General features: G+C 67.4%; 57 protein-coding genes and 1 pseudogene (1 of these 58 running past the window's edge). 27 read left to right on the plus strand and 31 right to left on the minus strand.

Going from position 1 to position 53747, the window contains the following annotated elements:
- Positions 1–247 precede the first annotated feature (247 nt).
- Positions 248–1732 (plus strand): lipopolysaccharide biosynthesis protein, encoded by a 1485-nt coding sequence (locus tag ACP7C5_RS10995; RefSeq protein WP_426264285.1) that lies wholly within the window; start codon positions 248–250, stop codon positions 1730–1732.
- A gap of 3 nt (positions 1733–1735) precedes the next feature.
- Here ACP7C5_RS10995 and ACP7C5_RS11000 read toward each other — a convergent pair whose 3' ends face one another.
- The 7 genes from ACP7C5_RS11000 to hisS form a co-directional block, all read right to left on the minus strand.
- Entirely contained in the window at positions 1736–2164 is a 429-nt protein-coding gene (locus ACP7C5_RS11000) for a CBS domain-containing protein (protein WP_354287141.1), read from the minus strand.
- Positions 2165–2257: 93 nt separating this feature from the next.
- Entirely contained in the window at positions 2258–3841 is a 1584-nt protein-coding gene (locus tag ACP7C5_RS11005) for a DUF4139 domain-containing protein (protein ID WP_426264286.1), read from the minus strand.
- Positions 3775–5190 carry a DUF4139 domain-containing protein gene (locus tag ACP7C5_RS11010; protein WP_426264287.1) on the minus strand — a complete coding sequence of 472 codons (1416 nt, stop codon included), beginning with the start codon at positions 5188–5190 and terminating at the stop codon, positions 3775–3777. Before ACP7C5_RS11010 ends, ACP7C5_RS11005 begins: the two co-directional genes overlap by 67 nt.
- A gap of 128 nt (positions 5191–5318) precedes the next feature.
- On the minus strand, positions 5319–6413 hold the full coding sequence (locus tag ACP7C5_RS11015; RefSeq protein ID WP_426264288.1) for a DUF4167 domain-containing protein: 1095 nt from the start codon (positions 6411–6413) through the stop codon (positions 5319–5321).
- Positions 6414–6668: 255 nt separating this feature from the next.
- A complete protein-coding gene (gene prmC / locus ACP7C5_RS11020; protein WP_426264611.1) occupies positions 6669–7487 on the minus strand; it encodes a peptide chain release factor N(5)-glutamine methyltransferase in 819 nt (272 codons plus the stop codon).
- 115 nt (positions 7488–7602) lie between these two features.
- Positions 7603–8676, minus strand: coding sequence for a peptide chain release factor 1 (gene prfA / locus ACP7C5_RS11025; RefSeq protein WP_189676269.1), 1074 nt, complete (start codon positions 8674–8676; stop codon positions 7603–7605).
- Positions 8673–10004, minus strand: a complete 1332-nt coding sequence (gene hisS / locus ACP7C5_RS11030; protein ID WP_426264289.1) for a histidine--tRNA ligase — start codon at positions 10002–10004, stop codon at positions 8673–8675. The genes prfA and hisS overlap by 4 nt, the downstream gene beginning before the upstream one ends.
- A gap of 244 nt (positions 10005–10248) precedes the next feature.
- Here hisS and ACP7C5_RS11035 point away from each other — a divergent pair, with 244 nt between their 5' ends.
- From ACP7C5_RS11035 to ppa, 4 genes are all read left to right on the plus strand, one after another.
- The gene (locus tag ACP7C5_RS11035) at positions 10249–11076 is read left to right on the plus strand and encodes a sulfite exporter TauE/SafE family protein (protein ID WP_426264290.1); all 828 of its coding nucleotides are present in this window, start codon (positions 10249–10251) and stop codon (positions 11074–11076) included.
- A gap of 60 nt (positions 11077–11136) precedes the next feature.
- Complete coding sequence (locus tag ACP7C5_RS11040) at positions 11137–11784, plus strand: DUF1345 domain-containing protein (RefSeq protein WP_133191579.1); 648 nt, start codon at positions 11137–11139, stop codon at positions 11782–11784.
- 88 nt (positions 11785–11872) lie between these two features.
- Entirely contained in the window at positions 11873–13783 is a 1911-nt protein-coding gene (locus ACP7C5_RS11045; RefSeq protein ID WP_426264291.1) for a M61 family metallopeptidase, read from the plus strand.
- 44 nt (positions 13784–13827) lie between these two features.
- Positions 13828–14403, plus strand: a complete 576-nt coding sequence (ppa, locus tag ACP7C5_RS11050; RefSeq protein ID WP_354287176.1) for an inorganic diphosphatase — start codon at positions 13828–13830, stop codon at positions 14401–14403.
- Positions 14404–14493: 90 nt separating this feature from the next.
- Here the strand turns inward: ppa and ACP7C5_RS11055 are convergent, their stop codons facing one another.
- The 6 genes from ACP7C5_RS11055 to ispG are packed head-to-tail and all read right to left on the minus strand — an operon-like array spanning position 14494 to position 18038.
- Positions 14494–14850: a TfoX/Sxy family protein gene (locus tag ACP7C5_RS11055; protein WP_426264292.1), complete on the minus strand. Its 357-nt coding sequence runs from the start codon at positions 14848–14850 to the stop codon at positions 14494–14496.
- Entirely contained in the window at positions 14850–15329 is a 480-nt protein-coding gene (locus ACP7C5_RS11060; RefSeq protein ID WP_426264293.1) for a GNAT family N-acetyltransferase, read from the minus strand. Before ACP7C5_RS11060 ends, ACP7C5_RS11055 begins: the two co-directional genes overlap by 1 nt.
- Positions 15326–16234 carry a DMT family transporter gene (locus tag ACP7C5_RS11065; protein ID WP_426264294.1) on the minus strand — a complete coding sequence of 303 codons (909 nt, stop codon included), beginning with the start codon at positions 16232–16234 and terminating at the stop codon, positions 15326–15328. Before ACP7C5_RS11065 ends, ACP7C5_RS11060 begins: the two co-directional genes overlap by 4 nt.
- A 2-nt stretch (positions 16235–16236) precedes the next feature.
- Positions 16237–16617 carry a type II toxin-antitoxin system VapC family toxin gene (locus ACP7C5_RS11070; protein ID WP_426264295.1) on the minus strand — a complete coding sequence of 127 codons (381 nt, stop codon included), beginning with the start codon at positions 16615–16617 and terminating at the stop codon, positions 16237–16239.
- Positions 16614–16859 carry an AbrB/MazE/SpoVT family DNA-binding domain-containing protein gene (locus tag ACP7C5_RS11075; RefSeq protein WP_426264296.1) on the minus strand — a complete coding sequence of 82 codons (246 nt, stop codon included), beginning with the start codon at positions 16857–16859 and terminating at the stop codon, positions 16614–16616. Before ACP7C5_RS11075 ends, ACP7C5_RS11070 begins: the two co-directional genes overlap by 4 nt.
- A gap of 36 nt (positions 16860–16895) precedes the next feature.
- Positions 16896–18038, minus strand: a complete 1143-nt coding sequence (gene ispG / locus ACP7C5_RS11080; RefSeq protein ID WP_426264297.1) for a flavodoxin-dependent (E)-4-hydroxy-3-methylbut-2-enyl-diphosphate synthase — start codon at positions 18036–18038, stop codon at positions 16896–16898.
- Positions 18039–18139: 101 nt separating this feature from the next.
- Between ispG and ACP7C5_RS11085 the strand changes: the two genes are divergently transcribed.
- From ACP7C5_RS11085 to ACP7C5_RS11095, 3 genes are all read left to right on the plus strand, one after another.
- On the plus strand, positions 18140–19279 hold the full coding sequence (locus ACP7C5_RS11085) for an acyltransferase family protein (RefSeq protein ID WP_426264298.1): 1140 nt from the start codon (positions 18140–18142) through the stop codon (positions 19277–19279).
- Complete coding sequence (locus ACP7C5_RS11090) at positions 19279–20193, plus strand: isoaspartyl peptidase/L-asparaginase family protein (protein WP_426264299.1); 915 nt, start codon at positions 19279–19281, stop codon at positions 20191–20193. Before ACP7C5_RS11085 ends, ACP7C5_RS11090 begins: the two co-directional genes overlap by 1 nt.
- A gap of 269 nt (positions 20194–20462) precedes the next feature.
- The gene (locus tag ACP7C5_RS11095) at positions 20463–21338 is read left to right on the plus strand and encodes a S1/P1 nuclease (protein WP_133191568.1); all 876 of its coding nucleotides are present in this window, start codon (positions 20463–20465) and stop codon (positions 21336–21338) included.
- Between the two features lie 7 nt (positions 21339–21345).
- Here ACP7C5_RS11095 and ACP7C5_RS11100 read toward each other — a convergent pair whose 3' ends face one another.
- The 9 genes from ACP7C5_RS11100 to ybgC form a co-directional block, all read right to left on the minus strand.
- Positions 21346–21615: a hypothetical protein gene (locus ACP7C5_RS11100; protein ID WP_426264300.1), complete on the minus strand. Its 270-nt coding sequence runs from the start codon at positions 21613–21615 to the stop codon at positions 21346–21348.
- Positions 21602–21817: a toxin-antitoxin system HicB family antitoxin gene (locus ACP7C5_RS11105; RefSeq protein ID WP_133191566.1), complete on the minus strand. Its 216-nt coding sequence runs from the start codon at positions 21815–21817 to the stop codon at positions 21602–21604. The genes ACP7C5_RS11100 and ACP7C5_RS11105 overlap by 14 nt, the downstream gene beginning before the upstream one ends.
- An 11-nt stretch (positions 21818–21828) precedes the next feature.
- Complete coding sequence (locus ACP7C5_RS11110) at positions 21829–22731, minus strand: SPFH domain-containing protein (protein WP_133191565.1); 903 nt, start codon at positions 22729–22731, stop codon at positions 21829–21831.
- Between the two features lie 276 nt (positions 22732–23007).
- On the minus strand, positions 23008–23514 hold the full coding sequence (gene pal / locus ACP7C5_RS11115; protein ID WP_133191564.1) for a peptidoglycan-associated lipoprotein Pal: 507 nt from the start codon (positions 23512–23514) through the stop codon (positions 23008–23010).
- Between the two features lie 100 nt (positions 23515–23614).
- Complete coding sequence (gene tolB, locus ACP7C5_RS11120; RefSeq protein ID WP_426264301.1) at positions 23615–25039, minus strand: Tol-Pal system beta propeller repeat protein TolB; 1425 nt, start codon at positions 25037–25039, stop codon at positions 23615–23617.
- Between the two features lie 9 nt (positions 25040–25048).
- A complete protein-coding gene (locus ACP7C5_RS11125) occupies positions 25049–26041 on the minus strand; it encodes a cell envelope biogenesis protein TolA (protein ID WP_426264302.1) in 993 nt (330 codons plus the stop codon).
- Positions 26038–26475 carry a protein TolR gene (gene tolR, locus ACP7C5_RS11130; protein ID WP_133191561.1) on the minus strand — a complete coding sequence of 146 codons (438 nt, stop codon included), beginning with the start codon at positions 26473–26475 and terminating at the stop codon, positions 26038–26040. Before tolR ends, ACP7C5_RS11125 begins: the two co-directional genes overlap by 4 nt.
- A gap of 47 nt (positions 26476–26522) precedes the next feature.
- Positions 26523–27212: a protein TolQ gene (tolQ, locus tag ACP7C5_RS11135; RefSeq protein ID WP_189676644.1), complete on the minus strand. Its 690-nt coding sequence runs from the start codon at positions 27210–27212 to the stop codon at positions 26523–26525.
- Positions 27213–27220: 8 nt separating this feature from the next.
- Positions 27221–27706: a tol-pal system-associated acyl-CoA thioesterase gene (gene ybgC / locus ACP7C5_RS11140; protein ID WP_426264303.1), complete on the minus strand. Its 486-nt coding sequence runs from the start codon at positions 27704–27706 to the stop codon at positions 27221–27223.
- Positions 27707–27819: 113 nt separating this feature from the next.
- On the opposite strand from ybgC, the gene ACP7C5_RS11145 reads away from it, so the two are divergent.
- From ACP7C5_RS11145 to ACP7C5_RS11160, 4 genes are read left to right on the plus strand one after another with little or no spacing between them, the layout of a single operon-like run.
- Positions 27820–28239: a hypothetical protein gene (locus ACP7C5_RS11145; protein ID WP_133191558.1), complete on the plus strand. Its 420-nt coding sequence runs from the start codon at positions 27820–27822 to the stop codon at positions 28237–28239.
- Positions 28240–28473, plus strand: a complete 234-nt coding sequence (locus tag ACP7C5_RS11150) for a helix-turn-helix transcriptional regulator (RefSeq protein ID WP_133191557.1) — start codon at positions 28240–28242, stop codon at positions 28471–28473. It begins immediately after the preceding gene.
- Complete coding sequence (locus ACP7C5_RS11155; RefSeq protein WP_426264304.1) at positions 28470–29228, plus strand: ABC transporter ATP-binding protein; 759 nt, start codon at positions 28470–28472, stop codon at positions 29226–29228. Before ACP7C5_RS11150 ends, ACP7C5_RS11155 begins: the two co-directional genes overlap by 4 nt.
- Positions 29229–29236: 8 nt before the next feature.
- A complete protein-coding gene (locus ACP7C5_RS11160) occupies positions 29237–30730 on the plus strand; it encodes a hypothetical protein (RefSeq protein ID WP_426264305.1) in 1494 nt (497 codons plus the stop codon).
- A 1-nt stretch (position 30731) separates the two neighbouring features.
- Here ACP7C5_RS11160 and ACP7C5_RS11165 read toward each other — a convergent pair whose 3' ends face one another.
- From ACP7C5_RS11165 to ACP7C5_RS11175, 3 genes are all read right to left on the minus strand, one after another.
- Positions 30732–31544, minus strand: coding sequence for a hypothetical protein (locus ACP7C5_RS11165; RefSeq protein ID WP_206365602.1), 813 nt, complete (start codon positions 31542–31544; stop codon positions 30732–30734).
- 174 nt (positions 31545–31718) lie between these two features.
- Positions 31719–32423 carry a TIGR02594 family protein gene (locus ACP7C5_RS11170; protein WP_426264306.1) on the minus strand — a complete coding sequence of 235 codons (705 nt, stop codon included), beginning with the start codon at positions 32421–32423 and terminating at the stop codon, positions 31719–31721.
- 256 nt (positions 32424–32679) lie between these two features.
- Positions 32680–33711: an NAD(P)H-dependent flavin oxidoreductase gene (locus ACP7C5_RS11175; protein WP_189676291.1), complete on the minus strand. Its 1032-nt coding sequence runs from the start codon at positions 33709–33711 to the stop codon at positions 32680–32682.
- A 46-nt stretch (positions 33712–33757) separates the two neighbouring features.
- Between ACP7C5_RS11175 and ACP7C5_RS11180 the strand changes: the two genes are divergently transcribed.
- From ACP7C5_RS11180 to ACP7C5_RS11195, 4 genes and pseudogenes are all read left to right on the plus strand, one after another.
- Positions 33758–34174, plus strand: coding sequence for a secondary thiamine-phosphate synthase enzyme YjbQ (locus ACP7C5_RS11180; protein ID WP_426264307.1), 417 nt, complete (start codon positions 33758–33760; stop codon positions 34172–34174).
- Positions 34175–34351: 177 nt separating this feature from the next.
- A pseudogene (locus tag ACP7C5_RS11185) lies at positions 34352–34618 on the plus strand (endonuclease domain-containing protein); the annotation flags it as partial.
- Positions 34619–34858: 240 nt separating this feature from the next.
- Positions 34859–35719, plus strand: a complete 861-nt coding sequence (locus ACP7C5_RS11190; protein WP_426264612.1) for an NAD(P)-dependent oxidoreductase — start codon at positions 34859–34861, stop codon at positions 35717–35719.
- Positions 35720–35849: 130 nt separating this feature from the next.
- A complete protein-coding gene (locus tag ACP7C5_RS11195) occupies positions 35850–36245 on the plus strand; it encodes a hypothetical protein (RefSeq protein WP_426264308.1) in 396 nt (131 codons plus the stop codon).
- Between the two features lie 12 nt (positions 36246–36257).
- Here the strand turns inward: ACP7C5_RS11195 and ACP7C5_RS11200 are convergent, their stop codons facing one another.
- Positions 36258–37532 carry an aspartate kinase gene (locus ACP7C5_RS11200; RefSeq protein WP_354287213.1) on the minus strand — a complete coding sequence of 425 codons (1275 nt, stop codon included), beginning with the start codon at positions 37530–37532 and terminating at the stop codon, positions 36258–36260.
- 62 nt (positions 37533–37594) lie between these two features.
- Here ACP7C5_RS11200 and ubiG point away from each other — a divergent pair, with 62 nt between their 5' ends.
- Positions 37595–38332: a bifunctional 2-polyprenyl-6-hydroxyphenol methylase/3-demethylubiquinol 3-O-methyltransferase UbiG gene (gene ubiG / locus ACP7C5_RS11205; protein WP_426264309.1), complete on the plus strand. Its 738-nt coding sequence runs from the start codon at positions 37595–37597 to the stop codon at positions 38330–38332.
- A 115-nt stretch (positions 38333–38447) separates the two neighbouring features.
- Here the strand turns inward: ubiG and ACP7C5_RS11210 are convergent, their stop codons facing one another.
- Complete coding sequence (locus ACP7C5_RS11210; protein WP_426264310.1) at positions 38448–39980, minus strand: ABC transporter permease/substrate-binding protein; 1533 nt, start codon at positions 39978–39980, stop codon at positions 38448–38450.
- Positions 39977–40756 carry an ATP-binding cassette domain-containing protein gene (locus ACP7C5_RS11215; protein WP_426264311.1) on the minus strand — a complete coding sequence of 260 codons (780 nt, stop codon included), beginning with the start codon at positions 40754–40756 and terminating at the stop codon, positions 39977–39979. The genes ACP7C5_RS11210 and ACP7C5_RS11215 overlap by 4 nt, the downstream gene beginning before the upstream one ends.
- A 148-nt stretch (positions 40757–40904) precedes the next feature.
- Here ACP7C5_RS11215 and ACP7C5_RS11220 point away from each other — a divergent pair, with 148 nt between their 5' ends.
- Positions 40905–41708: an SDR family oxidoreductase gene (locus ACP7C5_RS11220; protein WP_133191546.1), complete on the plus strand. Its 804-nt coding sequence runs from the start codon at positions 40905–40907 to the stop codon at positions 41706–41708.
- Here the strand turns inward: ACP7C5_RS11220 and ACP7C5_RS11225 are convergent, their stop codons facing one another.
- Complete coding sequence (locus tag ACP7C5_RS11225; protein ID WP_133191545.1) at positions 41709–42002, minus strand: 4a-hydroxytetrahydrobiopterin dehydratase; 294 nt, start codon at positions 42000–42002, stop codon at positions 41709–41711.
- A 50-nt stretch (positions 42003–42052) separates the two neighbouring features.
- On the opposite strand from ACP7C5_RS11225, the gene ACP7C5_RS11230 reads away from it, so the two are divergent.
- The 4 genes from ACP7C5_RS11230 (at position 42053) to ACP7C5_RS11245 (ending at position 46916) form a co-directional block, all read left to right on the plus strand.
- Positions 42053–42466, plus strand: coding sequence for a metallopeptidase family protein (locus tag ACP7C5_RS11230; RefSeq protein ID WP_426264312.1), 414 nt, complete (start codon positions 42053–42055; stop codon positions 42464–42466).
- The gene (gene ccmA / locus ACP7C5_RS11235) at positions 42463–43047 is read left to right on the plus strand and encodes a heme ABC exporter ATP-binding protein CcmA (protein ID WP_426264313.1); all 585 of its coding nucleotides are present in this window, start codon (positions 42463–42465) and stop codon (positions 43045–43047) included. Before ACP7C5_RS11230 ends, ccmA begins: the two co-directional genes overlap by 4 nt.
- Complete coding sequence (locus ACP7C5_RS11240; protein WP_426264314.1) at positions 43044–43688, plus strand: heme exporter protein CcmB; 645 nt, start codon at positions 43044–43046, stop codon at positions 43686–43688. The genes ccmA and ACP7C5_RS11240 overlap by 4 nt, the downstream gene beginning before the upstream one ends.
- Before the next feature lie 132 nt (positions 43689–43820).
- Positions 43821–46916 (plus strand): efflux RND transporter permease subunit, encoded by a 3096-nt coding sequence (locus ACP7C5_RS11245; RefSeq protein ID WP_426264315.1) that lies wholly within the window; start codon positions 43821–43823, stop codon positions 46914–46916.
- 24 nt (positions 46917–46940) lie between these two features.
- Here ACP7C5_RS11245 and ACP7C5_RS11250 read toward each other — a convergent pair whose 3' ends face one another.
- Complete coding sequence (locus ACP7C5_RS11250; RefSeq protein ID WP_426264316.1) at positions 46941–48635, minus strand: AMP-binding protein; 1695 nt, start codon at positions 48633–48635, stop codon at positions 46941–46943.
- Between the two features lie 66 nt (positions 48636–48701).
- Between ACP7C5_RS11250 and lgt the strand changes: the two genes are divergently transcribed.
- From lgt to pgeF, 4 genes are all read left to right on the plus strand, one after another.
- A complete protein-coding gene (gene lgt, locus ACP7C5_RS11255) occupies positions 48702–49604 on the plus strand; it encodes a prolipoprotein diacylglyceryl transferase (RefSeq protein ID WP_426264317.1) in 903 nt (300 codons plus the stop codon).
- A gap of 107 nt (positions 49605–49711) precedes the next feature.
- On the plus strand, positions 49712–50797 hold the full coding sequence (locus ACP7C5_RS11260; protein ID WP_426264318.1) for a class I SAM-dependent methyltransferase: 1086 nt from the start codon (positions 49712–49714) through the stop codon (positions 50795–50797).
- Positions 50794–51303, plus strand: coding sequence for a GNAT family N-acetyltransferase (locus ACP7C5_RS11265; RefSeq protein ID WP_133191540.1), 510 nt, complete (start codon positions 50794–50796; stop codon positions 51301–51303). Before ACP7C5_RS11260 ends, ACP7C5_RS11265 begins: the two co-directional genes overlap by 4 nt.
- The gene (gene pgeF / locus ACP7C5_RS11270) at positions 51300–52064 is read left to right on the plus strand and encodes a peptidoglycan editing factor PgeF (RefSeq protein WP_426264319.1); all 765 of its coding nucleotides are present in this window, start codon (positions 51300–51302) and stop codon (positions 52062–52064) included. Before ACP7C5_RS11265 ends, pgeF begins: the two co-directional genes overlap by 4 nt.
- A gap of 121 nt (positions 52065–52185) precedes the next feature.
- Here the strand turns inward: pgeF and ACP7C5_RS11275 are convergent, their stop codons facing one another.
- Entirely contained in the window at positions 52186–52566 is a 381-nt protein-coding gene (locus ACP7C5_RS11275; RefSeq protein ID WP_426264320.1) for a VOC family protein, read from the minus strand.
- A gap of 93 nt (positions 52567–52659) precedes the next feature.
- On the opposite strand from ACP7C5_RS11275, the gene ACP7C5_RS11280 reads away from it, so the two are divergent.
- On the plus strand, positions 52660–53747 hold the 5' portion of the coding sequence (locus ACP7C5_RS11280; RefSeq protein WP_426264321.1) for a cystathionine gamma-synthase family protein. 238 nt of this gene lie beyond the right edge of the window; the window shows 1088 of its 1326 coding nt (coding positions 1–1088); it begins with the start codon at positions 52660–52662; its stop codon lies off the right edge, out of view.

The following is a 53747-nucleotide window of genomic DNA, read 5'->3' on the forward strand; positions in this document are numbered from 1 at the left end:
CGACAATGTCAAAGAGCGCAAAATACCGACGCTAAGGAAATGCCCTCTTTTCAAAGAGCCCCTCGGCGCCGACAATTTGGTGACTGCAGAAGCGAACCGTCCGGTCCGTCGCTGCGGTGACACCCCTCTAGGTCCACGCCCTGATTCGGTCAAACCCTTTTTTGCACTTTTCTTGCAATCCCGCGTCAATCCCGCAGAAACGCTCGGGTTTAGGCTCCTTAAAGGCTTTGCGGCTAAGGGTTGCTCCATGACCGCCGCCGCCGACGCCCCGATTCCCGCCACCGAATCGCTATCCAATCAGGTGCGCAGTGCGGTGATCTGGCGTTCGGGCAGCCAGATCCTCGCGCAGCTGGTGCAATGGTCCTCGACCTTCCTCGTCATCCGCATCCTCAACCCGCACGATTACGGGCTGTTCGCGATGACCGGCGTGGTGCTGGTGTTTCTCAACATGCTCAACGGCTACGGCCTGGCGAGTGGGTTGATCCAGAAGCCGCAGGTCACGCCACGCGACATCCGCCAGCTGTTCGGGATGCTGCTGCTGCTCAACGGGCTGCTCGCCGCAGCGCAGGTGTTCATCCTCGCCCCCGCCGCCGCCGCTTACTATCGCCAGCCGATCGTCGCCCACATGCTGCAGGTCCAGGCTTTGCTCTATGCGACCACCCCGTTCATAGCGCTGCCCTACGCGCTCCTCTCGCGTACGCTCGACTTCAAGCTGCAGGCGCGCGTCAACATCCTTGCCTCGATCGCCAGCGCAAGCGCCGCGCTCGGCGGCGCGTTGGCTGGACTGGGCGTGTGGACGTTGGTGCTCGCCCCACTCGTGTTGTTCGGCGTGCGTGCCATCGGGATGACGATCGCCGCAAAGTCGCTGATCTGGCCGAGCTTCGACTTTCGCGGATCGGGCACGCTCGCGCGCTATGGCGGGGTGATGGCGATCGGCCAGCTCTTCTGGTTCGCGCAGAGCCAAGCCGACGTGTTCATCGCCGGCCGGCATTTCTCGCCGCACGAGCTGGGCCTCTACACCGAGAGCCTGTTCCTGACGCAGGTCTTCGTCTCGAAATTCGTGCCGCCGCTCAATGAAGTCGCGTTCTCGGCCTATGCGCGGATCCAGCATGACAGCGCGGCGGTCGCAAACGCGTTCGACCGGTCGGTGCGGATCGTGATGCTCGCGGCGCTCCCCTTCTATTTCGGGCTGGCAGCGACCGCGCGGCCGCTGGTCGACGCGGTGCTCGGCGACAAATGGAGCGGGACCGCGCCGGTCGTCCATCTGCTCGCGCTCGCGATGCCGTTCATGACCTTGCAAGTGCTGCTGCAACCCGCCTGCGATGCGCGCGGGCGCCCCGGTATCGGCGTCGGCAACGGCGCATTTGGCGCGCTGGTGCTGTCGAGCGGCTTCCTCGTCGCGGTGCAATGGGGCGCGACCGGCCTCGCCACCGCGTGGATCCTCACCTATCCGATCTATCTCGGCTTCAGCCTGTGGCGCTCGCTTCCCGTGATCGGGACCAACCTTCGCCGAATCTTTTACGCGATCTCGCCGGCGCTGTGCGCGGCAACCGCGATGGCACTGTGCGTCACCTTCGTGGCGGCGCTGCTCCCGCCGCTACCCGACTGGCCCGACCTTGCGATCCTCGTGACGACCGGTGCGATCGTCTATGTCGGCTGGCTGCTCGTGTTTTCGCGCGGCGCGGTGCGAGAGCTCATCGCGGTGGTGCGCAAGCAGCCGATCCCGACCTGACCCTCACGCCGACTGGATGTAGCTGCGCATCGCCTCGGCATCGGCCTCGATCTTGTCGATGCGATATTTGACGAGATCGCCGATCGAGACGAAGCCGACCACGCGGCCCTGCTCGACCACGGGCAAATGCCGGATCCGCCGCCGCGTCATCAGCGACAGTGCGCCGATCACCGCTTCGCCCGGGGCGACGGTGATCGGCGGCGCGGTCATCGTGTCGCCGACGCTGCGCGTCATCGCAGCGCCGCCATGCGCGGCGATCGCGTGGATCACGTCGCGTTCGGAAAAGATGCCGACGACCGCATCGCCCGCCATCACTGGGACCGCGCCGACGCGGCGCTCGGCGAGCAGCGCGACCGCGTCGCCGACGGTCTGCTCGGCGGTGATCGAGACCACCTCGCCGCCCTTGGTGCGAAGGATTGCCGCGATCGTCATTGGCTCTCTCCTGTCTGCGCTCGTCAGCCGAGTCTCTCAGGCGCTGGAGGATTCCACGTTTGGCAGCGCTTGGGAAGCCGCGCCCCGCAATCGCTAGCGATCGGCCGATACGCGATAGCCCAGCCCGCGCGTGGCATTGGCGGGAAGCTCGATCGCCCAGACCAGCTTGCCGTTGGTGTGCGTCAGCGCGCTCGTGGGATGCGACACGCGCGGCGCAATCCGCGGATCGAACTGCAACTCGAACCGGACGGGATGAGGATTGGCGTTGCGCAGGGTCAGCGCGACGTCTTCCCACGCCTTGCCGCGATTGGCGCCGCTCTCGCGCGGCGTCGTCTCGAGCGTGACTTGCGTCGCGACCGCCAGATTCGCCTCGACCAGCTCACCGACTGCCTTGTCGTCGATCGCCCCTTCGCCGATCAGCACGGCGGCATCGCCGCGCGGCTGAAACACCGCGACCGGCCCGGCGGGAAGCGGCACGCCGAGCCCCTTCGCCCTACGATTGAGCGCGCGCAGCGTGAGGTGCGGCGCGCCGGCCTCGCCCGCAGCGTCGACCGTCGCGACATACAGGATATCGACCGGCACGGCTTGCCGATCGAGCAACGCCACTTGTTTCTGCGCGAGCGCTGCGACCGTCGTGCGATCGGGCACGCGGTAGAGCTTGAGGTCGCCGAGATCCTCCTGCGTCACCCGGCGCGGCGCGCGCATCGCCATTCCGGTCACGACGATATCCATTGTCTCGGCTGGCGGCGGCGGGGGCGGTGCGCCGGGCACCAAATCCGCGATCGGGTGCGCAAAGCAGTGAAACGTCAGCGGTGCACTGCCGCGCGCATATGGATAGGGCGCGCGGTCCTCGCGCTTCACGCGCCCGGCGACGACCATCGTCTCGGCATCGGCGAAGCTCGTCGAATCGCCGCTCGCGAGCGTGACCCAGGCGAGCAGGTCGGCGCTGCGGCCGTCCGGCTTCAGCGTCGCGACGTAGTTCGCCTGCCAGTCGAAACCCCAGGCAAGATACGACAGCGTGATCGTGACGGTCGCAGCGCGCGGCGAGTCGAGCGCGACCGACAAAGTCGGTTTGGACGACAGCCCCGACGCGATGCCATTATAGACCAGCGTCTCCGTGGCCGGCCCGCAATCGACCGCGACCACGCCGTCGCGCGTCTGGACAATCGCCGCGCCATCGGGGCTCGACCGGATGATCGCGGATTCTTCGACGCTCCGCTTGGCGATGGTGCGGCGAAGCGTGACGGGGCGGCCGAAAGTCCCCGCGTAGAGGCTGCGCGGCGACAGCAGCTCGGCATCGAGATTCTTCTCGCGAACGCCATTCGGCAACCCGGTCACGATGGCGCTTTCGGGCAGGATCCCCGCCGCGACACCCTCGAAGCGGAGCGTCGTGCGCCCAGCCGGGATTGCCACGCGGCGCTGCTCGGTGATCAGCGCATAGCCGCCCAGCCAGCTTAGATCGATCGGCGAGTCCGCCGATCGATCGGGCGCGCGGTAGATTGTCACCGCAACGCGGTCGGGCGCGGGCGAGACCGTCTGCGCGGGCGCCGCGCGCGCGACGACCGCGACGAGCAGCACGCTCAGCCATCGCAGCGCGCGGCGCACCGGGCTCAGTACCGCGTGTCGAAAGTCGCGGTCACGCTCGCCGTGCCATTGGCGGGGACGCGGACGTGCCACACCGCCTCGTCGGCCGTGACGCGCTCGCTCGGTTGGCTCTCCGTCACGACGCGGGTGTCGTGCCACCAAGTGTCGAGCCCATCCTGCGCGACCTCGACGACCGCTTCGGTCGCGCGCGCATTGGTCAGCGTGTAGCGCATCGTCGTGCGCCAGCGATCCGCCGAGATCCGCTCGCGTTTTTCGACCACCGGCAGCATCTTCACGTCGAACGCCTCGCCCGTCTTGAGCGCGAGCCGCGAGCCCATCGGCGTGTGCGGGATGGCGCTTTCGCCGATGAATTGCGGTGCGCCGCGCGCATCGCGCATATAGACGCGGACGGTCCCCGCGGGGAGCGCATCGCCGAGCCCGCCGTCGCGCGACGAACTGAAGGTCAGCACGGTATCGACGCTCTTGGCTTCGCTCTGCGTCGCGAGCCACGGGTTGCGATAGAAATACGCCTTGGCAGCGGGCGACCCGGCGACGTCGAGAAAGCTGACTTGCTTGGTCTGCGCGTTGGCAATCGTGGTGCGCTCGGCGAGCGGGTAGAGGTAGAAATCGCCGAGCTGTTCGCGGTTGGCAGTCTCGGTGCCCGACTGGTTGCCGCGCGGCGTGGTCGGGCGCGCGGAATAGCGCGGGCCATTGCCGTCCTCGGCGCTGCCGACCGATCCGGCGACGAGCAGCGTCTTGGCGGCGGTGAAGGTCGTGCCGCTGGTGTTGTTCAGCGTGATCCAGCCCTGGACGTCGAGCTTGCCCGCCTTTTCATCGAACAAGGCGACATAATCGGCCTTCCAGCCGAGCCCGCGCGACAGATAACTGAGCGTCGCCGGGCGCGTCCCCGCCGCATCGCTGTCGAGCGTGACCGACAAGGTCGGGCGCGCGCGCAGATTGGGCGGGAGCGTCGGGAAGATCACGCGACCGGCGCTGCGGTCGAGCACTTCGATCCGGCTGCCGATCTGGACGATCGTGCCGCCATTGTTGGCGAGCACGCGGGCCTCCTCGCGCGTCTCGGCGCCGGTCGCGGGGTTGGTGCGGACAAGCGTGACGGTCTGGCCGACCGCCTTGTCCATCAGCTTTTGCGGCGAGAGCAGGTCGTAATCGAAATTCTGCTCGACGATACTCGCGCCCGTTGTCTTGAGCGTGACCGTTTCGGGGCGGATCGCGGCGGAGACGTCGGCGAAGTCCTGGCGGCTGCGGCCGCGCGGGAGCGCGAGTTGGCGCGTGTCCTGGATCAAGGCGAGATCGTTATTGTAGATCGTGACCGCGACGTCGCCCTGCCCCGAGCGCGCGCCTTCGTCTTGCGGTAGGGCGGTGGTCTGCGCGCAGGCGAGCGCGGGGGCCCACAGCATCGTCGTCGCCAGCCAGATCCGCATATCGCCTCCCCACTTCGTATCTTGGGGAATAGGCTAGGAATATAACGACGGTGTTACAATCCCTTCGCTGCGGCGAGCGTGTGGGACGCTCACCCCGGCGCGCGGCCGGGGTGAGGAAGAAGGTTTGCTTATTCGACCGTGGTTGCCGCGGTTGCGGGCGGGCGGCCGCGACGGCGGCGTGGCTTTTCGACGAGGTCGCCTTCCTGGCCGAACTCGGGCTCGACGACTGCCGAGACGTTGAGCGACGGCGGCAAGCGATCGGCGGCGAAACCGTTATCCTCGAAACCGGCATCGTCCGATCCGGCTGCGTCGGACGTGACGGGCGCTTCGACGATCGGCGCGACTTCGCGGCGTGGACGACCACGCCCGCGACGCGGCGCTTCGGCGACGGGCTCGACCGGCGCTGCGGCGTCGAGCGGAAGCTCCGCACCGGTGGGCTGCGCTTCGGCGACGGGTTCGGGCGCGCGCGACACGCGGTCGGGGCGCTCGTAGCGCTCGCCGCGCGGCGGGCGCTCGGCACGTTCTTCGCGCTGCGGCTCGGCCTGGCGATCGTAACCGCCTTCGCCATTGCCGTTCACGCGACCGCGCGGACGATCCTCATAACCCTGCGCGCCTTCGCGCTGCTCGCTGCCGTGCTGCCCATTCGACTGCCCGTTCGCCGCAGCATGATTGGACTGGCCGTTTTGCGCGTAACCGCGATTGCCGTCCTGACGGTTACCATCCTGGCGGTTGCCGTCCTGCCGATAGCCGTTCTGGCCGCCGCGCTGCTGATCGCCGCGCGGTTGTTCCTGGCGCGACGGATCGTGGCGTTGCTGCTCCTGACGGGGCTGCTCCTGACGGGGCTGCTCCTGACGGGGCTGCTCGACGACGCGCTCGCCCTCGTCCTCGTAATCGGGCTCGTCCTCGTCGAGCGTCGCGCCCTGGATCCGCTTGGTCGAGACCGCGCCACCGTTTTCCTCGAAGCGCGCGCGCGTTTCGGCGAGCACGCGGAAATAGTGATCGGCGAACTGGAGGTAATATTCGACGTTGACGCGGTCACCCTGCATCTGCGCGTCGCGCGCGAGCGTCTTGTATTTCTCGAGCAATTGCGCGGCATTGCCGCGGGCGCGATTGTCGATGCGGTTGCCGGTGTCCTGACGACCCGGATTTCCACCACCACCCGACGAGCGCTGCTGCTGCCCGCCACGGCCGCGACGGCGGCCGGCCTGACGATTATTGATCAACGTCTTGTTGTCCTGTCCTTGGGAACCAACCTGGTCACGCTCCAGAAATATGGATGCAATGCCTCCTGCGCGCCGGCCACCGACCATCGGCACTGCGCGCTTGCCAGCGTCGCCGGACGGGGCGACTGCATGACGATGGAGGCGGACACCAGCCCATTTTCAACCGACTATGGTGAGAATGCGTGCCCCTGCGCCGTCCAATAGCGGGTCGCGGGGCAATCTCCAAGCACAATATTGTGCTGATCGAACGCAATATCACGCGCTGTGCGTTGCGATCAGCGCGCGCGGGTGGCGCGCGAGATCGTGCCGCAGCGCGACCGCGAGGCCTTGTGCGGCGAGCAACGCGGTGACGGCAGGCGCCTGGGTCGAGCCGATTTCAAGGATCGCGGCGCCACCGGGCGCGAGCAGGGCGGGAAGCTGCGGCGCGATGCGACGATAGTCGTCGAGCCCGTCGGCGCCGGCGAACAGCGCCATGCCGGGTTCGTGCGCACGGACCTCGGCGGGGAGCGGTTCGTCGGCGCCGATATAGGGCGGGTTCGAGAGGATGAGGTCGAACACGCCGTCGAGACCGGTCGCCCAATCGCCGGTGCGGAATTCGGCACGGGTCGCGAGGCCGAGCGTGGCGGCGTTGCGCGTCGCATAAGCGAGCGCCTCGGGTGACGCATCGACGCCGAGCCCGGTCGCGCCCGGCCATTGATCGAGCGCGGCGAGCAGCAGCGTGCCGGGACCGGTGCCGAGATCGAGAATCCGGCGCGGTCCGGCCTTGCCGAAATGCGCGAGTGCTGCGTCGAGCAGCGTCTCGCTGTCGGCGCGCGGCACGAGCACGCCCGGGCCGACCGCGAGTTCGATCGTCCAGAAGGCGCGGGTGCCAGTGATATAGGCGATCGGCTCATGCGCGAGGCGGCGCGCGAGCAACGGGCCAAAACTGTGCGGAGTGGCGGAATCGAGCCGGTTGAGCAGGAGCTGCTCGCGGGGGATGCCGAGTGCATGCGCCATCAGGAGCTCGGCATCGAGGCGGGGGGTTTCGCTGACGTCGGCAAGGAAGTTCGTGGCGGCGGAGAGCGCCGACCGTATTCTCCCCTCCCCTTCAGGGGAGGGGCTGGGGGTGGGGGAAGCCTCGCAGAGATCTGGCGTCGCGCACTTCCCCACCCCAACCCCTCCCCTGAAGGGGAGGGGCTTTTCGGGCTCGTCACGCATCGAGGGCGGCCAATCTTTCGGCCTCGTCCTGCGCGATCAGCGCGCCGATCAGTTCGTCCATCTCGCCCTGCAAGATCTCGGGAAGCCGGTGCAGCGTCAAATTGATGCGATGATCGGTCACGCGCCCCTGCGGGAAATTGTACGTCCGGATCCGCTCGGAACGATCGCCCGACCCGACCATCGATTTCCGCGCGCCCGCGCGCTCTTGGTGGAGCCGATCGCGCTCGGCCTCATACAGCCGCGTGCGCAGGACCCGCATCGCCTTGGCCCGGTTCTTGTGCTGCGACTTTTCGTCCTGCTGGATGACGGTCAGCCCAGTCGGGATGTGCACGATCCGCACCGCCGAATCGGTGGTGTTGACCGACTGCCCGCCCGGCCCCGACGAGCGATAGACGTCGATCCGCAGGTCCTTGTCGTCGATCTTGACGTCGACCTCCTCGGCCTCGGGCAGCACCGCGACGGTCGCCGCCGAGGTGTGGATGCGCCCCTGCGCCTCGGTCGCGGGAACGCGCTGGACGCGGTGGACGCCGCTTTCGAACTTCAGCTTGGCGAACACGCCCTTGCCCTCGACAGAGGCGATCGCTTCCTTGAACCCGCCGCTTTCGGAAGAAGACGCGGAGATCAGCTCGACCCGCCACCCCTGCGCTTCGGCATAGCGCTGGTACATGCGGAACAGGTCGGCGGCGAACAGCGCCGCCTCGTCGCCTCCGGTGCCGGCGCGGATCTCGAGCATCGCGGCGCGCTCGTCAGCGGCGTCGCGCGGGAGCAGCGAGAGCGCGAGCTTCCGTTCGGCATCTGGGAGCGTGTCGCGGATCGTCGCGATTTCCTCGCGCGCCATCAGCTTGATCTCGGGGTCGCTCTCCTCCTCCATGCTGGCGAGCACGTCGAGCTCGGCGCGGAGCCGCCTGACCTCGCCCGCCGCGCGCGCGATCGGCTCGAGCTCGGCATAGTCCTTCGAGACCTGGACGAAGCGGTCCGACGGCAGATCGCCCGACGCCATCAGCGCCGACAGTTCGTCGCGCCGCGCCTCGATCTGCAGGATGCGTTCGGGGGAGATCGAGGTCATCGCGGGCGCCAGATCAAGGCGATCCCCGTTCCGATCAAGGTGGCAGCATCGTCCCCGCCAACCGCGATATCGGCGGACAGCGCCTTCAAAACAGAGTCCGCCCTGTCCTCGAGCGCGACGGGCCCGGTCCCGATCTTGCCGAGCTTGAGCGATGCTGCGGTGCCGCCCTCGACGCCCACACGCCCGACGAAAAGAACCTCGGTCACATTCGCGCGCCGCGCGCGCTCGACTTGGCGCTTCGCATTACCGGCGAACGCCGCCGCAACGGACAGACCGCTGCGCCGAAGGCCTGCCACCACGCGAACGGCATCGAGCGGATCTGCGTCATTCTCGGTCACGACCGCGATATCGACCTGGTCGACCGTCGGCTCCTCGAGCAGCATCGCCAGCCGCTCGATCCCCGCCGCCCAGCCAACACCCGCCGTCTCCGGACCGCCGAGGCTGCCGATCAGCCCGTCATAGCGCCCGCCCGCGAGCACGGTGCCCTGCGCGCCGAGCCGGTCGGTGACGAATTCGAACGCGGTGTGGCGGTAATAATCCAAGCCCCGCACCAGCCGCGCGTTGCGCGTCCACGCCACGCCAGCCGCATCGAGCCCCGCCGTCACCGCGTCGAAGAACGCGCGCGCCTCGGGCGTCAGATAGGCGTCGATATCGGGCGCGCTGTCGGCGACCGGCCGATCGCGCGGGTCCTTAGAATCGAGGATGCGCAGCGGGTTCTTGTCGAGCCGCGCGAGGCTGTCCTCGCTCAGCACGTCGCGGTGCGCCTCGAAATGCGCGACCAGCGCCGCGCGCCACGCGTCGCGCGTCTCGGCGTCGCCGAGCGTGTTGAGCTGGAGCGTCACGCCATCGGCGATGCCGAGTTCGCGGAGCAACTGGTCCGCCAGCACGAGCAGCTCGACATCGGCGGCGGGCTCGCTCGCGCCGATCACCTCGGCGTCGATCTGGTGGAACTGGCGAAAGCGCCCCTTTTGCGGACGCTCGTAGCGGAACACGGGCCCATGCGTCGCGATCTTGAGCGGCGCGTATTGCTGCCAGCCCTCGGTCAGATAGGCGCGCGCGATACCGGCGGTGAATTCGGGGCGCAGCGTCAGCGAATCGCCGCCGCGATCCTCGAAGGTGTACATTTCCTTCGACACGACGTCGGTCGTCTCGCCGAGTGAGCGTGCGAACACCGCGGTGCTCTCGAACACGGGGATGTCGACGCGCTGGAAGCAATAGAGTCGGCGGACGCGTTCGAACGTCGCGATGACGTGTGCGAAACGACGCTGCTCCTCGCCGAAGATGTCCTGCGTGCCGCGGATGCGTTTTGGGGTTTCTATGCGGGCCATAAGGGTGCGTTCTCTATGCGAGCGTTCGGGCGAACGCCAGATGGTTGTGGATTCTGCTCCCCTGCGTGGAAGGGAGGGGAGGAAGAGCGGCTTGACACGTCCGGCTCCCGCGCCGCAGCATAAGCGTAACGGGGGCGGCAACAGTCCCCATTTCAGCATCCGCAGGATCTCACCCGGCTCGTTTCGGAAAGGTCGCCATGCGTCTGTTTGCCGTGTCCGTTGTCCCATTCCCGCGTGCCAGCGCATGAGCGCCGTGCTCGCCTGGGCGCCCGCCATCCTCGCCATGCTCGCCGCCGGGCTGTTCGCGGGCTTTGCCGCCGGACTGTTCGGGATCGGCGGCGGCTTCGTCGTCGTTCCCGCAATGATCGCGCTGCTGCCGCTGCTCGGCGGCGCGAAGGGCGAATATACGCATGTCGCGATCGGCACCTCGTTCGCGACGATCGTCGTCACCGCTTTGCGCTCGACGCTCAGTCACCACAAACGCGGCGCGGTCGATTTCGAGATCCTCAAGACCTGGGCGCCGTGGATCATCCTCGGCGTCGGTGTGGGCGTGCTGCTCGCACAGCGGATGACGGGGCAGACGCTGACCTTCATCTTCGCTGGCGGCATCGTGCTGATGTCGATCAATTTCCTCGTGCCCAGGCTCGCGCGGCGCCAGGTCAGCGACACGATGCCGAGCGGCCTGCCCCGCGCCGCGATCGCCGGTGGGCTTGGCCTCTTCTCCTCGTTGCTTGGGATCGGCGGCGGGACGGTCGCGGTGATCGTGATGACGCTGTGCGGCCGCTCGATCCACAAGGCGATCGCGACCGCCTCCGGGTTCGGCTTCATCATCGCGGTGCCCGGCACGATCGGCTGGATCCTGATCGGGCTCGGCAAGCCCGGCCTGCCGGTCGGCTCGCTCGGCTATGTCAATCTGCTCGGCGCGGTCGTCATCACCTCGATGTCGATCCTCACCGCCCCACTCGGTGTCGCCGCGGCCCATGCGCTGCCGGCCGAGCCGCTCAAGCGCGTGTTCGGCGTGTACCTGCTGTTCATCGCAGGGGTGATGGCGAACCGCGCGCTGCAGATGTGACAGAAACGTTATGTTTGCGCGAGGATTTCACCCCGCACAAAAGCGCGGTAGCTCTGTTGCATGAGTCTGAATCTCGGCAACAAGGTCGCCCCGCCCCGCTTCATCCTGTTCGCGACACTGTTCGTGATCGGGCTATTCGTCGCCATCCCCCCGCTCGGCTGGGGGCGCGGTGCGATGGCGGCGTTCGACGTCGCCGCTGCCGTGTTCCTGATCGCGATCTCGACGCTGCTCGGCCACGGCGAGGCCGACAAGATGCGCAAGGCCGCCGCGAACAACGACGCCAATCGTGCCGGGCTGCTCGTGCTCACCGGCGTGACGATGCTCATCATCCTCACTTCGGTCGCCAAGGAATTGCAGGGCAAGACGAGCGTTGCCGCGACCGTATTGGTGATCGCGACGCTGGTGCTTGCGTGGCTGTTTTCGAACACCGTCTATGCGCTGCATTATGCGCATCTCTTCTATTCGGACTGCGACGATGACGGGCAGGATTCGGGCGGGCTCGATTTCCCCGAATGCGCCGAGCCCGATTATTGGGACTTCCTCTATTTCAGCTTCACGCTCGGGATGACCTTCCAGACCTCCGACGTCGAGATCTCGTCGCGGCGGATGCGGCGCGTGTCGCTCGGCCAGTGCCTGGCGGCGTTCGTGTTCAACATCGGCGTGCTCGCCTTCACGATCAACGTGCTCGGCAGCAGCAGCGGGTCGTAGCGGAATCGCGCGGCGGGGGGCTGGACGGCGCGCGCTTCAACCGCTTTAACCACCGCCAAAGCCGCTCTTCCCAAGAAAGCTCCCCTGCATGATCCGTCGCGTCGCGTTCACCGCCCTGTTGCTCGCCACCACCGCATCGCCGGTGCTGGCCGAAAATTCCAAGCCGCAGCCGGTGCCGATCGTCGACACGATCCCCGAAGCGCGCGACACGCCCTTTCCCGGCACGATCAGCCTCGACATCGACGCGACCGACACGACGCGCGGCATCTTCACGACGCGCGAGACGATCAGCGGCGTGAGCGCGGGCCACATGGTGCTGCTCTTCCCGAAATGGCTGCCGGGCAACCATTCGCCGACCGGCCAGCTCGACAAGCTCGCCGGCCTGCACATTCGCGCGGGTGGCAAGGAGGTCGCGTGGACGCGCGATCCGGTCGACGTCTATGCCTTCCACATCGAAGTGCCGGCGGGCGCAAAGAACCTCGACATCGACTTGCAGTTCCTCTCGGCGACCGCAGGCGACCAAGGCTCGGTGGTGATGACCCCGAACATGCTGCGGCTGCAGTGGAATTCGATGAGCCTCTATCCCGCGGGCTATTTCACGCGCCAGATCCCGGTCAAGGCTGTGGTCAAATACCCGATTGGCTTCACCGCCTCGTCGGGCCTGCCGTCGAAGGCGAACGGCTCGACCTATGCCTATCAGCTCACCAATTACGAAGTGCTGGTCGATTCGCCCGTCCTCGCCGGGCGCTATTACAAGCAGTGGCCGCTCTCGCCGCGCGTCAATCTCGACGTCTATGCCGACACGCCCGCCGAGCTCGCTGCAACGCCCGATCAGATCGACGCGCACAAGCGGCTGGTCGATCAGGCGGTCAAGCTCTACGGCGCGCAGCATTACGACACCTATGAATTCCTGCTGTCGATCTCCGACGTGATGGGCGGGATCGGGCTCGAGCATCACCGCTCGTCGGAAGACGGCGTGAAGCTTGGCTATTTCACAAAGTGGAAGGACGGCCCGGGCTCGCGCAACCTGCTGCCGCACGAATACAATCACAGCTGGGACGGCAAGTTCCGCCGCGGCGCCGATTTGTGGACCCCCGATTTCCGCATGCCGATGCGCGGCAGCCTGTTGTGGGTCTATGAGGGCCAGACGCAGTTCTGGGGCTATGTGCTGCAGGCGCGCTCGGGGATCGTGTCGAAGCAGGATACGCTCGACGGCTATGCCGCGATCATGGCCGAGCTCGACAACCGCCCGGCACGCAACTGGCGCGACATGGTCGATACGACCAACGACCCGACGATTTCGCAGCGCCGCCCCAAGGGATGGACGAGCTATCAGCGCTCCGAGGATTATTATAACGAGGGCCTGCTGGTGTGGATGGAGGTCGATTCGATCCTGCGCCAGCAATCGGGCGGCAAGAAATCGATCGACGATTTCGGCCGCGCCTTTTTCGGCCTCAACGACGGCGATTACGGCGAAGTCACCTACACGTTCGACGACGTGGTCAAGACGCTCACCGCGATCCAGCCGTACGACTGGGCCGGTCTGCTCACCAAGCGGCTGACCGAGACCGGCGCCCCGGCCCCGCTGAAGGGCTTTGAGGCAAACGGCTACAAGCTGGTCTATACCGAGGAGCCGACGCTCGCCTTCAAGAATGCCGAGGCCGCACGCAAGAACACCAACCTCACCTTCTCTCTTGGCCTGACGGTCGACAAGGACGGCAAGCTGACCGGCGTCGGCTGGGATTCGCCCGCGTACAAGGCCGGGCTGACGATCGGCGACAGCATCGTCGCGGTCGACGGCACCGCCTTCTCCGACAGCGCGCTGAAGGGCGCGGTCACCGCCGCCAAAGCGCGCAAGACGCCAATCGTTCTGCTGGTCAAAAGCAACGACCAGATCAGCCCGGTCAGCATCGACTATCACGAGGGCTTGCGCTATCCGCACCTCCAGAAGATCGGCACCGGAGAGGGTGGACTGGACCGTTTGCTGGCACCGCGTTAAGGCCGATTTTCTTCCATATTATTCAGTGTAGTTAAGGACTTACTATGCGTATCGACATGATCCCGGTCGGCAAGGGCCCGCCGGACGACCTCAACGTGATCATCGAAGTCCCGACCGGCGGCGAGCCGGTCAAGTATGAGTTCGACAAGGCGTCGGGCGCGCTGTTCGTCGACCGCATCCTGCACACGCCGATGCGCTACCCGGCGAATTACGGCTTCGTGCCGCACACGCTCTCGCCCGATGGCGACCCGCTCGACGCGCTGGTCGTCGCGCGTTCGCCGTTCATCCCGGGCTGCGTCGTGCGCGCGCGGCCGATCGCGGTGTTGAACCTCGAGGACGAAGCCGGCGGCGACGAGAAGCTCGTCTGCGTGCCGGTCGATTCGACCTTCCCGTATTATTCGAACGTCAACGAGCGCGGCGACATGCCCGAGATCGTGTTCGAGCAGATCGAGCATTTCTTTACGCACTATAAGGACCTCGAAAAGAAGAAGTGGGTCCGCGTCGGCAAGTGGGGCGACCGCGACGAAGCGCGCAAGGTCGTGATCGAGGCGATCGAACGCTATGAGCAGGCCAAGAAGGCCGGCGACCCTGCACCAGGCGAAGTCGCGCAGGCGGACTGAACCCAACCGTCACCCCCGCGAAAGCCAGGGTCCCGCTTCTTCTGACCTGACAAGAAGAAGCGGGATTCCCGCTTTCGCGGGAATGACGGGTTATTTCTGGGCCGGTTTGCGCTTCACCGGCGCGCGCAGCCCCGCAGCAACGCCAAGCGCCGCCCATTCGCGCAGCGCATCGGCGTCGTCATAGACATCGTCGGGCGCGCGGCGATAGTTCATCGAGCCTTCACGCCCCTCGCCCATCGTATAGCTGAAGCGCGGGCAGCCGGCGGCATCCCACACCGCATCGCTCGTCGCATCGGCCTTGATCCACAGCCCGTCCTCGACCGCGATCGCGAAGATCGTGCCGTCGAGATAGAGCGTCGCCCCGCCCATCATCGCGCGCTTGGTCACCGTGCCGATCGGTGCGAGCGCTTCCTCGATCCAGGCGATCAGGCCCGAATCGACCGGCATCAGCCCTGCCCCGCCAGCTTGGCGAGCGCATCGCCGGTGACGCGGTAGACGGTCCATTCCTCCATCGGCGCCGCGCCCATCGAGCGATAGAAGGCGATCGCCTTCTCGTTCCAGTCGAGCACCGACCATTCGAAGCGCGTGCAGCCGCGCTCGACCGCGAGTTTGGCGAGATGCTGCAGCAACGCCTTGCCGACGCCCGCGCCGCGTGCCTCGGGCGTGACGTAGAGATCCTCGAGATACAGCCCGCGCCAGCCGGTCCAGGTCGAGAAATTGTGGAAGAACAGCGCCATCCCGACGGGCTTGCCGTCGAGCTCGGCGATCACCGCCTCGGCGGCCGGGTGCGGCCCGAACAGCGCGTCGTGGAGCAACGGCTCGGTCGCGACGACCTTTTCGGCGGCGCGCTCGAACTCGGCGAGCTCGCGCACGAGATGCAGGATCAGCGCGACGTCGGCGGGGGTGGCGGTACGAATCTCGATCATGCGGCGGCCTCGGTTTGTGGAGCGGGTGCGGCATGGCCGCGAACGGCGAGGACGCATCCCAGGATGATCAGCGCCGCGCCGCCCGCGGTGTAGAGCGAGACGGTCTCGTGGAAAACCCACCAGCCGAACAGCGACGCCCAGACGAAAGCGGTATATTCGACAGGTGCCAGCACCTGCGCCTCGGCATGGCTGTACGCCCAGGCGAGCGCCATCGCCGAGAGCGACCCGAGCACCGCCGCCACGCCGATCGACGGAAGCTGCGCTGTGGTCGGCAGCCCGGCGAACCACGGCGCGCCGAGCAGCAGCAGCCCCCCAAGCACCACGCTGGTGAACAAGGCGACCTCGAGCGGATCAGCGACCTGCGCCTGCTGGCGTAGCAGGATCAGGCTGTAGGCGTAGAAGATCGACGCGGCGAAGATCGCGAGCGAGCCGAGCACATGGGCGGTCGAGGCATGCCCCTGCACCTCCCCTGCGGCGATCACCAGCACGCCCAGACTCGCGACGATCGACCCGAGGATCGCCGCACGCCGGATCGTCTCGCCAAGCAGGGCAGCCGCGAAATAGAGCGCGATCAGCGGCGCGAGAAAGGTCAGCGCCACCCCCTGCGCCATCGGCACACGCACGAGGCCCCAAAAGAAGAGCAGCACCGAGAAGCCCGCCGTTGCGCCGCGCAGCGCGTGCAGCTTGAGCGCCGCGCGCCCTGGAAACGGCCGCCGCCGCAGCACGAAGATCGTGCCGAGCAACACCACGCCGACGACCGAGCGCCACAGCACCGCCGAATAGGCGCCGCTGGTAATGCTCAGGCCCTTCATCAGCACATCCATCGCCGAATAGGTCGCGATGCCGGCGGCGGCGACAGCGAAAGCGAGCGCCGCACCCACCTTCTTCGGTGTTGGCACACGCATGTTCAGCGGATCAGACGAAGTTCGAGACCGATATCGACGTCGGCGAGGCGACGGTCTCCGGTATATACGGTCGCGCGCCGCTCGGCGGCAAGCGCCAGACAGGCGCGATCGCCGAGCGAAAGACCCGCCGCCTTGGTTGCGGGACGCAAATCGGCCGCAGCGATCGCGTGATCCACCGTAAAAGGAACGACTTCGATCTCAAGGCCCTTCAGCAATGCGAGAACGCGCTGTGTCTGATGGCCCTTGTCTGCCGCACGCTGGAACGTCTCCGACGCGTTCACCGCCGAGAGCGCGCTCCCGCGCATCACCGGGATCACGATCTCCGCGCCGGGTTCATCCAACAGCACCGCGAGAATTGCTGACGCATCGAGAACGACACTCATTCCTCGCGCCAGTCGCTCGCACGCTCACGTAAGAACTGATCGACGGAATAGTCGTCACCGGTCATCTCGCGGAACGCCTGCTGCGCCTCCCGGACGACCTGCCCGTAGGTTTTCATCGATATTCCGCCATCGTCGCTCTTGGCGAGCACGAGCGAGTCACCGTCCGCAATCCCCAATTCGCGGCGCAACTCCGCCGGGATAACGATCTTGCCGCCAGCGATCACTTTGGCATGATAGGTCATGTCAGGCCTCCCGAGACCTGACACATACCACAAGACCTATTCCGCCGCCACAGCCACCGGCGCCGCCGCTGCCAGCGCCGCATCATGCGCTTCGATCGACGCGGCCTTTTCCTCGACCAGCTTGACGATGTGCTCGAGCATATCCTCGGAATTGACGGTGTGATCGGTCACGCCCGACAAATACACCATATGCTTGCCGTTGCCGCCGCCGGTCAGGCCGATATCGGTCTCGCGTGCCTCGCCCGGGCCGTTGACGACGCAGCCGAGGACCGAGAGCGACATCGGTGTGCGGATATGCTGGAGCCGCTCCTCGAGCGCTTGCACGGTGCGGATCACGTCGAACCCCTGTCGAGCGCACGACGGGCACGACACAACGCGCACGCCGCGGTTGCGGATGCCGAGCGCTTTCAGAATCTCGAAGCCGACGCGGACCTCGTCCTCGGGCTCGGCCGAGAGCGAGACGCGGATCGTGTCGCCGATGCCGTACCACAGCAGCGAGCCGATCCCGATCGACGACTTGACCGTCCCGCCGACGAAACCGCCCGCCTCGGTAATGCCGAGATGCAGCGGGCAATCGACCTGTTCGGCGAGTTGCTGATACGCCGCCACCGCGAGGAAGAAGTCCGACGCCTTCACCGCGACCTTGAACTCGTGGAAGTCATGGTCCTGCAGGATCTTGATATGGTCCATCGCCGATTCGACCAGCGCGTCGGGGCACGGCTCGCCATATTTTTCGAGCAGATGCTTTTCCAACGACCCGCCATTGACGCCGATGCGGATCGCGCAGCCGTTCGACTTGGCCGCGTCGATCACTTCCTTGACGCGGGCGGGCGAGCCGATGTTGCCGGGGTTGATGCGCAGGCACGCCGCACCCGCATCGGCGGCTTCCAAAGCCCGCTTATAGTGGAAATGGATGTCGGCGACGATCGGCACGCGGCTGGCGCGGACGATCTGCTTCAACGCTGCGGTGCTCTCCACGTCGGGGCACGACACGCGAATGATGTCGACGCCGACATCCTCGCAGCGGCGGATCTGGTCGATCGTCGCCTTGACGTCGTCGGTCGGCGTGTTGGTCATCGTCTGGACGGTGACGGGCGCGTCGCCGCCGACGGGCACGTTGCCGACCATGATCTGGCGGCTCTGACGACGGTTGATGTCGCGCCACGGGCGGAGGGACATGGAAAACTTCCTCTGGTTGGTCGCGCCCATATAGCGACGATCCGCGCCATCGGAAACCGCTAGAGTTTGCTCGATCGGGCACATCGCATTAGGGCCGCGCGATGGAACGGCATTACGGACTGGACTGGTTGCGCATCGGCGCGTTCGCGCTGCTGATCCTCTATCATATCGGCATGGTGTTCGTGCCGTGGGGGTATCATGCCAAGACCGCGCAGCCGCTGGCATGGGTCGCGATCCCGATGCTCGCGGTCAACAGCTGGCGGTTGCTGCTGCTGTTCGTCGTGTCGGGCTATGCCAGTCGGGCGCTACTGGTGCGCGGGCCCGCAACCGGGCATTTCGCGGTCAACCGTACGTGGCGGCTGATCATCCCACTCCTGTTCGGCGTGATCGTCGTGGTGCCGCTCCAGCCGTGGGTCGAGCTCATCACGCAGCATGGCTACACCCATGATTTCGGGTATTTCCTGCTCCACGATTATTTCAGCTTCCGCGTCGTCAACGGCCTTGCGCTGCCGACGTGGCAGCATCTGTGGTTCGTCGCGTATCTGTGGATCTACACGATGGTGCTGGCGGTGCTCGTCGCCGCGATGGGACAGCGCAGCCTTCAGCGCGGCTTCGATCGGCTGTTCGGCGGATGGCTGGTGTGGTTGCTCCCGGCCGCCTGGCTCGTGCTGGTCAGCGCCTGGCTGTTCCCCGGGATCGGGCCGAGCAACGATCTGGTCGGCGATTCGGTGAGCCATGTCCAATATCTGCCCGCCTTCCTGTTCGGCTTCGCGCTCGCCGGGTCCACGCCGGCGCTGGCGACGATGCGGCGATTGTGGCCATGGGCGCTGGCGATCGGAATCGCCTGCTACTTAATTGTCGCCGCGACCGAGTTGCGCTGGCCGAACAGCTCGATGCCGACCTGGCCATGGGGTATCCTGTTCGCCAGCGCGCGCGCCGTGCAGGGCTGGAGCATGATCGTCGCGTTGATCGGCTTTGCCGACAGCCACCTCAACCGCGACCTGCCGTGGCGCCGCGTGCTGACCGAGGCGGTGTTCCCCTTCTACATCATTCACCAGACGATCATCGTCGGGGTCGAGGGCGCGCTCCTCCCGTTCGGCCTGCCGCGCTTCGTTGAGTTCGGCGTGCTGGTCGTGACGACGCTGGTCGGATGCTGGCTGTTTTACGCGATCGGCCGCGAAATCGGCTGGCTGCGCCCGCTGATCGGGCTGCGCCCCTTCCCCCAAACGAACGAGACGTGATGAGCTGGACCCTGATACTCCATGGCGGCGCGGGACAGATGACGCGCGACACCGTCTCGCAGGCACAGGCCGAGGGTGCGCGCGCCGCGCTCGGCCGCGCGCTTGATGCGGGCGCGGCGGTTCTGGCAGCGGACGGTGCGGCGCTCGATGCCGTAGAGGCGGCGGTGCGCGTGCTCGAGGATGATCCGCACTTCAATTCGGGGCGCGGCGCGGCGCTGACGCACGCCGGTGTCGCCGAGCTCGATGCAGCGATCATGGACGGTCGGGATCGCAATGCGGGCGCAGTGGCAGGGGTGACGGCGACACGCAATCCGGTGAGCCTTGCCCGCGCCGTCATGGCGAACAGTCCGCATGTGCTGCTGAGTGGTGCGGGGGCCGACGCGTTTTCGGTGGAGCAAGGCTGCGAGCCCGCGACACAGGACTGGCTGGTCCTGCCCGAGCGGCGCGCGCAGCTCGACGAGATGCTCGAAGGCGGCGGCGCGTTCGATGTCGACATGAAATATGGCACGGTCGGCGCGGTGGCGTGCGACGTGCACGGCCATGTCGCCGCCGCGACCTCGACCGGCGGGGTGACGGGCAAGCGCTGGGGCCGGATCGGCGATTCGCCGCTGATCGGCGCGGGCACCTATGCCGATGATCGCGCAGGCGCCGTGTCGTGCACCGGATCGGGCGAATTCTTCATCCGCGCGAACGTCGCGCACGAGATTTGCGCGCGGGTGCGGCTGGCGGGCGAAACGCTGGAAGCGGCGGTCGAGACGGTGCTGGCCGAAGTGACCGCGCTCGGCGGGACCGGCGGCATCATCGTCGCGGGGCCGAAGTTCGAGGCGCTGTGGCGGTTCTCGACGCCGGGCATGTACCGCGCGCGCCTCGACTCCGCCGGGGGCCGCGAAGTCGCGGTGTTCGGCGACGAATAGCCTGCAAGGCAAAACCCTTCTTCTCCTCCGCGTCCTCCGCGCCTCTGCGCGAAAAAAGAAGATGGGTTCGCGCAGAGGCGCGGAGGACGCAGAGGCGGTTGCTTTCGCCTCTTCGTGCCTCCGCGTCTTCGCGTGAGCATCCCTTCTTTTCTCACGCGAAGGCGCGAAGGCGCGAAGAGCAGGCGTGACGGCGACGAAACTCTCGTTTCGGCATCGGACTTGCGAGACCCGCTTTCGCGGGAGGAGCAACGCCGCTAAGGCCGGAGCCCATGACCAGTCTCCGTCGCGTTCGTCCCGGCCTTGCCGTTGCCGCCACCTTGATCGTCGCGGCGACCGCGTCGCCGGCGGCGGCCTATTGGGAATATGGCCACCAGACGATCGCGCAAATCGCCGACGCGAATGTCCGCCCCAAGACGCGCCTGGCGATCCGCGCGCTGCTCGCGCATTCGGAGCTGCTCGGCACGCCCGAGTGCAAGGCCTCGACCATTTCAGATGCCGCGGTGTGGGCCGACTGCATCAAGCCGCTCAAGGGCCCCGACGGCAAATCGCGCTTCGGCTATGCCTATAGCTGGCACTATCAAGACGTGAACATCTGCCACCCGTTCGACCTCGTCGCGGCGTGCAAGGACGGCAATTGCGTCTCGGCGCAGATCACCAAGGACGTCGCTGTGCTCAAGAACAAGCGCGCGCCGCTCCACGACCGCGTCGAGGCGCTCGCCTTCCTCGTCCACTTTGTCGGCGATCTCCACCAGCCGCTGCATGCCGGCGAGAAGGACGATCAGGGCGGCAACAAGGTGCTCGCCAGCTATGGCGGCTACGGCACTGCGCGGCTGAACCTTCACAGCATCTGGGACGGCTATCTCGCCGAGCGCGCGATCACCAGCGGGCCGCCGATCGTGCGCCGCTACCCGGCCGCCGTGCGCGCCAAGATCGCCGCGGGCGACGTCACCGACTGGAGCCGCGAGAGCTGGCAGGTCGCGCGCGACGTGACCTATGCGAGCGTGATGGCCGATCCCTGCGCGCCGACACCGGCGCACGTCACGATGGACGAAGCGACGATCGAGAAGGCCGTGCCGATCGCGCGGCTCGAGGTCGAGCGCGGCGGGCTGCGCCTGGCGAAACTGCTCGACCAGGCGCTCGGCTGAGGCCTGCCTAGCCCCGGATACCCCAGCGCCAGCTCCAGCCGCCCTTGGTCTTGCGCACAGCGATACCGGTGAAGACCGCGAAGAGCGCAACGCCGATCGCGATTTGCGCGATCCGCTCGTGGACGAAGCGAATATCGGCAACGAGCAACACCGCAAACCCGATCGTCAGCGCCCAGCCCTGCCACGTCACTGGCGTCGCGCCGATGCCGAACAGCTTGGGCACGAACCAATAGCCCGGCTCGGCGCGGTAATGGTCGATCACGTCACGCGTCTGCATCGTCATCCTCCTTGGGTGGCCGCCCGCGCCGGGGCGGGTTGGGCGCTTCGAGCTTGACGCCGCGCTTGGCGAGCGCCTCGCGCAGCAGGCATTCGAACTGGGCGTTGACGCTCCTGAGATCGGCCGCCGCGATCCGCTCGACCGCCGCGTACAGCGAAGGGTCGAGGCGAAGCGCGAACGCCTTCTTGGGAGGAGCCGCCACCGTCCAGCTCGTTACTGGTAGAGCGAGCCGGCGTTGACGACGGGCTGCGTATCGCGCTCGCCGCACAACACGACCATCAGGTTCGAGACCATCGCCGCGCGGCGCTCGTCATCGAGCTCGACGACGTTCTTCTCGCTGAGCAAAGCGAGCGCCATCTCGACCATCCCGACAGCGCCCTCGACCAAGGTCTTGCGCGCCGCGACCACCGCCTGCGCCTGCTGGCGGCGCAGCATCGCGCCGGCGATTTCCGAAGCATAAGCGAGGTGCGTGAACCCGCATTCGTCGACGGTGATCCCCGCGGTCGCGAGGCGCGCGATCAGCTCGGCGCGCAGCTCGGCGGCGACCTGGTCGTGATTGCCGCGCAGCGTCACTTCCTGATGCTCGAAATCGTCATAGGGGTAGCGCGCGCCGATCGTGCGCACCGCCGCCTCGATCTGGACGATGACGAACGCCTTATAGTCGTCGATGTCGAACAGCGCCTGCGCAGTGTCGGTGACGCGCCACACGACTTGCGCCGCGATCTCGATCGGGTTGCCGCGCAGGTCGTTCACCTTCAACCGCTCGGAGATCATGTTGTTGGCCCGCAGCGAAACCTTTTTCCGCGCGAGCCAGGGGAGCAGCCAGCGCAAGCCGGTCTTGCGGTCGGTGCCCTTATACGCGCCGAACAGCGTGATCGCGGTCGCCTGGTTGGGCTGCTGCATGTAGAAACCACAGGCGACGAAGGCGATGACGAGCGCCGCGATCGCAACGAGCACGCCGCCGAGCGTCGATTCGTCCTGAAGCAAGCTCGCGCCGAACAGCCCGAAGCCGAGCGCCACGAGCATCACGATCAACATCATGTACCCGCTCGACGTAGCCGCGGTGTGTTCGTGCGACAGCGTGAGTGCTGTGTTGCGTGTTGGCGACTCGACCATCAATGCCTCCCGTTAATATGATATCATATTTATATCGGGATTTGAGGAGAGGCAAGCCTATTCCCTCGCCCGTTCAGAGAGGGAGTGTGGAGGATAGCGACGGGAGGGGTAAGGGTCACGGACATGGCAAGGGCGACGCCAGCAAAAGCCGACGTCGCCCCCATCCCCATCTTCTTCACCCCGGCCGCGTGCCGGGGTCCACCGTGCCACACATTCTACGACCGTAGGGCGCGCATCCGAGTGGACCCCGGAACAAGCCCGGGGTGACGGATCAGCTTAGTTCAGAACGATCGTCACCGCGCGACGGTTCTGCGCCCAGCTGGCTTCGTCCGAACCCAGCGCGATCGGGCGTTCCTTGCCGTAGCTGATCGTCGAAATCCGGCCCGGCGCGACGCCGCGTGCCGCGAGATAGTTCTTCGCCGAGAGCGCACGACGATCGCCAAGCGCCAGATTGTATTCGCGCGTGCCGCGTTCGTCGGCATGACCTTCGAGGCTCACCGGCGTGTTGGGATAGCGCGCGAGCCACGTCGCCTGGCTGTCGAGAATCGACCGCGCACGGTCATCGAGGCTGTAGCTGTCGAGCGCGAAATTGACGGTGTTGCTCGTCACCGACCGCTCGAAATCGGCGCGCGAGCCAGGAACGATGGCGCCCTGCCCGCCCGAGCCGCTCTGATCGGTTACCGCCCCGGGCGCGGGCGGCAGCTCGGCGGGGCGCTTCTTGCTGCACGCGGTGGTCGCGAGCAGAGCGGTGGCAATCAGCAGCGTCGTGGTCAGTTTCGCCATGGCGGCTTCTCCCAGAGGTAAAAGGTCGTTTCGGGCACAGACCGAGGTAAGCTAACGGCTTCGCCCGGTCGCAACGGTGAGTCAAACGCTTGGCTTGATATCAGGGGCGTAACGGTCCCCAGGCGGGATCGGATCCATCGAGCACCGTCGGAACGCGCCGAACATTGACCCCGGTGAGATCGACCGACCACAGATCGGCGCGTCCGCCGCCGCCCATCCCCGAGCGGAAGAACATGATGACGCGACCGTTGGGCGACCAGCTCGGGCCTTCGTCCTGCGCGCCGTCGGTGAGCAACTGCTCGTTGCCGCCCGCCGGGCTCATCACGCCGATGCGGAACGATCCGCCGATCTTGGTATAGGCGATCAAGTTGCCGCGCGGGCTCCACACAGGCGTTGCATAGCGCCCGCTGCCGAAGCTGATGCGCTGCTGCGACGATCCGTCGGCATTCATCACATAGAGCTGCTGCGTGCCCGAGCGATCGCTCTCGAACACGATACGTCCGCCGTCGGGCGAATAGGTCGCGCCGGTGTCGATCCCGGGCGAATCGGTCAGCCGCTGCGGACTGCCGCCGGTGAAGGCGACACGGTAGATATCGGTATTGCCGCCGACCGCCATCGAGAACAGCACGAAGCGGCCATCGGGTGAGATCCGCGGCGCGAAGGTCAGGTTGGCGCTCGCCACGAGCAGCCGCGACGATCCGCTCGCCAGATCGTAGACGTAGATCGCGGGGCGATCCTTGAGATAGCTCATATAGACGATCGAGCGCTGGTCGGGCGAGAAGCGCGGGGTCAGCGAGATCGCCTGGCCGTTGGTCAGGAAGCGGTGGTTGCCGCCATCCTGGTCCATGATCGCGAGCCGCTTGATGCGCTTGCCCTTGGGGCCAGTCTCCGAAATGTAGACGACGCGGCTGTCGAAATAGGGGCCTTCGCCGGTCAGCTTCGAATAGACCATGTCGGCGCATTTGTGCCCCGCGCGGCGCCATTCGCTCGGCGGCACGACAAAGCCCTGCCGCGCGATCTCGGCGCGCGACGAGACGTCGTAGAGATAGCAGCCGACCGTCAGCGTTCCGTCGCCATTGGCGCGAACGAACCCCTGGACGAGGGCGGAGGCGCCTGCCGGCCCCCAGTAATCGAAGGTCGGCGCGGTTACTTCGGGATAGGCGATCGGATGGAGCGCGTCGCCGCCGAGCGGCTTGAACAGCCCCGAATTGCGCAGATCGGTGGTGACGATATCGGACAATTGCCGACCGAGCTCGTCGGTGCGGCCGGCAGCCGTACTGACCGCCTCCGACGTCGGCATCACCGGGATCGCGATGCCGAGCGGCGCCGACACGCCGCCGACGACATCGACGACGAGCTCGCCCTGCTGTTGCGGATTGGCCGCGCCCGCCTGCCCGCCAGCCTGCGGTGCGCTCTGCGGGCTATTCGGGAACGGCACCGGCAGCGGCGCCGATCCCGTTTGCGCAAGCGTCGCCGCGGGCGCCGCGGCCAGAGCAAATGCGAGGATCGTCTTGGGGAGCATCATCGTCTTTCCTCAGCCGGGAAGTTTGTAGCGCAGGATAAAGGTCTTCCACCCGCGTGGCACGTCGTAAAGCTCGGGCGGAAGCCCACGCAGCGGCGCGCAGCCGGCGAAGGTCGCGATCGCGTTGCGATCGACCGTGTCGACATAGCGGCGGTTCTCGTCATCGACCCCGCCATGATCGTCCGACACGGTCGGTCGCCCGGCGAGCGACCCGTCGCGGTTTAGCGACAGCCGGATCGTCACGACGATACGCGACGCGCCGGGGCCCGGATTGACCTGCCGATCGGCGCACGGCTGGACCTGGCGGCGGATCGCCGAGCCGATGTCGGCGGCGGCCTTGGCATCCATCGTCGCGCCGGGCGCGGCTTCGGAGGCCTTGGCCTTGGAGGGCGATTGCGTCAGGCCTTTGCGGAAATCATCGTCGAGCAGCGATCCGGTCGGCTTGGCCTTGGTCGCCTTTGGATTGGTACCCGTCGACTTGGCGGTCGCCACCGCCTTGGTCGACGCCGCGCTCTTGGCGGGTGCGGCCTTCGCGGGCGCGGCCTTGGCGGGTGCCGGCTTGGCAGCGGGCTTGTCGGCCGCCTCCGATTTCTCGGCGGCGGGTTTTTTGGGCGCAGGCTTGGGCTTCGGGGCGGGCTTGGGCGGCGGCACTGCGTCGGGCTTGGGCTCGGGTTTCGGCGCCGGCTTGGGTGCAGGCTTCGGCGGCGCGGGCTTGGGTACCACCGGCGCAGGCTTGGGTGGAGCCGGCTCGGGCGCGACCTCTTCCGCTTCGGGCGGCGGCGCCTCGGCGGGGGGCCCGGGATCGGGCGCGGCGGATTGCGCAGGCGGCTCAGGCGCCGCGGGTGCGGTCTGGTCGAGCGCGACGTCGTCGACCAGCGAGACTTCGATCGGCTTGTTCATCGGCGGCGGGGTAGGCGCGCTGCTCCAGGCAAGCGACAGGAGCGCGAACAACGCGACATGGCCGAGCACGGCCGCCCCGAGTCCGTATTGCTCCGCTCGCGTCATTGGCCGTCCTGGCCCACCGTCACCAGCGCAACGCGGTTATAGCCGGCGCGGTTGAGTTCCCCCATCACGCGCATGACGTGCCCGTAATCGAGCTTGCGGTCGGCGCGCAGGAAGACCTGTGGCGGCTTTGCCGGATCGCCCTTGGCAGCGAGCTGGGCGAGCACGTCGGGGAGCATCGCTTCGCTCAACGGATCCTTGTCGAGGAACAGCTTACCCGCGCCGTCGAGCGACAGGACGAGCGGTTTCTGGTCCTGGTCGAGCGCCTTCGCGCGGCTGTCGGGCAGCGTCACGGGCACACCTGCGGTAAGCAACGGCGCGGTGACCATGAAGATGATCAGCAGCACCAGCATCACGTCGACCAACGGGGTGACGTTGATGTCGGCCATCGGCGCGCGACGCCCGCGGCCGCGCTGGGAGGGGAGGTTCATCGACATTTTCTACTCCCCTCCCGCTTGCGGGAGGGGAGAATAAAATGCGCCCCTCACCGGCGCACCTCGCTCTCGAGCTGCCGGCTGAGCGTCGCGTGGAAACCGTCGGCGAAGCGGTTGAGCCGCGCCTCGATGCGGTTGATGCCGTGGCTGAAGCGATTGTACGCAATCACCGCCGGGATCGCCGCGAACAGCCCGATCGCGGTCGCGAACAGCGCTTCGGCAATGCCCGGCGCGACGACGGCAAGCGAGGTGTTCTGCGCCTGCGCGATGCCGGTGAAGCTGCGCATGATGCCCCACACCGTGCCGAACAGCCCGACGAACGGCGCGACCGAGCCGACGGTCGCGAGGATGTTCAACCGATCGGACAGCTGGTCGATCTCATTGGCGACCGCCGCGCCCATCGCCGTCGCAAGCCGCTCGCGCGTGCCGCCGCGGTCGACTTGCCCGCCGACCGTCGAACGGCGCCACTCGGCGACGCCCGCGGTGAACACGCGCGCGATCGGCAGATCGCTCTCGTTATGCAGCCGGTGGAAAGCATCGATATCCTCGGCCTTCCAGAAATCGCGCTCGAAGGCCGCGGTCTTGCGACGCGTGGCGCCGAGCCGGAAGAAGAAGCCGAGGATCACCGCCCAGGTCCACACGCTCGCCGCCAACAGCCCGATCATTACCGTCTTCACCACCCAGTCGGCCTGGAGGAACAGCGCGATCGGCGACAGCGTCGTTGCGTCGGTGTTGAGCATGATTTCGTTCACGTGGCGCTATCCCCTGATCCCATCGCGCGTTCGCCCATCGCTTGGGCAAACGCCGCAATCCATTCCTGCGGCTGGCGCAGCGGCCGGCCATTCGTCGCGACCAAGGCCGCAGTGACGTCTGCCTCGGTGAGTATCGTCTCGCCGCGCATGACTCGTTGCTGAATATCGACCGACGCCGCACGGACATTCTGGAGCGTCGTCAGGACGATCAGCGCGTCGTCGAGTTTGGCCGGCGCGCGATACCGGATCGCGAGCGCGGTCACCGCATAGGCTCCACCGCCGGCTTCTTGATGCGCGCGCTGGTCGATCCCGACGACGCGCAACATGTCCGAGCGCGCGCGCTCCATGTAGCGCAGGTAATTGGCGTGATAGACGATTCCCGAAAGATCGGTGTCCTCGAAATAGACGCGCAGCGGAAACCGGTGGACGGTTCCGACGATGCGGCCTTGCGCGGGCTGATCGAGGTCGCTGGCCGTCGTCATGCCCCGGCTGTTAATCTAACCAGGCAAGCGAGGGAACCCTTTACGGCGCTTGCGGCGATGTAACACTTAGGTTACATGTAACCCGTAGGTTACGACTCGAAAGGGGAATGATGATGGGAATGATCGAACTCGCCGAACGCAAGGCGCGCGCGCGCGCGCTTGGCCTATACGCCTTTGCGGGCCTCACCGTCGTGTTGCTCGGCCTCACCTTCGCGACATCGCGGGGCTCCTTCTTCCAGGGCATGTGGTTCGGCTTCACGCTCGTCTCGGTGCTCTATCTCTCGCCGCTGGTGACACGGTTGAAGAACGGCCCGCTCGCACAATTGCTCGAGGACGAGGTCACGCGCGAGCATCGCCGCGCAAGCAGTGCGATCGGCTTCTGGGCGGGCCTGCTCGCCGCCGCCGCGATGCTTGCGATCGGCGACGTGCCCGGACTGCTCTCGGCAAGCGACAGCGCGCGGATCATCTTCACCACGGCGATCGTCGCGGCGCAGGTCCGGCTCGCGACGCTCGAACTGCAGGCCGCGCGCTGAATGGCCGAAACACTCCACAACACGCTCAAAGCCGAACGCGAACGGCTCGATCTGACGCAGGCCGCGCTTGCCGAGCGCGTCGGCGTCAGTCGCAAGACGATCAACACCGTGGAGAATGGAATCTTCGTTCCCTCGACGATTCTCGCGCTGAAACTCGCCGTCGCGCTCGATCGTCCCGTCGAGACCCTGTTTCGGCTGGACGATCCGAGTGTATCGCCTAAACAGGACACATGAGCGATTTCTCTTCCCCTTTGGCGCTGCGGATCAGAGGCTTGGCCCAGGCGTTCGACAAGCCCGTCATCGCCGGGCTCGACCTCGATATCGCCGCGGGACAGCTCTATGCGCTGCTCGGGCCCAATGGCGCCGGCAAGACGACGACGTTGCGGATGGTCGCCGGGCTCGCCAAGCCAGACGCCGGCTCGATCGAGATCTTCGGCGTCGACGCACGCCGCGATCCGCTCGGTGCCAAGGCGATCACCGCGTGGCTGCCCGACGAGCCGATGCTCTACGACAAGCTCAGCCCGCTCGAATATCTCGCCTTCGTCGCCGGGCTGTGGCGGATGGACCCAGCGCATGCCGCGCAGGAAGCCGACCGGCTGCTCCACTGGCTCGACCTGTGGGAGCAACGCGACACGCGCTGCGAGGGCTTTTCGCGCGGCATGCAGCAGAAGGTCGCGCTTGCCGGCGCGCTGATCCACGATCCGCAACTGCTGATCCTCGACGAGCCGCTGACCGGGCTCGATGCGAGCATGGCGCGCTCGGTCAAGGATGCGCTGCGCAGCGCGGTCGATGCCGGCAAGACCGTGATCGTGACGACGCACATCCTCGAGGTCGCCGAGCGGATGGCCGACCGGATCGGCATCATCGGCGGCGGAAAGCTCCTCGCCGAGGGCTCGCTCGATGATCTGCGCGATCGTGCGGGGACCGAGGGGATGACGCTCGAGGACACGTTCATCCGCCTGACCACACCGGACGCCGTCGCCGCGTGAACTGGGCGATGCGTCACGTCCCGCCGGGCTCGTTCGGCTGGCTCGCGCTGAACGAAGTGCGGCTGGCGGTGCGCGCCCGCAGTTCCAGCGGGCGGCGGGGCTTGCTCGCGCGGCTCGGCGCGACGCAAGTGATCGGCTGGCTGCTGATCGCAGCATGGCTGGCGATCGGCTGCCTGATCGGCTGGGCGGCGCGCGACACCGCGATCCCCGTCCTGCCCGAACTGCGCATCGCCGCGCTTGGCGTGAGCGGGCTCATGCTGAGCTTCATGACCGCGCAAGCGGTACTCGGCAGCCAGCGCAGCCTGTATGACACGGGCGACCTGGCTCTGCTCTTCTCGGCGCCTATTCCCGAAAGCAGCGTGCTGCTCGCCAAGATGCTCGGCATCGCCGCGACGATCGCGCTGACCTATGCCGTATTGCTGTTACCGATCGTCGTGCCCGTCGCCGTGCTCGGTCACCCGCAGTTGTTCGGCGTAGTGGCGCTGCTCGTCGCGCTCGCCTTGACCGCGAGCGCCGTCGGGATCGCGCTGACGCTCGCGGTCGCGACGCTGGTCGGGCCACGTGCCGCGCGCACCTTCGGGCAGATCCTCGCGGCGTTGCTCGGCGGCGCGGTGTTCCTCGCCTCTCAACTCTATCCGCGCGCCGACCACAAGGGCAGCGCGATGGTCGCGCACTTCGAGCGGCTGCGTGCCAGCGGGTTCGGCACGCACGGCCTGAGCAGCCTGCCGGGGCGCGCCGCGTTCGGCGATCCGCTGGCGATCGCGATCCTGCTCGGCGTCGCGCTGCTGCTGTTTGCGGGTGCGGGGCTGACGCTCCAGCGGCTGTTCCTGTCGGGCTATCAGGACGGCGGCAACCGCCTGTCGCGCAGCAAGCCGACCGGCCGCGCGAGCCAGCGGCTGTTCCATGCCGGGCTAACGCGATCGATTTTCGCCAAGGAATGGCGGCTGCTCGCGCGCGATCCGGCGCTTGCTTTCCAGATCGTGATGCGGCTGATCTACATGGCGCCGCTCGTGCTCGCGATGCTCGGCAGCCGCCATGCGGTGCCGGTGCCGCCAGCCCTCGCCTTTGCCAGCGTCCTGATCGCGAGCCAGCTCGTCGGCAGCTTTGCCTGGCTGACGGTGTCGGCGGAGGATGCGCCCGATCTGCTCGCGGTCGCGCCGGTCAGCAAGGACCAGATCAACCGCGCGAAGCTGCTGGCGGCGTTTGCGATGGCGGCGCCGTTCGCGCTGGTGCTGCCGATCGGGCTCGCCTGGCAGACGCCGCTTGGCGCGCTGATCACCGTGATCATGACCGCGCTCGGCGGCGCGGGTGCGGGCTATGCCGAGCTCAAGCTCGGAAAGCCGAGCCAGCGCAGCAGCTTCGCGCGGCGGCGGCAAGGCGGCGTCATTGCCGGCTTGGCGTCGGTCGCGATCGCCGTGGTGTTCGGCGGCGGGGCGGCCATCGCGGTCTATCTCGTCTCGGGCGACCTCGGCGCGCTGCGCATGGTCATCGGCCAGCGCTGACTCAGCGGCGCGGGCGCGTCGCAGCGAGCGTGCGCGGCGCACCACCGTGGACTTCGCGCCCCTCGGGATCGGGCAGCAACGCGACTTGATCGAGCTGGATCCACGGCGTCGCGGGCGTCGATGCCAGCGTCGCGCGCGGCGCTGCGCGGCGCTGCGCGACGATCGGCGGCGGCGCTGGTGCCGTGATCGCAGCCGGCGCTGCGCCCGCGCGCCAGCGATCGTAGCGCGCGTAGAAATCGGTAAAGGCGCCGTCGAGCACCGGCAGGCGCGCCGCCGCGAAGGCGGGGAACGCTGCGGGTGCGATCGTCTCGCTCTCCGCGAGAATCTGCGTCGCCGACGCGCAGAAGGTGTCGTGCGCAAAGCCCTGCGAGAAGAAATTGTAGAGCACGGTCATCGCATGGTCGTAGCGCGCGCGCCACGCGGTCCCGCCGCTGCCGCGATATTCGTCGGCGAGCCTTGCTTCGGAGTCGCGCAAGACGCTGCTCTGGCGCGTAAGGATTGCATTGTAGCGCGCGGCGACGAGCGCATCGCCGGGGCCGCGGCACGCGAGCGCCGCGACGTTGAGCCCGGCGCGAAAGTGCCAGACGGTCGCCGCTGCGCTGAGCGCGCGATTGGGCGTGGCGTACGATCCGTCGGCGAGGCGCGCGGGGATCGGCATTCCGGGATAGCTGCCCGCAGGGGGCGCCGTGGCGGCGATCGCCACGGGGGGCGGCGTGACCGTCGCGACCGATGGCAAGCGATGCGATGCGCATCCGCTCATCACCGCGACTCCAGCCAGCAACAGCGCGGACGCCGAAATTCGAATCGATCTCATCACGCAACTCCAGTCCGGGACTTGGGTGTCGCATGACAGGGTTAACGCGGCGTTACCGGGCGGAGGTCGGCGATGCCGAGACGCGGTGATCCGCGCGCTCGATCACGCGCTGCCGGGGAACGACGAGGCTGCGGGCGGAGGCTCGGCACTTGAACCGGCGGACCGTGCGGCGCGTCAGACTTCGACCTGGTTGCCGACACCCGGAACCTGGGCGAGCACCGGCCCGCCCGTCGCAGGCAAGGCGGTGTTCGGCCATCGCGCGGCGAGAAACCGTTCGCGCGGCTTGCCGATGATCGACACCGCGTTGCCCTGATGGCCGCCGAGGATCAGGAAATCGCCGACTTGGTCTTCGCCGACATAGAAGCCGACATGGCCTTTGCCGCTGCCCTCCGACTCGCGCCAGAACACCATGATAGCGCCCGGCTGCGGCGCGACTTTCTTGCCGAATGTCTCATACGACCGCGCGCCGAGCGGGTTGGCGGGGAGCGGCTCGCGCGGCAGTTGCGACGCGATGCAATGGCCGACGAAGAGCCCGCACCACGGAACATCGTCATCGTCGTATGGAATGTGCAAATCGCGCGCCCATTGCAGGATCTGCTGGTTGCTGCCGGCGCCAGTATCTTCCTTCAAACCGAGCAGGCGATGCGCCTCGGCAAGCCAGGGGATCGTCGAGGCGAGCGTCAGCGTCGCGGGATCGGTGCCGGGGATCAGCTTGGCGAGCGTCTGCCGCCCGACGATCCCATCGGGCATCAGTCCTGCGGCGGACTGGAATGCCAGGATCGCGGCGATCGTCTTTCGCCCGCGCACGCCGTCGAGCGGCCCGGGATCGAAGCCCTTTGCCTGCAGCGCCTCCTGCACATCGAGCAAGTTCGTCGTCATCGGCCAACCCCATCAAGAGTATCGATAGACGCTATACGACGCTAAACAGTATCCGATGGATCGTTGGCCATGACCAACGACTCGAGATCGATGTCTTGTGGCATATTTCAGGGCTTTTTACCATCGCCGCCACCTATAGTGGCGGCGGGTCGACCGAGACACGGAAGGACCTCGGCCCAATCAACACCCCTGATATTGACCTAATTTGTATCTTTAACTTGCGTAAGGCGAACGCCGCACGCGTCGCGCGCAACCTTTAGGCTGCGCGCTGCTCGAGCGCCGCCGCAGCCTCGGCCATCAGCAGCGCGATGATCTCGGCGACGGGCTCTTCCTTGGTCACCATCCCGACCGACTGGCCCGCCATCAGGCTGCCATGCTCGACATCGCCGTCGATCACCGCGCGGCGCAGCGCGCCCGCCCAATAATGCTCGATCTGCAATTGCGCCTCGGCCATCGCGACCTTGCCCTCGTCGAGCAGTTGCGCGACTTCGCGCTGCTTGGCGGTGAACAGGTCGCCGCCGGCATTCTTGAGCGCGCGCACCGGGATGACGGGCAGGCGCGGATCGATCTGCACGCTCGCCACCGCATCGCGGGCAGATGCGCGCAGGAACGCCTTCTTGAAATTGGCATGCGCGATGCTCTCGGTCGCGCAGACGAAGCGCGTGCCGAGCTGGACGCCAGCCGCGCCCATGTCGAGATACGCCGCGATCCCCTCGCCGCGGCCGATCCCGCCCGCCACGAAGACCGGCACCTTGTCGGCGACTTCGGGGAGGATTTCCTGCGCGAGCACGCTAGTCGACACCGGGCCGATATGCCCGCCCGCCTCCATCCCCTCGACGACGAGCGCGTCGACGCCCGAGCGGATCAGCTTCTTGGCGAGCGACAGCGCGGGGGCAAAGCAGATCAGCTTCGCGCCGTTCGCCTTGATCGCGTCGATCGACCCCGTGGGCGGGAGGCCGCCTGCCAGCACGACATGGCCCACGCCGTGGCGGTTGCACACGTCGATCAGGTCGAACAGCGCCGGGTGCATCGTGATGAGGTTCACGCCGAACGGCTTGTCGGTCAGCGTTTTGGTCGCGGCGATCTCGCGGTCGAGCAGCTCGGGCGTCATCGCGCCGCATGCGATCAGCCCGAAGCCGCCCGCGTTCGACACCGCAGCGACGAGGTTGCGCTCGGACACCCACGACATCGCGCCGCACAGGATCGCGACCTCCGAGCCAAGAAATGCGGAACCGCGCGCCATGCGCCGGGCGAGGCGCGCTGCGCCGGTCGAGGAGATTTCGTTCATGCGCGCAGGCCTAGCCGCGCGCGGGGCTTTGGGGCAAGCCCGCGTCATGCGACAGACTTCGACCGAACTGGTGATTGCGACCCCCGGGCAGGGCCTCCACGAGATTACCGACGCGGTGGTGCGCTGGGTCGCGGACAGCGCGATCGAGACGGGGTTGCTGACATTGTTCGTCCGCCACACCTCGGCATCGTTGCTGATTCAGGAAAATGCGGCGCCGGCCGCGCAGCGCGACGTAGAGCGCTATTTCGCGAAGATCGCGCCCGAGAGCGCGGGGTATGAGCATGACGATGAGGGGCCCGACGATATGCCCGCGCATTTGCGCGCGGCGCTGACTGCGACGAGCTTGTCGATTCCGGTGGTCGGCGGGCGGCCGGTGCTGGGGACGTGGCAGGGGATCTATCTGTTCGAGCATCGCACGAATGCGCATCGGCGGCGGGTGGCGGTGCATTTGATGGGGGAATAGCGTTGGGGAGGGGCAGAAGGCAGAAGGCCCTCACCCAACCCTCTCCCGCAAGCGGGAGAGGGCTAGAAAGGCAGGAAGGGCTGGGAAAGAGGCAGGCGGCCCGCAGCGCGCAAGCCCTCTCCCGCCCTTCGCGGGAGAGGGTTGGGTGGGGGTCTTCTTTCTAGTATAATCAACACCATGCCGCCGATCCGCCGCCAGATCAGCCCTCACGCCGCACGCCTCCGCCGCGAGCGGACCGATGCGGAGGATCTCTTCTGGCAGGCGGTGCGCAACCGGCAGCTCGACGGGTTCAAATTCCGGTTCCAGCATACGATCGGCGGATATGTCGCCGACTTCGTGTGTCTCGAGGCGATGGTCATCGTCGAGATCGATGGGAGCCAGCATTCGGAGCAGGCCGACGCTAGCCGCACTGCTTTTCTCGAGTATCAGGGCTTCACGATCCTGCGCTTCTGGAACACCGAAGTGCTGACCAATCTGGAGGGTGTTGCCAGCGTCGTTCATGCGGCTTTGCTTGAAAGAAGAAGAAGAAAGCCCTCACCCAACCCTCTCCCGCCCTTCGCGGGAGAGGGTTGGGTGAGGGCCTTCTTCTTCCTTCTACCTTCTTCCTTCGACCACATCCGACCCCGGAACCTCCCTCCCCGCCAAACGCTTGCGCTTGCAGCTTCTCCAGACAGGATCCTCAACATGCAGATCGGTTTCATCGGGCTCGGCAAGATGGGCAGCGCCATGGCCGTCAACCTCGCCAAGGCGGGCCATCAGGTCCACGCGTGGAACCGCTCGCCGGTCGACGCAGCCGAAGTCCCCGGCGTCACGATCGTCGACAGCGTCGCTGCCGCGCTCGACACCGAAGTCGTGTTCACGATGCTCGCCGACGATGCCGCGATCCGCAGCGTGTTGCTCGACTCGGGTGCACTCGACTCCGCCCGCGCCGGGTTGATCCATATCGTCGCCGCGACGATCTCGGTCGCCTTCTCGAAGGCACTCGCGGCAGACCATGCCGAGCGCGGCCTGGCGTACGTCGCCGCCCCCGTCTTCGGCCGCCCCGATGCCGCCGCCGCGGCGCAACTCAACGTCGTCGTCGCAGGACCCGAAGACGCTGTTGCCACCATCACCCCGTTGCTCGAGACGCTCTCGACCAAGGTCTGGCCGCTCGGCACCGACCCCGCCCAAGCCAATGCCGCCAAGATCGCGGGCAACATGATGATCACCATGGCGATCGAGGCGATGTCCGAGGGCGTCGCGCTGGCGGGCGACAATGGCGTCGCGGCCGACACCTTCCTCGACCTGATGACCGGCACGCTGTTCGGCGCACGCGCCTATCAGAGCTATGCGCCCAAGATCGTCTCGGGCGATTTCACGCCGGGCTTCAAGATGAAGCTCGGCCTCAAGGACCTGCGGCTCGCGACGGAACTGGCCGATGCGGCGCAGATCACGCTGCCGGTGCTCGACGCGGTGCGCACGAGAATGGGGGCCGCGGTCGATGCCGGAATGGGCGAACAGGATTGGTCGGGCATCGCGAGCCGGCCCTACGCTCCCAAGGACTGATCGGACAGGGGGTAACGGCCTGGCCCCGCGATTGCGCCGTCGCTCACCGAAATAGCCGCGTTTCTCCAAAGGTTTGCCATCGTTCCGCCGCGATCCGTCGCCACTTTGTACGCAGTGCGGGGGGTGGCCGATGTCGGTGGTGTTGATGCTGATCCTCCAAAGCGCGGGCGCCGCGCTGCCGATCGACTTCGATCTCGCGCATTCGCCCGCGCGCGACCGCCTCGCGATCCTGCAACGCTGCGCCGCGGCGTCGACGTCCGCCGCCATCATCGTCTGCGCCTCGCGCCACGATCGCACGCCGATGGCGGCCGCCGAGGGCTGGGCCAATCCCGACGACGAACCCGACGACGCCCGCGTCACGCGCGGCACCGGCATGGCGGCGCTGACCCCGGTCGGCGCATGCGGCATGTTCGCCGGCCAGCGCGACTGCAACAAGGCCGAGATGCGCCACTTCGGCTATGGCCGCGGGCGCGATCCGGTGACGTTCGTGGGCAAGCTCGCGACCAAGCTGCTCGGCCACGACTGAGCGCGCCGCGGTTCAGGCGGCGACGTCCTCCGCATCGAGGCCGTAGGCGGTGTGCAGCACGCGCACCGCGAGCTCGGTATAATCCTCCTCGATCAGCACCGAGACCTTGATCTCGCTGGTCGAGATCGCCTGGATGTTGATGCCGCGCTCGCCGAGCGTGGTGAACATCGTCGAGGCGACGCCGGCATGGCTGCGCATGCCCACGCCCACCACCGAGATCTTCGCGACGCGCGTGTCGTGGACCAGCTCGGCGAACCCGATCGCCTCGCGCCCCTGGTTGAGCACCTCGATCGAGCGCGCGAGATCGGCGGCGGGAACGGTGAAGGTCACGTCGGTCGACCCCGCGGCATGCGCGATGTTCTGGATGATCATGTCGACGTTGATGTTCGCCTGCGCGAGCGGCGCGAAGATCGCCGCGACCGCGCCGGGCTTGTCGGGCACCGCCACCAGCGTGATCTTGGCTTCGTTCTTGTCGTGCGCGATGCCGGTGATGAGCTGGCTTTCCATATCGTCGATCTCCTCCCAAAACTCATCCTCGCCCACGATCATCGTGCCGGGCAATGTATCCGCCATCGGTGCGTCCTCGCCGGTGAAGGACGACAGCACTTGAACGCGCACGCCTTCCTTCATCGCGAGGCCGACCGAGCGGGTCTGCAACACTTTCGCGCCGACCGAGGCCAGCTCGAGCATTTCCTCGTACGTCACCTTCTTCAGTTTGCGCGCACGCGGCACGATGCGAGGATCCGTCGTGTAGACGCCGTCGACATCGGTGTAGATGTCGCAGCGATCGGCCTTCATCGCCGCCGCCATCGCGACCGCCGACGTGTCCGATCCGCCGCGGCCGAGCGTCGTCACGCGGCCATGCTCGTCGACGCCCTGGAACCCCGGGATCACCGCGACTTCGCCTGCGGCGAGGCTCGCCTCGAGCGCTGCCATGTCGATATTCTCGATCCGCGCCGAGGCATGCGCGTCCGAGGTCGAGATGGCGAGCTGCCAGCCGAGCCAACTGCGCGCCGGGACCCCTGCCGCCTGCAGCGCGATCGCCAGCAGGCCGGAGGTGATCTGCTCGCCCGCCGAGACGACGACGTCATATTCCTTGGGATCGTAGAGCGACGACGCCTCGCGGCAGAAGCCGACGAGCCGGTCGGTCTCGCCCGCCATCGCCGAGACGACGACGGCGACCTGATTGCCCGCCGCAACCTCGCGTTTCACCCGCGCGGCGACGCTGCGGATACGTTCGATCCCGGCCATCGAGGTGCCGCCGAATTTCATCACGATACGGGCCATGGGTGGCAGAAGTCCTTGAGGTGGGGCTTGGGCTATGCGGGCGGTCCTGATAGAAAGCGGGCATGAACAGCGCAACCGTAACGTCTGCAACCACTATCGACCCGGCCGAGGCCGCACATTTCGGCGCGATGGCGGCGGAATGGTGGAATCCAAAGGGCTCGTCGGCGATGCTCCACCGGCTCAATCCGGTGCGGCTGCGCTATCTGCGCGAGCGGATCGACGCGCATTGGCTCGGCGATGACACGGGCTTCACCCCGCTCGCCGGCAAGCGCGCGCTCGATGTCGGGTGCGGCGCGGGGCTGCTGTGCGAACCGCTTGCGCGGCTGGGGGCGAACGTGACGGGGCTCGATGCGGCGGCGGAGAATGTCGCGGTGGCGGCGACGCACGCCACGCAATCGGGGCTGGCGATCGACTATCGTACCGGCAGCGTCGAGGATTTGGGCGGCGAGACGTTCGATCTCGTCACCAGCCTCGAAGTGATCGAGCATGTCACCGATCCGGCGGGGTTCGTCGCCGGGCTGGCGCGCGCGCTCGCGCCGGGCGGGTTGCTGATGCTGTCGACGCCGAACCGTACCGCGTTGTCGCGCCTTGCGCTGATCACCTTTGCCGAAGGGACCGGCACGATCCCGCGCGGGACGCATGATTGGGACAAGTTCCTGACGCCCGAGGCGTTGACCGAGTTGGTCGTCGCAGCCGGGCTCAAGGTTGTCGATGTACGGGGCTTGGGCTTCTCGGTGGCGAAGGGCTTCGTGCTCAGCGACGACACCAAGCTCGACTATTTCGTGACCGCCAGCCGCTAGTATCCTCCCCTCCCCTTCAGGGGAGGGGGCGGGGGTGGGGCCGTGCCTCGCAGAGACCTAGCGCCCGTTACGTCCCCACCCCAACCTCGCCCCTGAAGGGGAGGGGCTAAGCACGCTACAACCCGACCTTGCGCTCCAGCCACCGCGCCGCGGCATCGGGCGTTGCCTTGTCGGCATCGCGATCGACCTGGTAATTCGCCGCGCGCATCGCCTCGACCGGGATTCGCCCGACCATCGGCTGCAACGCCGCAACCAATTTCGCATCCTTCGCCCGCCCCGGCGCGACCATCAGGATCGCGTCATACCCCGGAATCGCATGGCGCGGGTCGCTCAGCACGGTGAGATGCTGCGCCGCGATCCGCCCGTCGGAGGAGAAGGCCGAGATCACATCGGCCTGCCCGCTCGCCAGCGCCTGGTACATGAAGGTCGGGCTATAGGCGTGCGACGCGCCGAACTTGAGCGGATAGGCGCGCTGCACCGCCGCCCATTCGGGCCGCTCGAGAAATTCGAGATCGGCGCCGAGCGTCAGCTGCGGCGCGACGCGCACGAGATCGTCGAGCGATGCGACGCCCCTCGCCTTGGCCGCCGCGTCCTTCATCGCAAAGGCATAGGCATTCTCGAACCCGAGCGCGCCGAGCAGCCGGACCTGCGCCGTCTTCGCCGCCCAATCGCCGATCGCCGCGACCATCGCGGGACGTGCCGGGATGTCGCGGCGCTTCATCTCGTTGGTCCAGATCGTGCCCGCGTAATCGACATAAACGTCGATCGCGTCGGTCTTGAGCGCACCGAACACCACCGCCGAGCCGAGCCCATCGCGATATTGCACATGATAGCCCGCGCGCTCGAGCCGGTGCCCGATGACGCGCGCGAGGATATATTGCTCGCCGAAATTCTTCGCGCCGATCGTGATCGTATCGCCCGAACGCGGCCACAGCGGTGTCAGCGCGAGCAGCACGCCGACGAGCAGCACGCCGCTCGCCGCCCACACTCGGCCACGCTTGCGCTGCGCAATGCCGCGCTCGATCAGCCCGAGCAGCGCATCGACCGCAAGCGCCAGCGCCGCCGCGCTGAGGCAACCCGCGAGCACCAGCGCCCAGTTCTGCGTCTGGAGGCCGGCAAAGATCATGTCGCCAAGGCTCGGCTGCCCGACCGTCGTCGACAGCGTCGCGGCACCGATCGTCCACACCGCCGCGGTGCGGATCCCCGCCATCAGCACGGGCGCGACGAGCGGCGCCTCGACCAGCCGAAGCTTCTGCCACGATGTCATTCCGACGCCGTCAGCCGCCTCGATCACCGCCGGGTCGAGCCCGAGCAGTCCGGTCACGCCGTTGCGCAGGATCGGCAGCAGCGCATAGAGCGTCAGCGCGAGCAGCGACGGCAGGAAACCGAGCGCTGGAATCCCGCCACCGACCAGCCCCGACACGAACAGCAGCAATGGATAGAAAAGTGCGAGCAAGGCAAGGCTCGGCACGGTCTGGACGAGGCTCGCAAAGCCGAGCGCCACGCGCGCGACACCGGGCTTTCGCGCCGACCAGATCGCCAGCGGCAGGCTGATCGCGAGCCCGAGCAGCAACGCCGACGCGGCCAGCAAAAGATGCGCCGCAAGCAAAGGCGGCACGCGCGTGAGCGCTTCGACGAACGGGCTCATGCGCCTTGCTCCAGCGCCTGCAGCTTCCGCGCTTGTTCGCGCGGCACCGCGACCAGCGCCGCGGCGACCGGCCCGCCCTCGCCCGCAAGCAGCGCCTTTGGCGTGGCATCGGCGACGATCCGCCCCTTGTCCATCACCAGCACGCGGTCGGCGAGGATCAGCGCCTCGGCCATGTCGTGCGTCACCATGATCGTCGTCAGGCCGAGCCGGTCGTGCAGCTGCCGGATCGCGCCGCCCAACTGGTCGCGCGTCACCGGATCGAGCGCGCCGAACGGCTCGTCGAGCAGCAGCAGCCCCGGCGCGGTCGCGAGCGCGCGGGCGACGCCGACGCGCTGGCGCTGCCCGCCCGACAGCGCATCGGGGCGGCGTAGTGCGAATTCGCGCGGCAGTTCGACCAGATCGAGCAATTGGGCGACGCGTTCGGCATGCATCTTCTCGCCAGCCAGCCGCAAACCGATCGCGATGTTTTCGCCCACCGTCATATGCGGGAATAGCCCGATATTCTGGAAGACATAGCCGATCCGCCGGCGCAGCACGTGCGGCGGTTCGTCACCGACGCCCACGCCGCCGATGCGGACCTCGCCCGCGCTCGGTGCGATCAGGCGATTGATCATCTTGAGCAAGGTCGATTTGCCCGATCCCGAGCTGCCGACCAGCGCGACGAAGCTGCCGCCCGCAATCTCGACCGACACGCCGTCGACCGCGATCGTCCCGCCGGCATACGCTTTGGTGACACCATCGAAGGCGACGGCGGGGCCGGGGGACTGGACTGACATCGCACGCTTTGTGCGGGAGCTTTGCGGGAGCGTCAAACCTTGGTTCGCCCGGGCTTGTCCCAAGCGCCCGCGTATCGCACACTCGCCGCCAACGCTTGAGCGGCCCGGGCATGTCGGGACGAAACGGGCATGACGGATAGGATGCAACATGACCGACACCACAAAGGCGATCTTCATTACTGGCGGCGGTTCCGGGATCGGCCAGGCGACCGCCAAGCTGTTCGCGGCGCGCGGCTGGCGTGTGGGTCTTGCCGACGTCAACACCGCCGGGCTCGCCGCCACCGCCGCGATGCTGCCCGCCGGGATGGTCGAGACCTATACGATGGACGTTCGCGACCGCGACGCGTGGGTCGCGCACCTCGACGCCTTCACCGCGACGACGGGCGGCCGGCTCGACGTCTTGTTCAACAATGCCGGGATCGGCTCCGGCGGCCCGATCGCCGAGATGAGCTTCGACGATCTCGACCGCGTCGTCGCGATCAACCTCGTCGGCGTGCTCAACGGCGCGAAGATCGGCTACCCCTATCTCGCGCGCACGCCGGGCTCGTGCCTGCTCAACACCGCGTCGGCGTCGGCGATCTACGGCTCCTCGGGCCTGCCGGTCTATTCGGCCACCAAGTTCGGCGTCCGCGCGCTGACCGAGGCGCTCGACGGCGAATGGTATGGCGCCGGGATCAAGGTGCGCGATCTCGTCCCGAGCTTCATCGACACGCCTTTGCTCGCGACGCCCGCGGGCAACAGCAATTACTCGATCAAGCAAGTCGTCACCAACGCCGGGCTCGAGCTGACCAACGTCGACAAGGTCGCGCAGGCGGCGTGGGATGCGGTCCACGGCGACAAGGTCCACACCTATGTCGGCAAGACCGCCGACAAGATGGCGTTCGCCGCGCGCTGGATGCCGGGCAGCTTGCGCAAGCGGATGCGCCGCGGGACGATCGGCTCAGCCCAATAATCAGCCAAGTAAAGCGTCGATCGCCTCGGCCAGCGCCACGTCCTTGTGCGACAATCCGCCGGCGTCATGCGTGGTGAGCAGTACATCGACGCGGTTCCACACGTTCGACCATTCGGGATGGTGATCGGCCTTCTCCGCGAGCAGCGCGACGCGCGTCATGAAGGCGAACGCCTCGCTGAAATCGGCGAAGGTGAAGCGCCGCGTGATCGCGTCGCGCGCCTCGTCATAGTCCCATTCGTCGAGCGTATCGAGCGCCTCTGCCCGGTCGTCTTCGCTCAGCGGTTCAACGTGCACGCTTGCTCTCCTGCTGGCGCACGGCGCGCCTTCGCCGTAAGGCATAGCCAATGCCGCACGCCGATCAACCGCGTAACCCGCCCGACGCCGCCACGATCGAAGCGATCGCGCGCGCGACGATCGCCGGGCTCCCCGCCGAGTTCCGCGCACACCTCGGCGATGTCGTGCTGATCGTCGAGGATCTCGCCGATGACGAGACGCTCGACGCGCTCGGCATCGCGCATCCGCTCGATCTGACCGGGCTGTATCACGGCCGCCCGGTCGGCGAGAAATCGTCGATGGACAGTGGCGGCCTGCCCGACCGGATCCATCTCTATCGCCGCGCGATCCTCGACGAATGGATCGAGACCGGGGTCGATCTCAACGCGCTCGTCGCGCACGTCACGATCCATGAGATCGGGCATCATTTCGGTCTGTCCGACGACGACATGCACGCGCTCGAGGATTCGGCGGGCGCGGCGTGACGCCCGTCTTCGCCTTTCGCGACGTGGCCTGCGTCCGGGGCGGGCGGATGCTGTTCGAACACGTCTCGTTCGCCGTCGCGCCGGGGGGCGCGGTGCTGGTGTCGGGGCCGAACGGGGTCGGCAAGTCGAGCCTGATCCGCATCGCGGCGGGCTTGCTGCGGCCGGCCGATGGCGCGGTTACCGTCCCGCCGCACCGCGCGCTGATGGCCGAAGCCGCCGCGCTCGACCCGGCGCGACCGCTCGCGGCGGCACTACACTTCTGGGCGACGCTCGACCCCACAGCCGCGAGCGCGACCGAGCGCGTCGCAAAGGCGCTCGAAGCCGTCGGGCTTGCCGCGATCGCCGCGGTCCCGGTGCGCCTCCTCTCGACCGGGCAGCGGCGCCGCGCGGCGCTGGCGCGCGTCGTGGCGAGCGGTGCGCCGCTATGGTTGCTCGACGAGCCGGGCAACGGCCTCGACGTCGCGAGCGTCGGCCTGCTCGAAGCGCTGATCGCGACGCACCGCGCCGCTGGCGGCGCGGTCGCCGTGGCGACGCATCTGCCGATCGCGCTGCCCGATGCGATGCCGGTCGTGCTCGGATGAGCGGCCTGCTCGCCCTCGTCGCGCGCGACGTGCGGATCGCCTGGGCAAGCGGCGGGATCGTCAATGCGCTCGCCTTCTTCCTGCTCGTCACGATCCTCTTTCCGTTCGCGGTCGGCCCCGACTCGGCGTTGCTCGCGCGGATCGGCGGCGGGGTGATCTGGGCGGCGGCGTTGCTCGCCGCGCTGATGCCAGTCGAGCGACTGATCGGCCCCGATGCCGAAAGCGGCGTGCTCGACCAAATGTCGGTGCGCGGGTTCAGCATGGCGGCGGTCGCCACCGCGAAGATCGCGGCGCACTGGCTCGGCTTCGGTCCGCCCTTGATGGTCGCCACGGTGCTGGCCGCCGGACTGCTCGGCTTGCCGGCGGAGACGCTGGCGGCGGTCGAGCTCGGGTTGCTGATCGGCACGCCCGGCCTCGCGGCGCTCGCGGTGGCGACATCGGCGCTGGTCACCGGGTTGCGCGGGGCAGGCGCGGTCGCGGGGCTGGTGATGCTCCCGCTCGCGGTGCCGCTGCTGATCTTCGGCGCAGGCTCGATCGAAGGCGGCGTGCAGGCGGTCAAGCTGCTCGGCGCGGTGAGCCTCGTGCTGCTCGCGGGTGCGCCGTTCGTCGCGGGCGCAGCGATGCGCGGAAGCATGGAATAATTCGCGCGCTGAACACCTGACAGCGTTCACTGCAGATTTCGCTATGTGTTGCTGATATAGTACACTATAGCGCAGGCGATCCTAATCGCACGGAATGCCGGCCATGCTCACCCCAATGATGTCGTACCGCCTGTGAACTTCCGCAACATCTCGGCCTGGTCGATCCGCAACCCGATCCCGGCGCTGGTGCTGTTCGCGATGCTGACCGTCGCGGGCATGGTCAGCTTCGCGCGGATGCAGGTCAACGACAATCCCGACATCGATTTCCCGGTGGTGATCGTCTCGGTCAGCCAACCCGGCGCGGCGCCGAGCGAGCTCGAGAACCAAGTCACGCTCAAGATCGAAGCCGCGGTGCGCAGCCTCGCCGGGATCGACCAGATCAACTCGACCGTGTCGGAGGGCCAGTCGACCACCGTCATCCAGCTCGCGATCGGCACCCCGATCGACCGCGCCGTCGAGGACGTCCGCGGCGCGGTGCAGCAAGTGCGCAGCGCATTACCCGACGGGATCCTCGAGCCGCAGATTTCGCGCGCCGACACGACCGGCAACGATCTCGCGAGCTATGCCGCGATCGGCACCGACATGACGATCGAACAGCTCAGCTGGTATATCGACAATACCGTGGCGAAGGAGCTGCTGTCGGTCCCCGGCATGGCCAATGTCGATCGCAACGGCGGGGTCAATCGCGAGATCCGCGTGATCCTCGATCCGCTCAAGCTGCAGGCGCAGGGGCTCACCGCGGGCGACGTCAATCTGCAACTGCGCCAGATCAACCTCAACGCCGCGGGCGGGCGGGCGCAGATCGCGGGATCGGAACAGGCGGTCCGCGTGCTCGGCAACGCCCGCACCGCGTCCGAGCTCGGCCGCACGCTGATCAGCGCGGGCAACGGGCGGACGGTCAAGCTCGACGATCTCGGCGTCGTGCGCGATCTCTATGCCGAGCAACGCTCTGCCTCGGCGCTCGACGGGCGACCGGTGCTGAGCTTCGATTTCCAGCGCGCCAAAGGCGGATCGGACGTGTCGGTGTTCCACGGCGCCGAGGCCAAGCTCGCCGCGCTCGAGAAGCGCTTTCCCAAGGTGCATTTCAAGCTGATCTTCAACCAGGTCAAATATACCGAGATGCAATATCACTCGGCGATCGACACGATGATCGAGGGTGCGGTGCTCGCGGTGATCGTCGTGTTCGTCTTCCTGCGCGACTGGCGCTCGACCGTCATCTCGGCACTCGCGATCCCGCTGTCGGCGATCCCGACCTTCTGGGTGATGGACTTGATGGGCTTCACGCTCAACGGCATCAGCCTGCTCGCTTTGAGCCTGGTTGCGGGCGTGCTGGTCGACGATGCGATCGTCGAGATCGAGAATATCGTGCGCCACATGCGGATGGGCAAATCGGCGTATCAGGCGGCGATCGACGCCGCCGACGAGATCGGCCTCGCGGTGCTCGCGACAACCATGGCGATCGTCGCGGTGTTCCTGCCGGTCGGGCTGATGCCGGGGATTTCAGGACAGTTCTTCAAGAACTTTGGCCTGACGATCGTCGTCGCGGTGCTGATGAGCCTCGCCGTCGCGCGTCTCATCACGCCGATGATCGCGGCCTATTTCCTCAAGGCGCAAGGGAGCCATGCGCATGGCGAGGGGCGGATCATGGACGTCTATATGGCGGTGCTGCGCTGGACGCTGCTGCACCGCTGGTCGGCGGTGGTCGGCGGGATGGCGGCGCTCGCGCTGACGGTGGTGTGCGCGGGCGCGCTGCCGATGACCTTCCAGCCCGACCAGGACAACGATGCCTCGACCGCGACGATCGAACTCGTCCCCGGCTCGACGCTCACGCAGACGCAAGCCGTGGTCGATCAAGTCGCGCAGCTGCTGAAGCGCCAGCCCGATGTCGAAACGACCTATCAGCGCGCAAACGTCGGCAGCGGGCGAGTCACCGCGATCTTCAAGCCCGGCAAGACGCAATCGAGCAACGCGTTCGAACGCGCGCTCGCCCCACAGCTCGCGCAGATCGCCGATGCGCGCGTCGCGTTCCGCTCGAACAATGGCGGAAGCAGCGGGCGCGATTTGTCGATCACGCTGGCGGGCTCGGACCCCGATTTGCTGCGCAAGACCGCGGTGACGCTGGTCGGCCAGATGGGCCGCCTCCCGACGGTCACCGCGCCGCGCATCATCGGCGACCTGCAGCGCCCCGAAATCGTCATCACGCCGCATATGGATCTCGCGGCGAGCATGGGCGTCACCACCGCGGCGCTGTCGAGCGCGATCCGTGTCGCGACGCTCGGCGACATCGACCAGAACAGCGCCAAATTCTCGCTCAGCGACCGGCAAGTCCCGATCCGCGTCGCGCTCGACCAGAATGCGCGCACGCGGCTCTCGACGATCCAGAATTTGCCGGTGCAGACCGCGAGCGGCGGCTCGGTCCCGCTCGGGCTGCTCGCCGCGATCAGCTTCGGCGCGGGGCCGACCAAGATCGAGCGCGTCGCGCAGCAGCGCCAGATCACGATCGGCGCCGATCGCGCGCCGGGCGTCGTCAGCGGCACCGCGATGGAGCAGATCAACGCGCTGCCGATCCTGCGCAACCTGCCGATCGGCGTCGGCAAGCTGACGCTCGGCCAGCAGAAGTTCGAGACCGAGATGATCAACAATTTCATCGCCGCAGTGGTGTCGGGCATCCTGCTGGTGTTCGCGGTGCTGGTGCTGCTCTATCGCCGAATCCTAGCGCCGTTCGTCAATCTCGGCTCGTTGATGCTCGCGCCGCTCGGCGGGTTGCTCGCGCTGCTGGTGACGGGCAACCCGATCTCGATGCCGGTGCTGATCGGCTTGCTGATGCTGCTCGGCATCGTCGCCAAGAACTCGATCCTGCTGATCGATTTCGCGCTCGAGGAAATGGCGAAGGGCGTCGATCCGTTCGTCGCGATCCTCGATGCCGGGCACAAGCGCGCGCAGCCGATTGTGATGACCACGGTGGCGATGGTCGCCGGCATGGTGCCGACCGCGCTGTCGCTCGGCGGCGACGGCTCCTGGCGCGCGCCGATGGGAATCACCGTGATCGGCGGGTTGTTGCTCTCGACCGTGCTGACGCTGGTGATCGTGCCGGCGAGCTTCAGCCTGGCGATGGGGATCGAGCGCTGGATCGGCCCGCGGCTCGGGCGGCGGCTGCTGACCTATCGGCCCGAGGAGACCGCGCTGGCGGTGCGATCGACCACATACCGGCACGCGCAGCTGCAATAGCCGCGGACGCGGCGGCGGCGGGGCTCAGCCCCCCGCCGCCGCGAGCGCGCGATAGGTCGCGCGGAGCGTGACCTTGTCGATCTTCTCGGTACCGAGTCGCGGCAGCGCCTGATCGACGAACCAGATCCTCGCGGGCACCTTGAACGCCGCGATATGCTCGAACAGGAAGGCGCAGAGATCCTCGGTGCTCAGCGCCTCGCCGTCGCGCAGCAGGACAACGGCGCACGGCACCTCACCGAAACGCTCGTCGGCTAGGCCGAACACCGCTGCCTCGGCAACCGCGGGATGCTCGTAGATCGCCGCCTCGACTTCCTGGCACGAGATGTTCTCGCCGCCGCGGATGATGATGTCCTTCTTGCGGTCGACGATGAAGAGATAGCGGTCCTCGTCGAGATAGCCGATGTCGCCAGTCAGGAAATAGCGATCGGCCGTGAACGCCGCCGCGGTCGCATCGGGGCGGCCGTAATATTTGGTGAAGTTGCATACCGAGCGAATCGCGACCTCACCGCGCTCGCCTTGCGCGACAGGCTTGCCGTTGCCGTCGACGATCGCGAGATCGATCAGCGGGAGCGAGGCGCGGCCGGTCGAATTGGGCTTGGCGAGGTAATTGTCGCGGAAATTGCCGCAGCCCGCGCCATTGGTCTCGGTCAGGCCGTAGCCGAGCAGCGGCTTGGGCCCGCCCATCTCCTCGGAGATGCGGCGGACATGCTCGATCGGGCGCGGCGCGCCGCCTGCCGCGAAATCGGACACGCTCGACAGATCGTAGTCGGCGCGCTTCGGGTGCGTCAGGATCTCGAAGCTCATCAGCGGCACGCCGACGAAATAGGTCACCGTCTCGGCCTGGATCAGCCGCATCGCTTCCTCGGCATCCCATTTCGGCATGAGGACGAGCTTGCGCCCCATGGCGAAGCTCTGGAGGAACACCGGCACCTCCGCCGTCACATGGAACAGTGGCACGTTGAGCAAGGTCGCATGCTGCGTCGGCGGCGCGGCGCCGTCGGCGGTCGAGATCGACAGCATGACGAGCGCCTGGACCAGATAATTGTAGACCGCCTGCGTCACCGCGCGATGGTTGCTGATCGCGCCCTTCGACTGGCCGGTCGAGCCCGAGGTGAACAGGATCGTCGCCGAATCGGTCGGCGCGACGCTCGGCAGCGCGGCGTCGCTCGAGCCGAGCAAGGCGGCCAGCGCGACGGCGAGCGGCTGGCTGTCCTCGATCGTCACCACCGCCACCTCGAGATCGGCGATCGCGGCAAGCCGCTTGGTGCGCGGCGGATCGGCGAAGACGAGGCTGCATTCGACATCGGCCATCGCCGCGGCGAGTTCCTCGGACTGCCACCAGCCGTTGAGCAGCGTGGCCACGCCGCCCGCCATCGTGATGCCCATGTAGAGCACGATCCATGACGGCGAATTGCGCATCGCGATCCCGATCCGGTCGCCCGGTGCGACACCGTGGCCACCGACCAGCGTCGCCGCGACGCGCGCCGCCGCGGCATAGACCTCGGCAAAGGTCAGTCGCTCGTCGCCCGCGACGAGGAAGGTCTTGGCGGCATGCTCGTTGCAGTAATGCGCGAAATAGGGCGGCAGCGTCTGCGGCACGCCGGTGATCAGCGGGAGATCGTTCCCGTCGACGTGCACGCTGCCGAGCGCCAGCGGACCGCCTGCGCCCGTCAATTGCGCGAGCGCGGAATCCATCCGTTGATCGAGTTTGCTCGGCATTCGCGCTCTCCACTTGGTCTTATCGCCTGGCGCCATTATAGAGGCGCAAATTCCAGGGGAAAAGCCTTGTTCCTGACTGCCGCCCTCCCCATCGTCGCTGCCGCCACGGCAGGCGTCGATCCGCACCTGCATTTTACCGATCTGCACCTCAATCCGGTCGCGATCGACCTGCATTTCTTTCAGATCAAATGGTATTCGCTCGCCTATATCAGCGGAATCCTGCTCGGCTGGTGGTATCTGCTCAAGCTGATCGCGCAGCCCGGCAGCCCGATGGCGCGGCGTCATGCCGACGATCTGGTGTTCTATGCGACGCTCGGCATCATCCTCGGCGGGCGGCTCGGCTATGCGATCTTCTACGCGCCGCACCTGCTGACCTCGCTCGGGCTGTTCAAGCTGTGGGATGGCGGCATGTCGTTCCATGGCGGCATGATCGGCACGTCGATCGGCATCATCCTGTTCGCGCGATCGCAGAAGCTCGATTGGCTGCGGATCCACGATTATCTCGCCTGCGTGGTGCCGTTCGGGCTGTTCTTCGGGCGCATCGCCAATTTCGTGAACGGCGAATTGTGGGGCAAACCCGCCGACGTGCCATGGGCGATCGTGTTCCGTGACACGGTGCAGACCGGCATGATCGAACCCGCGCGGCATCCGAGCCAGCTGTACGAGGCCGCGCTCGAAGGGATCGCCTTGTTCCTCGTCCTGTGGTTCGCCTTCTGGAAGACCAAGGCGCGCTACGAGCCGGGCAAGCTCGTCGGGCTGTTCCTGCTCGGCTACGGCCTCGCACGCTTCATCGTCGAATTCTTCCGCGAGCCCGATTCGCAGTTCAGCGGAACGTTCTTTGCGACGACGATTCACATGGGCCAGGTGCTGACGCTGCCGATGATCGTCGGCGGGCTGTATCTCGTCCTAACCGCCAAGGGCCGCCGCCACCGCGTCGAGCCAATCGCGGGCGGGCAGAGCGTGGCGTAACGCGGGATCCCTCCCGCATCTTCTTGCTCCCCTCCCGCCTGCGGGAGGGGCCCTTCTTGCTCCCCTCCCGCTTGCGGGAGGGGCTGGGGGAGGGCAGTGAGCAACGCATGACTGCGCCCGATTCAGACTCCCCTCCCCCGCCCCCTCCCGCAAGCGGGAGGGGAGAACTCGCCGACCGCCTCGCCCGCGCGATCACGCTCGCCGGGCCGATCTCACTCGCGCAGTATATGGCCGCCGCCAACGCGCACTATTACGCGACGCGCGATCCGCTCGGCGTGGGCGGCGATTTCACCACCAGCCCTGAAATCAGCCAGATGTTCGGCGAGCTGATCGGCCTGTGGTGCGCCGACCTGTGGGACCGCGCGGGCCGCCCCGACGTCGCATGGGTCGAGCTCGGCCCCGGCCGCGGGACGCTCGCCGCCGATGCGTGCCGCGCGATGGCCAAGGCCGGCTTCACCCCGCCGGTCCATTTCGTCGAGACCAGCCCCGTGCTGCGCACCGCGCAAGCGACGCGCGCACCCGGCGCGACCTGGCACGATTCGATCGACACGCTGCCGAGCGACCTCCCACTTCTGATCGTCGCCAACGAATTCTTCGACGCGCTTCCCGTCCGGCAATTGGTCAAGCGCGCCGATGGCTGGTTCGAGCGGCTCGTCGCCTGCCAGGACACGCTGTTCCTGCCGATCGCGGGCAAGCAAATCCCCGATGCGGTCGTCCCCGAGACGCTGCGCGCTGCGACGCCGGGATCGGTGATCGAGACCTCCCCCGCCAGCGTCGCGATCCTGCGCAGCCTCGCGCAGCGGATCGTCGCGCAGGGCGGCGCACTGCTGGCGGTCGACTATGGCTATGACGGACCCGCGCTCGGCGACACGCTGCAGGCGGTGCGCGGCCATGCGTTTGCCAACCCGTACGAACACCCCGGCGAGCAGGATCTCACCGCGCATGTCGATTTCGGTACACTCGCCGCCGCCGCACTGGTCGAGCGCGCGGCAGTCGCCGGGCCGATCGGCCAGGGCCCGTTCCTCACTGCGCTCGGCATCGACGCCCGCGCTGCCGCTTTGTCGAAGGCCGCACCCGGCCGCGCCGAGCAAATCGCACTCGACAAAGCGCGGCTGACACGGGAAATGGGCGACCTTTTCCAGGTCCTCGCCGTGTCCGCACCGGGTTGGCCCAACCCCGCAGGTTTTGCATGATCACCTATCGCGACGCGCGCACGATCGACGGCCCGGCACTCGCCGCCATGGCGCGGCGCTCGTTCACCGAGACCTTCGGAACGCTCTACAGCGACGCCGATCTCTCGGCGTTCCTCGACGAGGCGTTCGGGCCGAACGGCTTGCCGTCGCAGCTGTCCGATCCCGATTTCACGATCCGCCTCGCGCTCGCCGATGACGAGATCGTCGGCTATGTGAAGATGGGCCCGGTCACCTTCCCCGGCGAATGGCGCCCCGATGCGATCGAGCTCTATCAATTCTACGTGCTCTCGGGCTGGCACGGCCAGGGCGTCGCGCAGGAACTGATGGCCTGGGCGCTCGATTTCTCGCGCGAACACGGCGCACGAGAGGTGATCCTCAGCGTTTATGTCGACAATCACCGCGCGCATCGCTTCTACGAGAAATACGGCTTCGAGGATATCGGGCGGATCGCCTTCCGCGTCGGCGAGACGGTCGATGACGACAATCTGATGCGGCTGGTGCTGTGAGCACACCCGTCGAGGTGATCACCGCGCGGACGCTCGCGGGGGTCGCGCACGGGTTTCTCGGGCGCGTCGGCGGCGTCTCGGGCGGGGTTCATGCCGGGCTGAACGTTGGGATCGGCTCCGACGACGATGCCGCCGCGGTCGCCCAGAACCGCGCGCGCGCGACCGAGGCGGTCGTCCCGGGTGCGACGCTGGTGACGCTCTACCAGATCCACTCCGCCGAATGCGTGACGGTGCGCGGGAGCTTCGACGATGCCCTGCGCCCGCGCGCCGATGCGCTGGTGACCGACCGGCCGGGGCTCGCGCTCGGCATCCTCACCGCCGATTGCGCGCCGGTGCTGCTCGCCGACCGCGCGGCGGGGGTGGTCGGCGCGGCGCATGCCGGGTGGAAGGGCGCGCTCGGCGGGGTGACCGACACGACGATCCTCGCGATGGAAGCGCTCGGCGCCAAGCGCGAGCGGATCGCCGCGGCGATCGGCCCGTGCATCGCGCGCGCGAGCTACGAGGTCGATACAGGCTTCGCGCAGCGGTTCGAGGCCGACGATCGCGCGAACGAGCGCTTCTTCGCCGAGGGTCGTGCGGGGCATTTCCAGTTCGATCTCGAAGCCTATGTCGCGCACCGCCTTGCTGCTGCGGGGGTGATGCGCGTCGCAATGCTCGGGCTCGACACCTACGCTGACGAAGCGCGCTTCTTCAGCTACCGCCGCGCGACGCATCGCGTCGAGCCCGATTACGGGCGGCAGATCTCGATCATCGGGCTGTAGCGGTGTTCTCCCCTTCCCCTTCGGGGGAGGGGCTGGGGGTGGGGCCGTGTCTCACCGAGCGTGGCGCCCGTTACTGCCCCACCCCAACCCCTCCCCTGAAGGGGAGGGGCGTGCCCGGTCATCACCGCGTTCTGAATTCCTCGGGCGTCGTCAGTTGCGCGAGGATCAGCCCGTTGCCATCGGGGTCCTTCAGCATCGTGAAGCGCCCCCACGGCTGCGCGTCGACCGGCGACAGCGGCACGCCCAGCGCGCCGATCCGGGCATATTCGGCATCGACATCGTCGACCCCCAGCATCAATCCCTGCACGCCGCCCGGCGGCATCGCGTCGAACCACGTCACCAGCGCGATCGTCGCGCCACCATCGCTGGGCTGGAGCTGGATCCAGCGCATGCCGGGCCCCATCGGCTCGTCGCGCAGCACCGCGAGCCCGATCACGCGCGTATAAAAGTCCAACGCCGCCGCCGGATCGCGCACCGGCACAGAAACCACCGCAACCGCCATGTCGTGTCCCCCCGTCGCTCCACCGCGCAAATGGTTTCAATTGACACTATCTCGCGGTACACGATCCTACCCTATTTTTAGCGAGGACGCAGCATGGCCGACAAACTCGAAACCGAAGCCGATCTGACCGGCGTCGCCCCGCGCACGAAGCCCAAGCCGTCGATCGAGAAGATCGGCGACCGCAAGCTGAAGCCATCGACGCTGATGATGGGCCACGGCTATGACCCCGCGCTGTCGGAAGGCTCGCTCAAGCCCCCGATCTTCGCGACTTCGACCTACGTCTTCCCCAATGCGGCCGCGGGCAAGCGCCACTTCGAAGGCGTCACCGGAAAGCGCCCGGGCGGCTCAGAGGGCCTCGTCTATTCACGCTTCAACGGCCCCAACCAGGAGATCCTCGAGGATCGCCTCGGCGTGTGGGAAGAGGCCGAGGACGCGCTCGTCTTCTCGAGCGGCATGTCGGCGATCGCCACGCTGTTCCTGTCGATGGTCAAGCCCGGCGACACGATCGTCCATTCGGGCCCGCTCTATGCCGCGACCGAGACGCTCATCGCACGCATCCTCGGCCGCTTCGGCGTGAAGTGGCTCGATTTCCCGGCGGGCGCGACGCGTGGGGAGATCGACGCGGTGATGACCCAGGCGGCGACCGGCAACGTCGCGCTGATCTATCTCGAAAGCCCGGCCAATCCGACCAACGCCTTGGTCGATATCCAGGCGGTCGCCGCGAGCCGCGACGCGATCTTCACCGGCGACGCCAAGCCGCCGATCGCGATCGACAACACCTTCCTCGGGCCGCTGTGGCTCAAACCGCTCCAGCACGGCGCCGACATCGTCGTCTATTCGCTGACCAAATATGCCGGCGGGCACAGCGATCTCGTCGCGGGCGGCGTGCTCGGCTCGAAGGCGCACATCAACACGATCCGGCTGATGCGCAACACGATCGGCACGATCTGCGACCCCAACACCGCGTGGATGCTGATGCGCAGCCTCGAGACGCTCGAACTGCGGATGAGCCGCGCTGGCGAGAACGCCGTCAAGGTCTGCGGCTTCCTGCGCGGCCACCCCAAGGTCGAGCGCGTCGGCTATCTCGGCTTCCTCGCCGACAGCCCCGGCATGGAGCGCCAGGCCGACATCTACGCGCGCCACTGCACCGGCGCGGGCTCGACCTTCTCGCTCATCGTCAA

The sequence above is a fragment of the Sphingomonas sp. PWP1-2 genome (genome assembly GCF_049898305.1).
GTDB classification, from domain to species: domain Bacteria; phylum Pseudomonadota; class Alphaproteobacteria; order Sphingomonadales; family Sphingomonadaceae; genus Sphingomonas; species Sphingomonas glacialis.

What these genes read in the sequence shown, in the direction of transcription:
- ACP7C5_RS11065 (WP_426264294.1), bottom strand. Translation starts at nt 16,234, where the DNA reads ATGCGTGTGCCAACACCGAAGAAGGTGGGTGCGGCGCTCGCTTTCGCT.
- ACP7C5_RS11155 (WP_426264304.1), top strand. Translation starts at nt 28,470, where the DNA reads ATGAGCGATTTCTCTTCCCCTTTGGCGCTGCGGATCAGAGGCTTGGCC.
- ACP7C5_RS11070 (WP_426264295.1), bottom strand. Translation starts at nt 16,617, where the DNA reads ATGAGTGTCGTTCTCGATGCGTCAGCAATTCTCGCGGTGCTGTTGGAT.
- ACP7C5_RS11045 (WP_426264291.1), top strand. Translation starts at nt 11,873, where the DNA reads ATGATCCGTCGCGTCGCGTTCACCGCCCTGTTGCTCGCCACCACCGCA.
- ACP7C5_RS11165 (WP_206365602.1), bottom strand. Translation starts at nt 31,544, where the DNA reads ATGAGATCGATTCGAATTTCGGCGTCCGCGCTGTTGCTGGCTGGAGTC.
- ACP7C5_RS11190 (WP_426264612.1), top strand. Translation starts at nt 34,859, where the DNA reads ATGCAGATCGGTTTCATCGGGCTCGGCAAGATGGGCAGCGCCATGGCC.
- pal (WP_133191564.1), bottom strand. Translation starts at nt 23,514, where the DNA reads ATGGCGAAACTGACCACGACGCTGCTGATTGCCACCGCTCTGCTCGCG.
- ACP7C5_RS11035 (WP_426264290.1), top strand. Translation starts at nt 10,249, where the DNA reads ATGAGCGCCGTGCTCGCCTGGGCGCCCGCCATCCTCGCCATGCTCGCC.
- ACP7C5_RS11230 (WP_426264312.1), top strand. Translation starts at nt 42,053, where the DNA reads ATGCCGCACGCCGATCAACCGCGTAACCCGCCCGACGCCGCCACGATC.
- hisS (WP_426264289.1), bottom strand. Translation starts at nt 10,004, where the DNA reads ATGGCCCGCATAGAAACCCCAAAACGCATCCGCGGCACGCAGGACATC.
- ubiG (WP_426264309.1), top strand. Translation starts at nt 37,595, where the DNA reads ATGAACAGCGCAACCGTAACGTCTGCAACCACTATCGACCCGGCCGAG.
- ACP7C5_RS11075 (WP_426264296.1), bottom strand. Translation starts at nt 16,859, where the DNA reads ATGACCTATCATGCCAAAGTGATCGCTGGCGGCAAGATCGTTATCCCG.
- tolB (WP_426264301.1), bottom strand. Translation starts at nt 25,039, where the DNA reads ATGATGCTCCCCAAGACGATCCTCGCATTTGCTCTGGCCGCGGCGCCC.
- ACP7C5_RS11040 (WP_133191579.1), top strand. Translation starts at nt 11,137, where the DNA reads ATGAGTCTGAATCTCGGCAACAAGGTCGCCCCGCCCCGCTTCATCCTG.
- ispG (WP_426264297.1), bottom strand. Translation starts at nt 18,038, where the DNA reads ATGTCCCTCCGCCCGTGGCGCGACATCAACCGTCGTCAGAGCCGCCAG.
- ACP7C5_RS11000 (WP_354287141.1), bottom strand. Translation starts at nt 2,164, where the DNA reads ATGACGATCGCGGCAATCCTTCGCACCAAGGGCGGCGAGGTGGTCTCG.
- ACP7C5_RS11200 (WP_354287213.1), bottom strand. Translation starts at nt 37,532, where the DNA reads ATGGCCCGTATCGTGATGAAATTCGGCGGCACCTCGATGGCCGGGATC.
- ACP7C5_RS11195 (WP_426264308.1), top strand. Translation starts at nt 35,850, where the DNA reads ATGTCGGTGGTGTTGATGCTGATCCTCCAAAGCGCGGGCGCCGCGCTG.
- ACP7C5_RS11160 (WP_426264305.1), top strand. Translation starts at nt 29,237, where the DNA reads ATGCGTCACGTCCCGCCGGGCTCGTTCGGCTGGCTCGCGCTGAACGAA.
- ybgC (WP_426264303.1), bottom strand. Translation starts at nt 27,706, where the DNA reads ATGACGACGGCCAGCGACCTCGATCAGCCCGCGCAAGGCCGCATCGTC.
- ACP7C5_RS11150 (WP_133191557.1), top strand. Translation starts at nt 28,240, where the DNA reads ATGGCCGAAACACTCCACAACACGCTCAAAGCCGAACGCGAACGGCTC.
- ACP7C5_RS11250 (WP_426264316.1), bottom strand. Translation starts at nt 48,635, where the DNA reads ATGCCGAGCAAACTCGATCAACGGATGGATTCCGCGCTCGCGCAATTG.
- ACP7C5_RS11170 (WP_426264306.1), bottom strand. Translation starts at nt 32,423, where the DNA reads ATGACGACGAACTTGCTCGATGTGCAGGAGGCGCTGCAGGCAAAGGGC.
- ACP7C5_RS11100 (WP_426264300.1), bottom strand. Translation starts at nt 21,615, where the DNA reads ATGCAGACGCGTGACGTGATCGACCATTACCGCGCCGAGCCGGGCTAT.
- ACP7C5_RS11060 (WP_426264293.1), bottom strand. Translation starts at nt 15,329, where the DNA reads ATGATCGAGATTCGTACCGCCACCCCCGCCGACGTCGCGCTGATCCTG.
- ACP7C5_RS11210 (WP_426264310.1), bottom strand. Translation starts at nt 39,980, where the DNA reads ATGAGCCCGTTCGTCGAAGCGCTCACGCGCGTGCCGCCTTTGCTTGCG.
- tolQ (WP_189676644.1), bottom strand. Translation starts at nt 27,212, where the DNA reads ATGCTCAACACCGACGCAACGACGCTGTCGCCGATCGCGCTGTTCCTC.
- ppa (WP_354287176.1), top strand. Translation starts at nt 13,828, where the DNA reads ATGCGTATCGACATGATCCCGGTCGGCAAGGGCCCGCCGGACGACCTC.
- ACP7C5_RS11240 (WP_426264314.1), top strand. Translation starts at nt 43,044, where the DNA reads ATGAGCGGCCTGCTCGCCCTCGTCGCGCGCGACGTGCGGATCGCCTGG.
- ACP7C5_RS11055 (WP_426264292.1), bottom strand. Translation starts at nt 14,850, where the DNA reads ATGCCGGTCGATTCGGGCCTGATCGCCTGGATCGAGGAAGCGCTCGCA.
- ACP7C5_RS11220 (WP_133191546.1), top strand. Translation starts at nt 40,905, where the DNA reads ATGACCGACACCACAAAGGCGATCTTCATTACTGGCGGCGGTTCCGGG.
- ACP7C5_RS11260 (WP_426264318.1), top strand. Translation starts at nt 49,712, where the DNA reads ATGACTGCGCCCGATTCAGACTCCCCTCCCCCGCCCCCTCCCGCAAGC.
- prfA (WP_189676269.1), bottom strand. Translation starts at nt 8,676, where the DNA reads ATGACCTCGATCTCCCCCGAACGCATCCTGCAGATCGAGGCGCGGCGC.
- ACP7C5_RS11275 (WP_426264320.1), bottom strand. Translation starts at nt 52,566, where the DNA reads ATGGCGGTTGCGGTGGTTTCTGTGCCGGTGCGCGATCCGGCGGCGGCG.
- ACP7C5_RS10995 (WP_426264285.1), top strand. Translation starts at nt 248, where the DNA reads ATGACCGCCGCCGCCGACGCCCCGATTCCCGCCACCGAATCGCTATCC.
- ACP7C5_RS11215 (WP_426264311.1), bottom strand. Translation starts at nt 40,756, where the DNA reads ATGTCAGTCCAGTCCCCCGGCCCCGCCGTCGCCTTCGATGGTGTCACC.
- ACP7C5_RS11085 (WP_426264298.1), top strand. Translation starts at nt 18,140, where the DNA reads ATGGAACGGCATTACGGACTGGACTGGTTGCGCATCGGCGCGTTCGCG.
- ACP7C5_RS11175 (WP_189676291.1), bottom strand. Translation starts at nt 33,711, where the DNA reads ATGAACGAAATCTCCTCGACCGGCGCAGCGCGCCTCGCCCGGCGCATG.
- ACP7C5_RS11145 (WP_133191558.1), top strand. Translation starts at nt 27,820, where the DNA reads ATGGGAATGATCGAACTCGCCGAACGCAAGGCGCGCGCGCGCGCGCTT.
- ACP7C5_RS11180 (WP_426264307.1), top strand. Translation starts at nt 33,758, where the DNA reads ATGCGACAGACTTCGACCGAACTGGTGATTGCGACCCCCGGGCAGGGC.
- ACP7C5_RS11095 (WP_133191568.1), top strand. Translation starts at nt 20,463, where the DNA reads ATGACCAGTCTCCGTCGCGTTCGTCCCGGCCTTGCCGTTGCCGCCACC.
- tolR (WP_133191561.1), bottom strand. Translation starts at nt 26,475, where the DNA reads ATGTCGATGAACCTCCCCTCCCAGCGCGGCCGCGGGCGTCGCGCGCCG.
- ACP7C5_RS11090 (WP_426264299.1), top strand. Translation starts at nt 19,279, where the DNA reads ATGAGCTGGACCCTGATACTCCATGGCGGCGCGGGACAGATGACGCGC.
- ACP7C5_RS11265 (WP_133191540.1), top strand. Translation starts at nt 50,794, where the DNA reads ATGATCACCTATCGCGACGCGCGCACGATCGACGGCCCGGCACTCGCC.
- ACP7C5_RS11010 (WP_426264287.1), bottom strand. Translation starts at nt 5,190, where the DNA reads ATGCGGATCTGGCTGGCGACGACGATGCTGTGGGCCCCCGCGCTCGCC.
- ACP7C5_RS11125 (WP_426264302.1), bottom strand. Translation starts at nt 26,041, where the DNA reads ATGACGCGAGCGGAGCAATACGGACTCGGGGCGGCCGTGCTCGGCCAT.
- ACP7C5_RS11110 (WP_133191565.1), bottom strand. Translation starts at nt 22,731, where the DNA reads ATGGTCGAGTCGCCAACACGCAACACAGCACTCACGCTGTCGCACGAA.